A 57,671-nucleotide genomic window follows, 5' to 3' on the forward strand; every position below is an offset into this window, starting at 1 on the left:
GTTTCAGGATAATAAAAGAAAAATAAATGATTTTTATCTTATGTATAGAAATTTAAAGAAGGAAGATGCTGTACTATTTATGAAAAACCTCCTGAAATACATAAATAACTAAAATCTGTAGCAATTATCCAAATGAGAATACTTACCCTTCTTTTATTATTTTTCGGTTTTAACCAATTCATTTATTCGCAAGATCAAAAAATCAATATCAATTACAGCAATATCAATCGGGTTGAAGTTTTAAAAAAAATTGAAGCTTCAACAAATTATAAATTCTACTTTCAAAATGAATGGATAGACAATAACGTCTTAATATCCGGAGATTACTCCAATAAAACATTACAAGAGGTATTAAACAAAGTTTTTGAAGATACTGAGCTTAATTTCTTTATCACCAAGAACAAAGTCATCTTAACGAAGAACAGTATCATCTATGACAAATTTCAAAATGATAAAGTTAAGACCGTTAATATCCCGATCTTTTTTCAACAATACGACTCTGTTACAAAAAACAAAACAGATCAGAGCACGCCTATTGCATTAATCGGAAAGGAAACGATCGACAGTGATACGGATTTCTATACTATTTCGGGACATATTACCGACTTGAAAAATGAAAAGTCTTTAGCGGACATAACGGTAAAAGCAAAAAACACTACAGCAACAACCATTACAAATGCACAGGGATTTTATAGTCTAAAACTACCTGTTGGATTGGCAACAATAGAAATCGAGTCGATATTATATAATAATACGACCCGAAAAATAATGATCTACAGCGATGGTACTCTGGATTTCTCTCTAATCGAGAAAATAAACCAATTAAAAGAGGTAGTCGTAAAAGGAAAAAACAGTCAGAACATAAGAACTGCCATAACAGGAGTTACCACCATTGAAGCCGAAGGTGTAAAAACGGTTCCTTTGGTTCTTGGAGAAAGAGATGTTTTAAAAATTGCACTAACCATTCCCGGAATTAAAACTGCCGGAGAAGGTTCCTCAGGCTTTAATGTCAGAGGAGGAAAAGAAGATCAAAACCTGATGCTACTGGATAACGGAACGATCTACAATCCTTCTCACCTTTTTGGTTTTTTCTCTTCTCTTAACCCTTATACGATCAATAAAGTTGATATTTACAAAGGAGGTATCCCATCCGAATTCGGCGGCAGATTATCGTCTGTTTTTGATATTACCTCTAAAAACGGAAACACTGAAAAATTTTCAGGAGAAGGAGGTATTGGCCCGGTTACGAGTAATCTTACCGCCTCAATCCCGGTTGTAAAAGGAAAAGCAAGCTTATTAGTAGGCGGTAGAGCAACTTACTCTGACTGGATCCTCAAAACCTTAGACGACGAAAACCTAAAAGACAGCCAGGCTTCTTTTTATGATTTATTTGCGAAATACAGTCACAAAATAAACAAAAACAATTCCGTTGAAGGTACTGCATATTATAGCAAAGACAAGTACAGCATTACCCCTGACTCCTTGTACCAATATAGTAACCGTCTTATTTCTTTAAAATGGAAACACGCTTTCAACGAGAAAAACAGCAGCGAACTTAATGTTTCCAATAGTGAATACAAATTCAGTATCGACTATGAGTCTGTTAATCCTGAATCGTTCATTTTCAAATACAAAATAAACGAAACTCAGGCAAGCCTTAAATTCAATAGCGAAGTTAGTAGTAAACATAAATTCACTTATGGAATATCAAGCAAATTATACAAAGTTAGTCCCGGCGAACTCAATCCAAATGGAGGATCTTCAATCGTAAATCCTATAAAAGTTGATGACGAAAAGGGGCTGGAGTCAGCTTTGTTTTTCTCAGATAAATATAAAATCACTGAGAAGTTATTATTAGACGTTGGAGCACGATATTCTTTATATGCCGCTTTAGGAGCATCTACTCAGAAAATTTACCAGGAAGGTGTACCCATGACTCCTTCAACGGTTGTAGAAGAAAAAACGTATGGCAACAATAAAGTAATCACTACTTACGGAGGTTTTGAACCCAGAGTTGCTTTACGTTATATATTTGATGAAAGCTTATTTGTGAAGGCCGGTTTCGATAAAAACTATCAGTACATCCATTTATTAACCAATAACACTACCCAGTCGCCTACCGATACCTGGAAATTATCTGATTTGAACGTTAAACCTCAAAGCGGATTACAGTACTCTCTGGGTATTTTTAAGAAACTGGATTATAAAGATATTGAGTTAAGCCTTGAAGGATATTACAAAACTTCTAAAAACATACTGGATTACAAAGTTGGAGCGAACTTACTCTTAAATAAAGATCTTGAAACCGAGTTGCTTCAGGGCAATGGGAAAGCTTACGGTGTAGAGTTTTTACTAAAAAAATCAATCGGAAGACTTAATGGCTGGCTTGGTTACACCTATTCCCGAACTTTTATAAAGTTGGACAGTCAATTTAACGATGAAAAGGTAAACAACGGAGCGTACTTTCCAACTAACTTTGATAAACCGCATGACGTAAGTATTGTCATGAATTACAAATTTACACATCGTTATAGCTTTTCTTCGAATTTTGTGTATCAAACCGGAAGACCCATAACCTATCCTATTGGAAAATACAATTACAATGGTGCCGAATATACACTATACAGCGATCGAAACAAATACAGAATACCGGACTATTACAGATTAGACATTGGGATAAATATTGAAGGCAACCATAAAATAAAAAAATTAGCACACAGTTTCTGGAACATTTCAATTTACAATGTTTTAGGACGAAACAATCCTTATTCTATCTTTTTCGTAACAAAAGATGGGCAGCTGAAAGCCTACCAAACCACAATCTTTTCTGTTCCGATACCAACAATTACTTATAATTTTAAATTTTAAAAAGTTATGAAAAAGATCTTACTCTTTGGACTTCTTATAACGATACTCCTCTCGATGATAGTTGGATGTACAACACCATACTCCTATCAAACCAATGGATTTGAAGATGCTCTTGTAATAGAAGCAACTATTACAAACGAATTAAAAAGTCAGCAGATTAAATTATCCAGAACCTATAAACTTGAAAGCAAGAAACCAATCTTTGAAAGTAAAGCAGTGGTATATGTAACAGATGATCTGGGTAATAAGTACGATTTTCAGGAAAAAAATGAAGCGTATGTTTCCCTGAATCCGTTTCAGGCCAGTCCTGACAGAGCCTATCAATTGCACATCCTTACAAAAAACGGAAGAAGCTACGTCTCGAATGAGGAGAAACTGCCACAACAAACTCAAATCGAAAAATTAGAAGCAACAGCAGTAACTAAAAAAGGTGTATTAGGAGTTGAAATTACTGTAAACAGCAACGATCCAACAAACAAATCCCGATACTACAGATACGAATACGACGAAACGTATAAAATTATTGCTCCTAAAGCTTATTCGAAAAAAGCCGTTGCTGTTTTTTTTCCTCCAGGCTCCAATCCAAAAGGACAAATTGTATTTGAAGACAGGACAACAGAAGTTAGAATTTGTTATTCAGATAAAAAATCTAATGAATTAATTCTAACCAACACTAACCAACTAAGCGAGGATAAAGTAACTGATTTTCCAATTAAATTTATTAGTAGTAAAGACCCAATGATCAGAAGCAGGTACAGCATATTAGTCAAACAATATGTTCAGAATCTTGCTGCTCATACTTTTTATGAAACATTAAAAGATATATCTGACATTGGGAGCATTCTGTCACAAACCCAACCCGGCTTTTTTTATGGAAACATAAATCCTGTTGACAATCCAGGCGAAAAAGTGATTGGATTCTTTAATGTGTCCTCCTATTCCGAAAAAAGACTCTTTTTTAATTTTACCGATCTTTTCCCAAAAGAACCAATCCCTAAATATCAATATGATTGTCCCTCTCCAGTTCCTGAAAATGAAATAGACCAATTTTACTTTAATTATTGTTTCAGTTCTTCAGCTGAATGTCAGGGGAATGATATCCTTGACCTAATCAAATCAGGAATTAAAGTTTATTTTCCTAACGAAACACCTCAGTATCTATTGTATCCCGTAGAATGCGGAGATTGCACTTCATTTTCATCAAACATAAAACCATCATTTTGGATAGACTAAAATATATAACCATCATAGCTTTAGCAATGAGTTTTCAGCAAATTTCGTTTGCTCAAAAAAACAATGCTACAACTGAGCTGAACGAAATAGACAAAAAGCTAAACGAGTCCATTTACATCAGCACAAACTCCAATTCGTATGTAACCGGGGAATCTTTATTCTACCAGATTTTTTGTATCAATAAAATAACAAACGAAACATCGAAATATAGCAAAATTGCTTACTTACAGCTGATAGACAAAAACAAAACAACAATTCTTACCCATAAATTATTTCTTGAAAATGGAACCGCCAGTAGTGATTTTTTCATTCCAACAACTCTGGAAACAGGAAACTACAAGATAATAGGATATACCAACTGGATGTTGAACAAAGATGCTGCTGAGTACTTTAACATTGACATTTACATCCTAAACCCTTATAAAGACAGGCCCTTAAACACCATTTCTCAAAAAGAAACGGTTTCAACAGAAAGTATAACAGATAAAAACATCTCGTTTAATTTAAAAAACAAAACCTATAAAAACAGGGATTTAGCAGAATTAGAAATCAACACCAATTCTGATGAGTTTGCAAAAGGCAATTATGTGCTTTCGGTACGAAAAGCAGATGGATTTATTGCCCAAAAGAGAACAAATTTTGAGGAACTTACTGCAAATACTGCCGCTAAAAATGTTGAAACAGAAATAAAGAATTCCAATTTTATATTACCGGAATTGCGAGGTGAAATCATTTCAGGGAAAATAAAATCCAGTAACGCAGAAACTAAAAATAAAAAAGTAGCCCTTTCAATAGTAGGCAAAAATTCTGTTTTAAAGCTTGCAAAAACTGACAATGAAGGAAATTTTGTTTTCAATCTCGAAAAACCGAATTCAAATTCAAATGTAATCGTTCAAATTCTTGAGGACAACAAGCAGGATTATACTATTGAAATGGATAAACCGAAAAATATCAATTTTTCGAATTTAAGCTTTCCGGAATTTCAGTTCAATTCAGAATTCAAACAAAACATTTCTGAAAGATTGATTTCCACTCAAATAGAAAATGCTTATTATAATGTTAAAAAAGACAGTACATTAGCTTCTACTGACACTATTCCTTTTTACAACAAATTATCAAAAGAGTTTAAACTGGATGCTTTTACACGATTTCCAACAATGGAAGAAACGATTACCGAGGTTGTAAACGGTGTTTATTTTTCAAAAGACAAAAACAATTATGCCATTCACGTTTACGACTATGATCCTAACTACGAGTCTGCCTTACCCGCTTTAATAGTAGTAGACGGACTAATTATAGAAGACCTGAATGAGCTTTTTCATTACAGCCCTAAAAACATCTATAAAGTCAATGTCGTAAAAGGAATCTACTATTATGGAGCCAAATCTTTTAACGGCGTGGTCTCTTTTACCACTAAAAACGGTGATTATGAAACCAAACTGAAAGGAAACTTTATTTTACGACCTGAACTTTTAAGGCCTCAGCCTAAAAAAGAATATTTTAAGCCCGATTATACCAGCAATAAAAATGAAAGGATTCCTGATTACAGACATCAGCTTTTATGGGTTTCCAACGTTGATTTAAGTGATACTAACTCAAAAACACAATTTTATACCTCAGACGTATCCGGTAAATTTGAAATAACACTAGAAGGATTTTCCACTACAGGAAAACCTGTTTTTATAAAAGAAACTATAGTCGTAAAAGAATCCGTTTCAAATTAGAGGTAAGCAAGTTAAAGAAGAAAAATCAATTAATTTTAAAAATAATTTAAAGTAATTGTAACCTTTTTTCAACTTCTTACGTATAACTACTTGTACACTTAAAAATTGAGGAGACAAAAAACATGAGACAACTTAAAATCACCAAGCAGGTAACCAATCGTGAAACTGCATCATTAGACAAATACCTACAAGAAATTGGAAAAGTTGACCTAATTACCGCTGATGAAGAGGTAGAATTAGCACAAAGAATAAAAGCCGGTGATCAAAGAGCATTAGAAAAATTAACAAAAGCTAACCTACGTTTCGTTGTATCGGTGGCAAAACAATATCAAAATCAAGGATTAACTCTTCCTGACTTAATAAATGAAGGAAACTTAGGTTTAATTAAAGCGGCTCAACGTTTTGATGAAACTCGTGGTTTCAAATTCATCTCTTACGCTGTATGGTGGATTCGTCAATCGATCCTTCAGGCTTTGGCAGAACAATCCCGTATTGTTCGTTTACCATTAAACAAAATCGGTTCTATCAATAAAATCAACAAAATGTATGCTTTATTAGAGCAATCTAACGAGCGTCCACCTTCTGCTGAAGAAATTGCAAAAGAACTTGACATGACCGTAAATGACGTAAAAGAGTCTATGAAAAACTCAGGTCGTCACTTATCAATGGATGCACCTCTTGTTGAAGGTGAAGATTCTAACCTATACGACGTTTTACGTTCAGGAGAATCTCCAAACCCAGACAGAGAACTAATTCACGAATCACTACGTACCGAAATTGAGCGTTCATTAGAAACATTAACTCCAAGAGAAGCTGATGTTGTTCGTTTGTATTTTGGTCTTGGCGATCAGCACCCAATGACTTTAGAAGAAATTGGAGAAACTTTCGACTTAACTCGTGAGCGTGTTCGTCAGATTAAAGAAAAAGCAATCCGTAGATTAAAACATACTTCCAGAAGTAAAATCTTAAAAACTTATCTTGGATAATATCCATAGTTCCAACTATAGTAATTCCAAATTCCGATAATTTTGTTGGAATTTGGAATTTATTGCAAAACTACCTATATTGGACCCGAAAGCAAACAACAGTTTGATTGACTGTTCGTTTTTTGATTGATGATTGAAACTCCGGCTGATTACCGGAGTTTTTTATTATATCATATTTCGAAAAATATTGTTTAACCTCAAGGACGCAGCCTATTTTAGATTTTTCATCTAATTTAACCCACATATTCTTTGCTGCTTTTGCAGTTAATCATCTTCATAAAAGAACTTTGCGCTAATCCTTGTGAACTTTGCAATTAAAAAATTTATCTTTGCAAAAAATAACACAACATACAACTACACAATGAAGAATACACTTATTGCTCCTTCTGTTCTTGCAGCTGATTTCGCTAATTTACAACGTGATATCGAAATGATCAATAACAGTCAAGCCGACTGGTTTCATATTGATATTATGGACGGAGTTTTTGTTCCGAATATTTCTTTCGGAATGCCGGTTTTAGAAGCGATTTCAAGACATGCAAAAAAAACTATAGATGTACATTTGATGATTGTTGACCCGGATCGATACATCAAAACTTTTGCAGACTTGGGCGCAAATATCTTAAGCGTACATTATGAAGCCTGTACCCATTTGCATAGAACACTTCAGGCCATTAAAGCCGAAGGAATGAAAGCAGGAGTTGCAATTAACCCACACACTAATATTGATTTATTAGAAGATGTAATCAACGATATTGACTTAGTATGTATTATGAGTGTAAATCCAGGTTTTGGAGGTCAATCATTCATCGAAAACACTTATGCTAAAGTAGAGAAGTTAAAAGCCTTAATCACACGTAAAAATGCTTCTACAATTATTGAAATTGATGGTGGCGTAACCAGTAAAAATGCAAAACAATTAGTAGAGGCTGGTGCCGATGTTCTGGTTGCCGGAAGCTTTGTCTTTAAAGCCGAAAATCCAACTCAGACTATTGCAGAATTAAAAGCTTTGACTAGCTTCTAAAGACTTAAAAAAAATAACAAACCGGCAGATTTTAAAACCTGTCGGTTTTTTTATGTCAATTCTAAAAATAGATTTTTGAGCAAAAAGATCAATTCAACAAAGCCTTAGCTTTTCTATATCCTGTTAAACTAATGTTTCTGTGCTTTTTAAAAAATTTATTAAGATGACTTTCATCAGAAAAACCAAATTCATCTACAATCTCATTAATCCTCATATCACTAAAACTTAACCGATGTTCTATCAATCGGATTTTATAGTTTGAGACAAAAGACTGAATCGTCTCTCCACAATGGTTCTTAAAATAGCTTCCCAAATAAGTATCTGATATATCAAATTTCCCCGCTATAACTGACACTTTTATTTTTTGAGGAAAGAAGATATTCTCCTGGATGTAATTAATAATTTCTAAAATTCTTTTATCTGCACTCTCTTTTATCCCTAATGGTTTTATTTTCGCAATGTTTCGGGCGGCAATGACAACAAGCGCATTTACATAGTGAATGATTAAATCTTCATCATAAATATCTGTATTGTCCATCGTATAAACTAGTGATTCTACTATCGATTTAACAAGATATTCATCGGCTTTTCGGTTCAAAATACAGCCTGATAAATGTGATGCATAATGAAATAAGCATTCGATATGATCGATACTTTTTGATTTATATTCCTTTGCATATTCGCTGCTAAGCTTCACCAGCAAAAAATCTGTTGTAGTAATAATGTCAAATCTATAGTAATCATTTGGTGTTAGCAACATTAAATTTCCGGTCTGATACGAAATTGCATTTCCATTAATATGGAGAAAACCAGACCCAGAAATAACATATACCATCTGAAAAAAACTTAACTGCGAATTGACCAACGGACATTGATCGACCCTTTTATAAATCACTTCAACTGATTGATGCATATTTTCTTTTCTCATACTGCAAAAGTACTCCTTTAACCTTTAATTGTACTGAAAAAATAACTACACTCAGTTTATTTTTGCTAAAAGTTAAATACAAAATGAAACAAAAATTCTATTCCGGTAAAAACAACATCGTATTGATTGCCATCTGCCTCGCCAATTTAATGTTTTCTCTTGAAATTTCAAGTGTGCCTGTACTGTTACCAACGCTTGAAAAAGTACTGAGTGCCAACCTCAAAGACATGCAATGGATTATGAATATCTATACCATAGGCTGCACCACTGTTTTAATGGCTGCCGGTACGTTGGCAGATCGATACGGGCGAAAACGGATTCTTATGATTACCATCATTTTATTCGGAATCTCGTCCTTAATTTGTGGCTTGGCCCAAAATGTAGTTTTATTAATAATAAGCCGTTTTTTTCAAGGAATAAGCGGAGGCGCAATGCTGATCTGTCAGGTTGCCACATTATCACATCAATTTCAGGCAGGCAAAGAACGCAGCAGGGCTTTTAGTCTCTGGGGAATTATTCTTGGTATCGGATTAGGTTTTGGCCCTATAATTGGCGGGACAATACTGGCCATATTATCCTGGAAATGGATATTTTTAATACATTTTCCAATAGCCATTCTTGCTGCGATTCTTGTTTACGGTTATGTAGATGAATCTAAAGATCCTGATGCAAAAAAAATAGACCTCTGGGGTATGATTACCTTATCTGTTGCCGTTTTTGGGTTAACTTACTTTATTACACAGGGACCAGATCTTGGTTTTACAAGTTCTACTGCTTTGGGTGTTATAGCAATTGCAATACTAAGCTTTATTACATTTATTGGGATCGAAAAAACAAATCCTTATCCTATGTTTGATTTTTCGGTATTTAAAATACGTGAGTTTTCTGGCGCCATTCTTGGTTCTATAGGTATGAATTTTAGTTTTTGGCCCTTTATAATTTATTTACCTATTTATTTCCAAAGCTATCTGAACTACGATGTTGTAGCTGTTGGTCTTTCTCTACTCGCCTATACGCTGCCAACATTGGTCATTCCTCCTTTTGCAGAATATCTCTCTTCCAGATTCCGTTCTGGAATTGTAATTCCCCTAGGTTTGTTTGTGATAGGGCTGGGTTTTATCCTTATGAAATATGGCTGTAGTGCAGAAGATGCAAGCTGGCTGACCATGCTTCCTGGATCTTTACTGGCCGGTATTGGATTAGGACTAACAAACACACCGGTTACTAATACCACTACAGGCTCAGTTTCCGCAAACCGTTCCGGCATGGCATCAGGAATAGACATGAGTGCCAGATTAATCACTTTATCTATTAATATTGCCTTGATGGGCTTTATTCTGGTAAACGGAATTTTCTCTTCTTTAAAGACTGCCTTTTCGGGAGTTGCAGATCAAAAAACACTGCATGCTATTGCTGAAACAATAACCGTAGGTAACTTTTCTTCTCATAATCAATACCATACATTAGATTTTTCACCATCTATTTTACGCTCAGCTCTTTCCTATGGCTTTGAGATGGTTTTATTGTATGGAGGAATTGGCGTTTGGATTTTAGCTTTTATGAGTTTCATGCTATTTAATCCGGTAAAACAAAAAAGGAATATCTAATATTCCGTGATTTAGAAATCTTTGCTATTTGACAGATTCTTCACATTCGCAAAGAAATCAATTCCGGTCATTTTCTCAAGAGTTTCAATCGGAACTACAAAATCATAAAGTGACTTATCGCTATCCTTATTCGGAACCAAAAAAGCGATTACCTTATGCTCTTTTCCGGTTTTAGTTAAAATGATTTTATAAAAATATTTAGGAACAGCGACCTTTTCTGTTCCTATTTTTTTGTCCGAATCTTTCAAAATTCCGCCTGTCACAACATAAATATCGTTGTACTTTTCAGCCCAGTAACGTGTTTTTTGTTCCAATCTGTTCCAGATTCCGCTATTGAAATCGTGATCCTGAGGCGAAATATTTGAGGTATAAAATGTATCGTTATAAGCACTCTCGTTAAACTCCATATCTCCGGCCGGGCAAAGATGCCCTTTATCATAACCTGACTTTTTATAATTCCTCCAATCGGCAGAACCCGTTGTCACTTTTGGGTCTTCAATAAAATAAGGACGTTTATAGTCGGCATTTTTTAAATATTCCTTTTTTAATTCATAAGCAACCCACTCTGCCTGTTCGAATTTTTCATTGTAGGACAGGGTGTAGTATTTGTGCTTTACAATTTGTTTGGTGGTAGAAGTTGGCAAATACGCAACTGTGAATATAGAATCTGTACTACTTTGGTTTGCAACAAACGGGGCCTGCTGCTGCTGAGGCAATTTTTCACTTTCGTTGCTTTCTTTTTTACACGAAAACAATACCAATCCCAATACACCCCAAACGATATAGTTTTTCATTTTTCTTCAATATTTAGTTGCTAAGAAGCCTGTTAAATTACAAAAAAACGCTCCAAAAAATATACTTTTTGGAGCGTTTTCTTAACAAATTAATCCTTTAAGAAATTAAGATTTCACTAATTTATCCCTTTTGATTTTAGTGGTGTTAGTATTTTTTACCACACTTTTAACTTGTAAATCATCTAAAACATTCAATGCTTCTTCAACATAAACATCTTTCGATAGTGCCTGATGCCAAGCATCTCTTTTTTCTTTTAGCGTTGCATCGCTTTTCATTTCAAGCTCTTCGTAAGGCAATGATTTAAAAACCAGACTATTTTTATAATCAGAAATTGGTTTGTATTTTTTACCTTCATTCTCTACCTGCTCCTGAGTAGCTTTGAAACTTTTGATATTTAAGCTATAAGTATTCTCTTTATTCTTAACATCAATCCATTTCGCATTGTCTTCAATTAATTTAAATTGCGCATTTTGAGCAATTCTGTTTCTACTACTTTCAATTGCTTTGTTGAAATTTCCATTTGAATGCCATGTACTGTAATCAGCCGGATCTATTTTATCCCACGGCATCGCATTGTCAATATCACGCTCTCCCATTTTTAAGTAAGCATAACGATCCGGCATTACCACATCACTATGAACTCCTTCTAACTGAGTTGAACCTCCATTGATTCTGTAAAACTTTTGTCCTGTAATTTTCAAAGCACCCAGATCTCCATAATTTGCGTTACGCACAAACTGATTTAAATCCAGTACATTTTGAACAGTTCCTTTTCCATAGGTTTGTTTACTACCAATGATCACTCCACGTTTGTAATCCTGAATTGCAGCAGCTAAAATTTCTGAAGCCGAAGCCGAGAAGCTGTTTACCATGATTACTAATGGACCGTCCCACTCGACTTTTTTATCTTTGTCGTATAGCACTTCTTTCTTTTTTCCTGCCGATTTTACCTGAACGATTGGTCCTTCTTCAATAAACAATCCGGCAATATCAACTACAGTTGATAAAGATCCACCTCCATCGTCACGCACATCAAGTACGATACCATTTATATCTTCTTTTTTAAGCCTTTCGACTTCAAGAGCAATGTCTTTCCCGGCATCACGACCGTCTTTATTTTCAAAATCAATATAAAATTTAGGTAAATAGATTACACCGTATTTCAATCCGTTTCTTTCTACAATACTCGATTTAGCGTACGTTTCTTCAATTTCAACTACATCTCTTATTATAGAAATTATCTTAATAGAACCGTCTACTTTCTTAACAGTAAGTTTAACCTCTGTTCCTTTGTGTCCTTTAATTTTTTTCACAACATCATCCAAACGCATTCCAACAACATCTACAGGTTCTTCATTTCCTTGTGCAACTTTCAAAATTAAATCTCCAGCTTCAAGCTGTTTTCCTTTCCATGCCGGACCTCCGGAAATTAACTCATCAATTTGAGTAAAATCATTTTTCTTTGTCAGTCTTGCACCAATACCTTCTAATTTCCCACTGATGTTAACATCAAAACGATCTTTATCTTCCGGAGCAAAATAACTGGTATGCGGATCAAAACGCGTCATTATTGAGTTTACATATACCGAAAACCAATCTTCCTTATTCAGATCTTTAATCAAACTAAAGTTGTCATCTAAAGATTTTAATGAACTTTCACGAGTTTCTTTTTCTAAAGTTTCAAAAGTTTTGTCCTTATAATTAGGATCTGTTTTCTTTTTATCTTCTTCTAATTTTTGTTTGGTTACCAACGAAGAAAGGGTAGACAATTTAATTTGTTTTCTCCATCTTTCGTTAATCTCTGTTGTGTTTTTTGCATACGGCAGTTTATCGTAATCTGCATTAAAAGTTTCATCCACATCATAGTTGAAAGGCTGCGCTAAAATAGTCTTGTAACGTTTTTTACTTTCTTCCATTCGTTTCATCAATCTTGTATAGGTAAGATTGAAAAACGTTAAATCCTTATTCAAAAACTGATCGTCTAATTGCAACTCATATTGTTTGAATTCATCAATATCAGACTGCAAAAAGAATCTCTTTGAAGGATCTAATGCTTCGATATAATCTTTAAAAATTCCTTTAGAAAACTCGTCATTTATTTCTGCCGGACTGTAATGTCCTTTTTCAATAACAAATGCTAATAATTCCAAAAGTGTTTTATCTCTATTCGGGTCCGGATCTACTGATTTGTCTGCATTTATCTTAAAAGCAAACAAAGTCAATGACAAGCATAATACGGCTATAAGTATTTTATAATTTCTTTTCATAAACTTAATAATAGCATTCATCAAATTTTTTAATCTAAGTTACGGTAAAAACTGTGCCAACAAAGCCAAGCCCGCTATAATTTTTTGTTAAAGATATAAAAATGTTTGATGCACAAAAATCTTCTTTAAATTAGTTGACAAATTTTGTTTTATTTGTTCGCATTCTACCAAAATCTGTCACTACATTTGCTTAATACCCTTATATAACATTACAATTTTAGCATGAAAAATGAGAAACCTCTAATATTAGTTACCAATGATGATGGCATTTTAGCTCCCGGAATCAGGGCTTTAATAAGTGTGATGGAAACGATTGGCGAAGTAGTGGTGGTCGCACCGGACAAACCTCAGAGTGCCATGGGGCATGCCATTACAATAAACAATACGCTGTTTCTTGACAAAATTTCTAAAGGAGAAGATGCTGTAACAGAATACAGCTGTTCGGGAACTCCTGTAGACTGCGTTAAACTGGCCGTAAATGAAATTTTAAAAAGAAAACCGGACTTGTGCGTTTCCGGAATTAATCACGGATCGAACTCTTCTATTAATGTGATTTATTCAGGTACTATGAGCGCTGCTGTAGAGGCTGGAATAGAGGGGATTCAGGCAATAGGTTTTTCTTTACTGGATTTTGACTGGAACGCTGATTTTGAACAGATCAAGTCATTCGTTAAAAAGATTACTTTACAAACTCTCGAAAACAAACTACCTCCCGGAGTCGTTTTAAATGTGAACTTTCCAAAGTTAAAAGAAGAGGAAATTAAAGGAATAAAAGTTTGTCGTCAGGCAAAAGCCTACTACGCGCAAAAGTTTGACAAAAGACAAACTCCATTCGGGAAAGATTATTACTGGCTTACCGGAAAATTCACCAACGAAGATCAGGGTGAAGATACCGATGAATGGGCTTTAGAAAACGGATATATTTCGGTTGTTCCTGTACAGTTTGATTTAACTGCACACCATGCCATGCAACAACTTAACACCTGGAAATTAAACGAATAAAGACATGATTACGGTTTTATAACCGGAATTTTTACTGCTCTACTGGGAAGCTTTTTATTTGTTTCGTTCTTTACAAAATTTGATATTTTAACCAGAATTCAAACGATCAGACAACAAGGATATTCTGGAAAGTAATTACATTCGGAACGATTCTAAATCTGGCCGTGTTTGGTATTTTTCTAAAAACAAACCGGGAATTTATGACTAGAGGCTTTGTTTTAGCTGTCATTGTTCTGGCGATTTCAACTTTGTTTATTTAAATCTTATCTTTGTCCTGCAAAAATTCTTCTGTGTGTAAAGTTGAAAACACACTTTCAAAAAAATCGATATGAAATACTACATAATAGCTGGTGAAGCGTCCGGAGATTTACACGGTTCTAATTTAATGAAAGCATTGTACGAGGAAGATCCTCAGGCAGAAATTAGATTTTGGGGCGGTGATTTAATGCAAAAAGCCGGTGGAACTCTGGTAAAACATTACCGTGAACTGGCTTTCATGGGATTTGTTGAAGTTCTTTTCAATTTGAAAACGATTTTAAACAATATTAAAATTTGCAAAAAAGACATTACAGCTTTCAAACCTGATGTTCTGATTTTCATAGACTACCCGGGTTTTAATATGCGTATTGCCAAATGGGCCAAAGCTTTAAATTACAAAACTCATTATTATATTTCACCGCAAATCTGGGCGTGGAAAGAAAATCGTATTAAGGCAATCAAACAAGATATCGACAAGATGTTTGTAATCTTACCTTTCGAGAAAAGCTTTTACGAAGACAAACATCATTTTCCAGTCGATTTTGTGGGACATCCTTTAATTGATGCTATTCAAAATCAGCCTTCCTTTGATGAAACGATTTTCAGAAAAGAAAACCAATTGGGAGAAAAACCCATTATAGCAGTGCTACCCGGAAGCCGTCAACAGGAAATTACAAAAATGTTGAGCGTTATGCTTAGTGTGGTTGATGACTTTCAGGATTATGAATTTGTAATTGCAGGTGCTCCAAGCCAGGATTTTGAGTTTTATCAGCAATTCATCAGCAATAAAAACATCAAATTTATTTCGAACAAAACTTACGATTTGTTGCGCTCTTCAACGGCAGCTCTGGTAACCTCCGGAACAGCTACTCTGGAAACAGCCCTTTTTAAAGTTCCTGAAGTCGTTTGTTACAAAGGAAGTGCGATTTCCTATCAGATTGCAAAACGCATCATTACGCTAAAATACATTTCGCTTGTTAATTTAATTATGGATGAAGAAGTGGTTACAGAATTAATTCAAAGTGAGTGCAACACCAAACGAATTAAAGAAGAATTACACAAATTGCTAACACCTGATTATCGCGAGAAATTACTAAAAAATTATGACATTCTGGAGCAAAAACTAGGTGGAATAGGTGCCAGTAAAAAAACGGCAAAACTTATTGTTGCTGACTTAAAACACATTTAAATATTTTTTGATTTGAAAAAAGCAACTCTTTTAATTCTCGTCATCGTCCTTTTCGCTTCTTGTAAATCGGCTTCAACAGCGGTAAGCAATAAGGAATCGAAGCGCGAAAACAGGTATACTGTAACTCATTTGATTGAGCACGCAACAGACAATATTGGAGTACGATATAAAACAGGCGGTACGACAAAAAATGGCTATGACTGCTCTGGATTGGTGTTTACTACTTTTGAATCAGAAAACATAAAACTACCCAGAAACTCTTTTGAACAAGCCAAGGTAGGCAGAATTATTAAATTTAATGATGCCCGAAAAGGCGATCTTATTTTTTTTAAAACAAATAGAAGCAAACAGATCAATCATGTCGGACTGATTGTAGAAGTAAAGTCAGACGAAATCAAATTTGTTCATTCTTCCACTTCAAAAGGAGTAATCATTTCATCAACCAAAGAAGCTTATTACCAAAATTCATTTACCCAAATCAACAGAGTAATCGAATAAATAAATTATATTCTTTTTCTTACAAATAATTTAATACTTTTGATTCATGAAAGTATTAGATTTCCCTTTAACTAAAATTACCACTTGGTTTATTTATGGTATTTTAGTTTCGTACTATTATCCGCTAGCATTCTGGATGGCCGTCGCAGCCTTTATTATTGGTCTCATTACTTTTATACTTGTTTATTTTTCGATTCAAAAAAATAAAAAACCACCTGTAATCTTCGGAATAAGCACATATTTTGTTTCGTTTCTTATTGGTGCCGTAACACTTTTGTTTCACTCTGAATCGCTACAAAAATCCAATTATACACATTGCAAAGACGCTTTTAAAGTTCCTCAGACTATAAATTTTGTCATACGTGAAAAATTAAAGGGTAATGCATACAATGATCGCTACAATGCCATAGTCAAAGAGATCAATGGCAAAAATTACTCCGGAAAAATTCTGGTAAACATTCAAAAGGACAGCACTAAAAACCCAATTATAATTGGAAGTATAATAAAAACCAAAACCATTTTACAACGCAATAGTCCAAATAAAAATCCAAATCAGTTTAACTATCAAAAATACCTTTCGGACAAACAGATTTACGCTCAGGTATACCTTAATACAGTAGAAATCGCGGTTAGCAAAAAAAATCAAAAAGACATTTGGTATTATTCAGGTCGGTTACATTCAAGGATATATAACAATCTGAAAAAGGCCAATTTTAACATGACAGAAATGAATGTTGCTCTTGCCCTTATATTGGGGCAACGACAAGAAATTTCAAATGATCTTATTCAGGATTATCAATTCTCTGGAGCCACACACATCTTATCCGTTTCCGGACTGCATGTTGGATTTATTATGTTGTTTATCAGCTTTATTCTAAAACCCGTTCCCAATACACGAAAAGGCTCTTTATTAAAATTAATTTCGATTCTCCTGTCTCTTTCATTTTTTGCGATACTCTCAGGCCTGTCTCCGTCAGTATTGCGCTCTGTCGTTATGTTCTCATTCCTGGCTGTTGGCAACCACCTTAGAAGAGCAGGTAGCATTTACCACACTTTACTTGCTTCGCTGCTTTTAATTCTACTCTTTGAACCTTATTTTCTGTTCGATGCCGGTTTTCAGTTAAGTTACCTCGCCTTATTTTTTATTCTTTGGCTACAGCCTTTGTTAAAAAGTATGTGGTCTCCGAAACTCAAAATTTTACATTTCATCTGGAATGCATTAACCGTTTCCTTTGCTGCACAAATAGGTACCTTACCACTGTGCCTGTATTACTTTCATCAATTTCCGGGATTATTTTTTGTGACCAATATTATCGTAATTCCTATTTTATCGTTTATAATGATCGCAGGAATTATAGTAATGTTTCTTGCTGTTTTTTGCCCTCCTCCCATGCTCTTAATTGAGATATTTGAAAAAAGCGTTTCTCTTTTAAATCTTATGATTCACTATATTGCTTCGCTCGATTGGTTTGTTATACGGGATATTAGCTTTAACTTCTATCTTTTGATCACTTCTTATTTTGTGGTTATTGCAGGCATTATTTGGGGCAAAAAAACCAATTACAACACAACGTTTGCTTTACTGATTTCTATCATCACCTTTCAAATTTCTCTACTTTACACCAAAAGAGAAACAGAGACCAAACTGGAAATGATTGTCTATCACACAAAGAAAAACACTTTAGTATCTCAAAGAAAAGGAAGCACAATCAAGGTGTATTCAAATGATACAGTACCCCTTCAAACATCAAAGGCAACCATTCTAAATTCTTATTTGGTGGGGAATTTCAGCAAATTAGACACTATTACTAAAATTAAGAATATACTGTTTTTTAATGGTAAAAAAATCTTAGTAATTGATAGTTCCGGAATTTATGAAAGTAAAATTCAACCTGACATTCTGATGTTGATTCAATCTCCAAAAATAAACTTAGAGCGTATTTTACAGGAGTTACATCCTAAAATTATAATTGCTGATGGATCCAATTCTTACGTTATTCAGAAAATCTGGAAAAGCAGCTGTAATAAAAAAAACATCCCTTTTCATGCCACAGCCGAAAAGGGATTTTACTCCTTAAATGAATAATTTTTTAATTACTCTAGAAAAGACAAATAAATCTCTTCTTAAGTCCGGGATACTTTGATTGATTCTAACAACAACATTTTCATTTAACAAGTGAAGAAGTGTTACAAAATCAAACAGCTAAACTGATTCTAAAATGCTTATGGATTCAAAATTAAATTCGCATCTGCTATCCATGCTTTTGCGCCACCCTGCCTATAAGGAACCAAACCTAAATTGTTAAAGGTCGTTTTCCCTTTTCTAACGGAAGCCATTAAAAGACATACTTGAGGTAGTTCTGCAATGCCTAAAGCATTTTTTAATTTTAGATTTTGCTCTTTTACCATGTCCGACACAGAATCATCAGACATATCAAGTTTTACTAAAATAACATTGTCACGTGACCATACCGCAAAATCAGGTGTGACAAAAATTTCACTCTGAATCCTCTCCGGTGCCCCAGCGGCAGTAAAAAAAATCAATAAAGGCCGTTTTTGTGAATCACTCGCCATGATGGCATCATTCATATCTGTCTTCCAAATTAAATTTTGGGAATGCAGACCAAACGCACCTAAAAAAAATAATAAGATAAGTAGTTTTCGGGTCATACTAAGTTGGTTTTTTTAAGTAGGTTAATGCGACTAAATTAACATAATATCTTTATCAAACAAGACATATCTAAACAAAAACGATAAAAAAAATAACAGAAACACAAATTCACTAATAAAGTCACAAATTATTAAGAAAATAAAAAAATATCCGGCTTTAATTGACAAAACCACTGATCAACAGAACAAACCGTTCAAAAAAAAATCCCTTCTCACCCGAGAGCAAAAAGGGAATCTACAAATTAAACTAAGAAACTTAATTTAAATTTTATCATTCACTTGGATGTAAAATTGCATTTGATTCCGCAATCCAGGCTTTTGCACCACCAGGTTTATAGGCAATTTTTCCTAAAGCACTAAAAGTAGTTTTATTTTTTCTGATCGAAGCACTTGCAAAACATACTTCCGGTAAGTCCTCAACTCCAAAAGCATTCTTTAATTTTAGTTTTTGCTCTTTATCACTTTCATCGGCAGTACTGTCAGACAAATCAAGCTTTACAAGGATAACATTGTCGCGTGACCAAACCGCAAAATCCGGAGTTTTGAAAATTTCGTTTTGAAGATTTTCCGGTACACCTGAGGCAGTGAATAAAATCAACATGGGTTTTTTCTGTTCATTACTAAGTGCAATTGCATCCGTCATGTTCGTTTTCCAAACTAAGTTCTGTGCCTGCATAAAAATTGAACCGAAAAAAAATAGTAGGATAAGTATTTTTTTGGTCATATTAAATTGGTTTTTGGTTAGAATATCAAGACGAAATTAACATAATATTTTAATTTTCCAATTTTTATTAATACAAAAAATACATTATACATTTTTTTAAACAAAATAAAATATCAAATACTTAATAAGTGTAAAATTGGTAATTCCTTTTTCTTACTAAACAAAAAACTCCTTACCAAAGGGTAAGGAGTTTTTTGAACTATAATTGTAATTGAGTATTTACTTTAAGATTTTTTGGGATGTACAATTCCTTCCGCAACTGTTAACCATGCAGCCGGGCCACCCGCAACATATCCTGTCTGCCCCAATCCTTTAAAATTGACTTTCCCGTCTTTGGACTCAGCACTTGTAAAATAAATGGTCGGAAACCCCTGAATTCCAAATGCTTGCTGCAATTCATTATTCTGATTTTTAAGTTCTGGCGTTTGAGGTGTTCTTCTTGGATAATCGAGCTCAACCAAGACTACATTCTCCGTAGCCCATTTTTTGAATTCAGTTGTTTTTAAAACCTCATTCTGTAAACGAATACACCACCCGCACCAGTCACTTCCGGTAAAGAACATCAACAAAGGTTTTTTCTCCTTATTACTTATTGTTATGGCTTCTTTGACGTCTGTATACCATTTTAGCTCTTGTGCCTGTGTTACAAATGCTCCGGCTAAAAATAGTGTTATTAAAAATATTTTTTTCATATCCTTTTATTTTTCACAAATTTAAACAAAAAAAGAATCGCAAAATGTCGTCTATTTTACTTCTTGCATTAATTTTCTAATAATTGGCGAAATTGCAATTAATATAACCCCTGCAACAAACGAATAAATTGCCAATTGATAATATCCTTCTGTATAAGACTGCAATTTAGAAAGCAATGTATCTCCTGTATTTGATCTTGATATTTCTGCACCTAATTTCCCTGCAAATAATTGCCCGAATGCACTTGCCAGGAACCACAATCCCATCATCATTCCGAATAATCTTTTTGGAGATAATTTGGTAATAATTGACATTCCGATTGGCCCTAAACAAAGCTCTCCAATAGTTGTTATCAAATAAGCAAACGTAAAGACATTTAAAGAAGCTATACCTTCTGAGCTTGCAAAAAACTTAGTTAGATAAAAGATGTAAAAGGAAGCTCCAAGGAATAAAAACCCAATTCCAAACTTAATCAAAGTGTTTGGTTCAATTTTTCGTTTTCCAAGCCAAATCCACAATAAACCAATAAGCGGACTCAAAACAACTACAAAAAAGGTATTAGAACTATTATTGACTACGTTAGGATCTATCGTAAAAAACAACAATTGATCACTCAAATTGTCTTTGGCAAAAAGCGATAACGACCCACCGCTTTGTTCGTATATCGAGTTAAATAACAAATAGAAAAATACAAACAAAAAGGCTGCGAAGAGCTTTTTCTGCATTTTTACATCTCCTAGTTTTATCAATTCATAAACAAAATAGAGAACGGCAATTATACCAATCGTATACATGAAATAATCCGTATAATCGGTATTTTTCACCATTATAAAAATAAATGGCAAACTCAGTATCGATACTGCATACACTATTATTTCACGAATTCTTCTTTTACCTGCATCCAGATGCAATAATGGAGAATCTCCAATTGGGCCCAAATGTTTTTTTGTAAACAAAAAGGTAATCAATCCCAAAAACATCACTATTGCGGCCGACAAAAAGCACAGTTGCCAAGAGTAGTATTTTCCTAAATAAATACACAAAGCACCTCCTAAAAGGCCTCCAACATTTATTCCGGCGTAAAACATTCCGTAACCTGCGTCTCTACGACCATCTCCTTCATGGTACAACTCTCCTACCATTGAAGAAACATTTGGCTTAAAAAACCCTGTTCCAATGATCGAAAACGCAATACCATAATAAAACATCACCTGAGGAGAAAAGGCAATCAAAAGATTTCCAAGAATCATAACGATCCCTCCAAAGAATAATGATTTTTTAAACCCTAATACCTTATCAGCAAAAATACCGCCGATAAAGGTAAAAGCATAGACAAAAGCCTGAATGGCTCCATATTGTAAATTGGCGTGCTCATCTTTCAACAAAAGCTGATCTACCATAAAAAACGTAAGTACGCCACGCATTCCGTAAAAGCAAAAACGTTCCCACATTTCAACAAAAAACAAATACCACAGTTGTCTTGGATAAGTGCCTTCAAAATTTTGAATCTCCTCTAAAGTGATCTTCTCTTCCATTTATTTATAAATAATTAATTAATTCCTTTTTCTTTCATCACTTTATTAAGCTCCTTTACCAAGGCAAACATTAGCACTGTTGCAAACATTAACAATGCAAAATTAACCCAAAAAAAGTTAGCTTTATTATCGTAGGTGTCCCACATACTAGCCAAAACTCCACTTAATTTATTCCCTATTGAAGTAGATAAAAACCAACCTCCCATCATTAAGGATGTAATATTTACCGGGCTTAGTTTAGACACCACCGATAATCCCATTGGACTTAAAAACAATTCTCCTATGGTTATGATTCCGTAATTGGCTACCAACCACCAGACACTCACTTTCTCCGCCCCATCATGACCAATTTGAACGGCAGCTATCATAACTAAAACCGACAATGCAGAAATTAATAACCCAAAGGCTATTTTAGTAGGTGTTGAGGGCTCTTTTTTTCTTGAACGTAAAAAAGAAAAAAAAGCAACAATCAAAGGGGTTAGTATGATCACCCAGGCAGGGTTTATAGATTGACTTAAATTGGTTGCCCACAAATGAACTTTACCTCCTTCTGCGGGAAGTTTCTCTGGCGCAACGTTTCTAAAATATAGCGGATAATTTACTTCTTTCTGAACTTCACCATTTACTTTTTGCAAACGAAACTGATGATCATAAAGTTCTACCGATTCTTTTTTATATTCGACTTCTTTGGCTAATTTTAATTTTCCAACAAGCTGACCCGTTGTTCCGGTAACTTCTCTGTCTGTATAGCGATCTGCCCAAGTGGTAAGCGCTGAGCCATTAAGTTTAAAAACCGCCCAAAATAAAATAACAACACCAAAAATAGCCAACAAAGCTCCTATTGGTCGTTTGTCTTCTGCTTTTGCTTTAAAATAAAGTGATCCGTAAAAGAAAATTATCGGAATACAGGCAAATATAAAGGCATCTGTACTATCTGAACCAAAAATATAACTATCTAAATTTGTTTCTGACGTTACTCCTTTTATCAACCAGCCAATTGCTCCAAAAACAAAAGATGGCAATAAAATAAACAGGATGATTTTGTAAAACGGCATATCGCCTTCCTGTACTCCTTTTTTCTGATCATGGCCTACATAATGTTTTGTACCCAATAAAAATACAATAACACCAATAAACATACCTACACCCGCTGCCATAAAGGCCCAATGCCAGCCTAATAGAATTTGCAGTGCAGCACCAAAGAAATTACAAATAAAACCTCCAACATTAATTCCCATATAGAAAATATTGTAGCCTTCGTCTTTTTTATCTTTATATTCTTCATTAGAATAAAAACTTCCCAATAGTGTAGAAATATTAGGCTTAAAGAAACCATTTCCTACAATCACCAAAGTCATGGCAATATAGAGCACCGTTATATCATGAACTCCCATTAAGAAATAACCAATACCCATTAAGATTCCTCCCAAAACGATCGATTTTTTATAGCCTAAATATCGATCTGCGATAAGTCCGCCAATAAAAGGAGTTAAAAAAACCAATGCGATAAAGGTTCCGTATAAGTCAGAAGCTTCTTTCTCGGTCATAGCAAAACCATCCTTTACATCTTTTAGATATAAAGTAAATATTCCAATCATTAAGTAATATCCAAAACGTTCCCACATTTCAGATAAAAACAAAAAAGGCAATGCTTTAGGGTGTTTTTTCCACATAACTATACAGTCTTTAAAATTAAAATTACCTACAAGCCTAGACCTGTAGGTAATTTTTTATATCTAATAATTATTAATTATCGAACGCCATGCATCATCTTTTTCAAAAATGGAGTTAACGCAAATAATATGATTGCAGCAAGTCCTGTAAGCACTACGAATACCATGAAAAACTCGTATAAATTATGGATTTCAAATCCAGCAAAGAAGTGATTATGTGCACTGATTTGATGTTTCTCTAATAAAGCCAATTGTTCCGCTGTTGGTGTAATTTTGTTATCTAAAACTGCCTGAAGATCGATTCCTAATTCTTTTGCTTTTGCAAATTTATCTCCTGTTGCAGGCAAGATAGAACCTAAAGTTCCTCCTAAAGCATAACCGGATGCATTTGACAAGAAAAAGACTCCGTATAACAATGAAGCGAAACGTTTTGGAGACAGTTTACCTACCAATGACAAACCAATTGGAGACAAACACAATTCAGCACATGTATTTAAGAAATACAATAAAATCAACCATTTTACCAATAACAGGCCTGAAGTTCCAATATAAGAAACCTGAGTTGCAATCATGAAGAAACTAATAGAAATCACGACTAAACCAACGGCTAATTTTACCGGTGAGATTGGCTCTGTTCCTTTGGCTCTTAAAGTATCCCAAAGTATACTAAAAGGTACCGCCAGGATTACCACAAACAGTCCGTTGAAAATCTGAACCATTGACGGTGGCATTTGCCAGCCAAAAAAGTTTCTGTCCGTTTGATTGTCTGCAATAAAAGTCAATGATGAACCAGCTTGCTCAAAAGCTGCCCAGAAGAAAATGATAAAAAAGGAAACGATATAAATAACGATAATCCTGTCTCTCTCAATTTTAGTTAAAGAAGTGTCCGAAATAATTAATCCGGCTAATGATAAACCACTAGAGTAGATCAAAGTATAAATCAGGTTCTGACCTACCACATAATGAAAAAAGAATCCTAAAGCTACAAATGCAATTCCGGCAACTGCTAACGCTTTATTTGAGAAATTTGCTTTTTGCGCTTCTCCTTCTTCAAAATCAGAAGCGTCATTTTTAGAAGGCAAACCTCCTAATGGTTTTCCTTCAGGAGAAACTACGTATTTATTCTTTAAAAAGTAAAAAAGTAACGTCCCTAATAACATTGCAATAGAAGCGGCAAGGAATCCCCATCTAAAAGCATGAATATCTCTAATTCCGCCAGCATCTTTTACATCTCCTAATAAAGGACAAATAGACTGACCTAAAAAAGCTCCAATGTTGATACCCATATAGAAAATAGTAAAAGCACTATCTAATTTTGTTTTTTCCTGTTTTGGATACAAACTTCCAACCATACTTGAAATGTTTGGCTTGAAGAATCCGTTACCAAAAACAATAACTCCTAACGCCGTATACATAATGATTGTAGCAAAGGCTCTGTTACCTTCAAAAACACTACCACTGGTAAACAACAACAACTGTCCAATTGCCATTAACAATCCGCCTAATAGAATACAGTTTCTGTTTCCTAAAAAACGATCGGCAACAAAACCACCCAACATAGGTGTTAGATAACAAAGTCCAAGGAAACCTCCATAAATTAAAGAAGCCTCTTCTTCCTTCATCAATAATGAATTCACAAGAAATAAAGTTAATAAAGCTCGCATTCCATAAAAATTGAATCGCTCCCACATCTCCGTTCCAAATAATACCCAAAGTCCTTTTGGATGTGCAGTTTTTACTTTAGTTTCTCCCATATTCTTTATTATTTATTTAAGGTTTTTAGTTTTATGTTATAAATTTTCTTTGATAAAGTTAGTCATTTTGTTATAAAGCTGAATTCTGGTCTTTCCGCCATGAATCCCGTGGTTTTTATCCGGATAAATCTGAGAATCAAATTGTTTATTCGCTTGAATTAAAGCTTCCATCATTTGCATTGAATTTTGCACATGCACGTTATCATCAGCCGATCCGTGAATCAATAAGAATTTCCCTTTTAATTTATCAACGTGATTTATCGGAGAGTTCTGATCGTAACCGCTTGCGTTTTCCTGAGGAGTCTGCATGTATCTTTCTGTGTAAACACTGTCATAAAAACGCCAGTTTGTTACCGGAGCAACTGCAATTGCCATTTTGAAAACATCGTTCCCCTGAAAAATACAATTTGAAGCCATAAATCCACCAAAACTCCATCCGAAGATTCCAATTCTTGCAGGATCAACATACGGATAAGCGCCGATTACTTTTGCAGCATCAATCTGATCTTCTACTTCGTATTTTCCTAATTCTTTTTGAGTTACTTTTTTGAAATCAGCACCTTTATAACCTGTTCCTCTACCATCAACACAAGCTACGATATAACCTTGCTGTGTAAGAGATACAAACCAATAATCATCTGGATTGTTCCAGTCGTTATTTACCTGTTGAGAACCCGGACCAGAATACTGGTACATGAAAACAGGATATTTTTTTGAAGGATCAAAATCTTTCGGTTTTAAAATCCATGCATTAAGCTCATTTCCTTTTGCTGTTTTTAAAACGAAAAATTCTTTTGCCGGTAGGTTGTAAGCTACTAATTTAGAAGAAAGATCTTTGTTGTTTTCGATAACCTGAATTTCTTTTCCCGTTTTAGCCTCGTTCAAAGTATAAGTAGTTGGCTGTAGATTACTTGAGAAAGTATTAATAAAGAACTGAAAGTTAGGGCTGAAAGTTGCCGAGCTCGTTCCTGTAATTTTAGACAAACGAACTTTGTTCTTTCCATCTAAAGCAATGCGATAAATATCTCTGTTGATTGAACCGTTTTCTGTAGATTGGTAGAAAACTGTTTTGTTTTTTTCGTCGAAACCGTAGTATGAAGTTACTTCCCAGTTTCCTTTTGTGACCTGATTCTTAAGCTTTCCGTTTTTATCATACACATAAATATGATTAAACCCGTCTTTTTCACTTGTCCAGATAAAGCTATTGTCTTTTAAGAAGGTTAAATCGCTGGTAACATCGACATAAGCTTTGTCTTTTTCATTTAGAACCACTTTTGCCGCTGCAGTCGTTCCATCTACAAACAACAAATCCAAATTATTCTGGTGACGGTTTAAAACCTGAGCCGACAATACATTGTTGTCATTTGTCCATTGTAATCTTGCGATATAAAAGTCATTGTAGTTTCCTAAATCTACTTTTTTACCCGTATTACCCACCGCATCATATATATGTAGAGATACTACTGAGTTTTTTTCTCCTGCCTTAGGATATTTAAACGTTTCAATGGTTGGGTACAAATCTTTTTGAAATATAGACATCGAAAATTCCGGAACGGCACTTTCGTCAAAACGGATATAAGCTATTTTTTTACTGTCTTTACTCCAGTCGAAGGCACGTACAAACGCAAACTCTTCTTCATAAACCCAGTCCGTAATACCGTTGATAATGGCATTCTTCTTTCCATCGGTTGTAACCGCTGTTGATTTTTTTGACGCCAGATCATATACATACAAGTTATTTTCTTTTGCATATGCGATTTTAGTCCCATCAGGAGAAAAAGTCGGTTCCTGAATCTGAAAATCAAACAGTTTAGTTAACGATTTTGTATTAATATCATATAAAAAATAATCTGCTGTAAACGAATGACGGAAGATTTTTTTGGTATTGCAGGCAATTAAAATCTTTTTTTCTGAGGCATCAAAAGTATAACTGTCAATCCCTTCAGAAAGCGCTGTGTGATTCTTGGTATCAATTAAATTAGCTACTTTTTTTAATGTTGCAAAGTCATATAAATCGATTTGCATGCTTCTGCTGGCCTGATCTACATTTAGAACTGTATATTGCTCTGTATTTTTTAACGATTTCAGTTCATCCATTCCTTTTGCCCGAAATGCTCCACTATAAATATTCTCGACCGTAATTTTTTGCTGGCCGAAAACAGTCGCAACTAAAAACAAAAATATAACAGTAATTTTACCTGTATTCATTAGAATTATTTTAAATATAAAAAAGAGCCCAATTTTAGTAAAAAAAATGAACATAATACCCATTATAATTGTTAAATGTTAAAAAAAATAACGATTGCGTACTTTTCAATTTTCAAATACATTGCAAACAAAAGTCTTAAAATAGTATCTTTGCCGCAACTTTATTATTTAAAATACTGAGAATGAACAACGCTGTTGCCGGATTTTCGAAATTATCCAAAAAAGAAAAAATAAACTGGATTGCCAATACCTATTTTTCAAGCCCTGAAGAGGCCCTGACTATTATAAGAAATTACTGGAATACAGACGAAAAGCTACAACAATTGCACGATGAATTCATTGAAAATACCATCACCAATCTTTACATCCCGCTTGGAGTAGCGCCTAACTTCCTGATCAACGGAAAACACAAAACAATTCCGATGGCAATTGAGGAAAGTTCAGTAGTTGCCGCAGCATCAAAAGCAGCTAAATACTGGTCGACGAGAGGCGGTTTCAAAGCCACTGTAATCGCTACAGAAAAAATCGGGCAGGTTCACTTTACCTTCAACGGAGATGCCCAAAAACTAGAATCTTTTTTTAATCAGATTAAACCTAAAATTTTATCTGACACCCAAAGCATTACCAAAAATATGCAACAACGAGGTGGCGGAATTCTAGATATAAAACTAAAAGATAAAAGAAGTCTTCTCGAAAATTACTTTCAGCTTCATGCAACTTTTGAAACCAAAGACAGCATGGGAGCAAATTTCATCAATTCCTGCCTGGAGCAATTTGCTACTACTTTAAAAGACGAATTTCACCATTCTGATTTATTTTCAGAAGATGAAACTTTAAAAGTAATTATGAGCATTTTGTCTAATTACGTTCCAAATTGCATTGTTAAAGCAGAAGTTTCTTGCCCTATTGAAGATCTAACAGAAAAACACATTTCAAATCCACAAGAGTTTGCCGAGCGTTTTGTACAAGCTGTTCAGATTGCGGAAGTAGAACCATTCAGGGCTGTTACACACAATAAAGGAATTATGAACGGAATTGACGCTGTAATTCTTGCAACCGGAAATGATTTCAGAGCAGTTGAAGCAGGGGTTCATGCTTATGCCTCCAAAAACGGCCAATATTCAAGTTTATCTCACGCTAAAATCGAAGACGGAATTTTTACTTTCTGGCTTGAAATTCCATTAGCACTGGGAACTGTAGGCGGATTAACTTCTTTACATCCATTGGTAAAATTGTGTTTTGATATTCTTGAAAAACCTTCAGCAAAAGAATTAATGGAAGTTGTAGCGGTCGCTGGTCTTGCGCAAAACTTTGCCGCCTTACGCTCCCTGACCACTACCGGAATTCAGGAAGGACATATGAAAATGCACCTTAACAATATTATCAACCAATTTGAAGCGACTGAGGAAGAACGTCATTTAATTAAAACTCATTTTAAGAAAAATGCCGTATCGCACAGTGCTGTAGTTGAGTTTATTGAAAATCTAAGAAAAAAATAAAAAATCCAAATAATATAGTTTCCGAATAAAATTCCAAATTCCAACGTTAATTGGAATTTTATCCCGACGTTTCGGGATTGGAATTCATTTTAAAATTGAAGAATGAAAACAACCTTTTACAGTAACGGAAAACTTTTAATTACAGGCGAATATCTAGTCCTGGATGGCGCCAAAGCTTTTGCTTTACCAACAAAATTTGGACAAAATCTAATCGTCGAGAATGGTTCAAATCAAGAAATCCAATGGAAAAGCTATGACTTTGACGAACACCTTTGGTTCGACGATACGATCACTTTCTCTGATATTATAAACAATCCAAAAACTCAAATTGAAACCGTAAAAACGACTTTAATTGAAATTTTGCATGAAGCTTATTTGTTAAATCCAGATTTTATAAATACTTCTAAGGGATATAAGATTAGTACGCAACTAACGTTTCCAAAAAATTGGGGACTTGGAACATCTTCTACCCTTTTAAACAATATTGCTCAATGGGCAAAAATTGATGCTTTTACGTTGCTTAAAAACAGTTTCGGTGGAAGCGGTTACGATATTGCGTGCGCACAAAATAACACTCCTATTATTTATCAATTAGAGCAGAATTCACCATTGGTGGAAGCCGTAGACTTTAATCCAGATTTCGCACAAAACATTCATTTTATTTATCTTAATAAAAAACAAAATAGCAAAACTGCTATTAAAGCTTATTACAACAACAAAAATCAAAACCTAACACAGAATATTACTGACAACAATAAAATCACCAATGCTGTCCTAAATGCAAAAACAGTACAGGAATTTGCAATAGCTTTAGAGAAACACGAAATTCATTTAAGTAATATCCTGGAATTAGAAACCATACAAGAAATTGCTTTTTCAGATTTTAATGGCGTAATAAAAAGCCTAGGAGCTTGGGGTGGAGATTTTGTAATGGCGGTTTCAAAACAAGATCCAAAAGATTATTTTACATCAAAAGGATACGAAACAGTTCTTTCTTATCACGAAATGATTTTGATTTAAATTTATTCACAACATTACTTTACCAAAGTTTTAAAAACTTCAAAAAGAATTTCTCTCAAAATTAAATCCATAAAAAAAACCCGAAACATTCAAATTGAACGTTTCGGGTTTTATATTTTTATTTAATTACTAAAGACTAGTAGTTAAACTGTAATCTGTTATCTTCAATTTTAGCATTAGCTTTCAATGCTGGTAAAATTCTGCTTGCATCAGATGCACTTTGCGCTTTTACTTTAGCAACATACTCTGCATGGTTAGCCGCTGCAGGAGCTTTAACTGTACTGATGTTTTTTACTACATATACACCTGTGTTACCTTCAATTGGAGCTGAAATTTTATTTGCAGCTAATGCGAATGCATTACCTACTACTTTTGGCTCTTGTCCTACTCCTCCAGGTAATACTGGATTGTCCATAGTAACATTAGCAGCTTGCTGAACAGCTACACCAGCACTTTTAGCAACAGCCTCTAGTGATGAACCTGTCATTTTAGCTTTTAAAAGTTCTGCTTTTTTCTTGTTTTTCAAGATTGACTCTACATAAGGTCTTGCCAATGTTACAGATACTAAACCTGATTTGTTTTCGCTTTTGTATTGTGCAATTACGTGACCGATATTAGCCAATTCAAAACGCTTCACATCTCCAGTGTTCGTTTCTTTGTCAAATGCCCATCTGATGATGTTACGTTGGTTTCCTAATGGACCAAATGCTTCATCCATAGCTTTTGCTGTTACAGGAGCAGCAACTTTTAATCCTAATTCCTTTGCTGTAGCATTGAAATCTTTATCGGCAGCATCCATTTCAAATTTAGTTGCCAATGTGAATACTTTATCAGAAGTAGCTTCAGATGGCTCAATTTTTTGAGCGATAGTAGCTAAACGAATTCCGTCTTGTTTGTCAGTAATTTTGATAATGTGAAATCCGAAAGGAGTTTCCACTAAACCAACTTTTCCAATTCCGTTACTGAATACAAAATCATTGAATGGTTTCACCATTTGGTTTGGACCAAAATATCCTAAGTCACCACCTTGTTGTGCAGAAGAATCATCTGAACTTGTGAAAGCCAACATCATGAAACTGTCTGGGTTTGCCTGAACCTGAGCAAGAATTTCTTCTGCTTTAGCTTTAGCTTCTTCTTTTGTTCTTTTTTCTTTTGCGTTTGGAGTTTGAGATCCTTCGTATCCAATTAAGATATGACTTGCTTTTGCATTAACACCAGCTTTAAATCCTAAAGATTTAGAGATTGCATAATATCTTCCGAAAACATATGGTCCGTAAATTGCCCCAGCTGGTAAGCTGAATAATTTATCAGCATCAACTGCTGGTAAAGCATTTTTAGGCACATAAGTTGAATCGTAAGGAACATCAGAATTTGAATTTACAAATTCTGCGATGTTAGTAGCACTTTTAAAACCTGGCAAAGTATCGTTTTTACCTGTTTTTGCATTGTACTCTACTCTTCCGTTTAGTAATGCAGTGATTTTAGCTTTAATTTCAGCTTCGTCCTCTTTCGAAGCTTTGTCTTCCACTAAAACATACTGAATTTCACGAGTAGCATCCGCTTTGAATTTCTTCTCGTTTTTCTTCATATAATCTACAATTTCTGTATCAGAAATTTTTACTTCACTATCTTTAATTGAAGAATATAAAGCCGCAACGTAAGCAAAGTTAACTTTGTTAGCTTCCATTTCATATTTCAGCTTTCCTTCACTTACAGTCGTGTAAAGTCCCGCTTTTACTAATGTGTTATAGATCTGGAATTTAGCATTTAGCTCAGCATCTTTTTCTTTTTGAGAAATGAATTGTGCTGCCTCAGGATTTGTTTTAAAGTATTCTTTAAATTTAGCTACGTCAAAAATACCAGCTGCATTTAAAAACATTGGGTTTTTACCAATATTCGGATCTGCCTTTAAAACTTCAAGTAAGTGTTTTTCACCTACTCTTAATCCTAATTTATCAAACTGTGCTGATAATAATGCGATTGAAACCTCTTGGTCCCAAACTCTGTTTGCAGCTTCAGTGGAAGTAATTCCTTGACCACTTTTTTCAACATTACTAACTTTAACTCTAAAGTCTTCAAATGAAATATCTTTTCCATCGATGCTTCCCACATCTTTTGAACTTTGACCAAATGTTCCTCTTGTGAATAGATCTTGTATTATAAATGCAAATAATGCAAGTGCAATAACTCCTATCAATAAAGCGGAACGCTGTCTAATTTTTGCTAAAACTGCCATTTTTATTATCGTTAATTTTATATTCAGTTTGCGAAAATACAATTATCTAGTTAATAACAATACAACTAGCGTTTTATTTTACACAATTTTTTTTATTAATTTAAAAAATCACTCTTTTATCGTCAATTTAACCAATTCAATTTTCTTATTTGTGGCTTCTTCGATCACAAAATGATAGCTCCCAATCACTATTTCTTCTCCCTTTTGAGGAATTTCTTTGGTCGAATTCACGATAAACCCACCTAAAGTCCCGTAAGAATCCTCCTCAGGAATTGTTAGTTTATAGGTTTCATTGAGATACTCTACATCTAATCTTGTCGAAAACAAATACTTCCCTTCTCCCAGCTCCTGTTCTATCAATTCCTCGTCTAAATCGTGTTCATCTTCGATCTCACCGAAAAGCTCTTCAACAATATCCTCTATCGTAATAATCCCCGAAGTTCCTCCATATTCATCCAAAACAACAGCTACATTTCTTCGCTTTTTAATCAATAAGTTCAGTGCATCTTTTATCAAAATCGTTTCAGGAACAAATTCAACTGTCATTAAAACCGATTTTATTGTTTTCGGCTTTTTAAACAAATCAAATGAGTGTACATAACCCACAATATCATCAAGCGAATTTTGACTCACTACAATTTTGGAATACCCGGTTTCTATAAATAATTCTTTAAGATCTGCAACGCTGTCAAATAAATCTATATCAACAATTTCCGTACGCGGCGTCATGATATCACGGGCTTTTACTCCTGAAAACTCCAATGCATTTTGAAAAATCTGAATTTCAGAGTCTACTTCAGCATCATCTTCAACAGCGTTCATTTGTTCTGCAATATAGTTCCCAAGTTCAATTTTACTAAAATACAACTGTATCTGATCTCCTTCTGTTTTGAAAAACTTTCGCAATACAAAATCTGAAATCCAGATGAAAAAAGTCGAAAAATAATAAAATAGTCGGTAAAACAAATAGGCTGGAATGGCAAAGAATTTGATTAATGTATTGGCATAAATCTGAAAAAAAACTTTCGGAAAAAATTCTGCCGTTATCAAAACGATAAAAGTAGAAACAACAGTCTGAACCAGCAGACTTGCCAAATTTGAAAAATGAAATCCTAAATTGATGATAGACTCCAGGATCAAATCTCCCATGTAAAATCCATAAACAACCAGTGCCACATTGTTACCAATAAGCATTGCGGCAATAAACTTTGAAGGATTCCCGGTAAGTTTCGTTAGAATTTGTGAGGCAAAATTATCTTGTTTCTTTTCGATTTCAAGATAAATCTTATTCGAGGAAATAAAAGCTATTTCCATTCCTGAAAAAAAAGCTGACAGTATTAAACATAGTATTATAATACCAATTTCCATTTTTTACTGTTTTTTATTGCGATCGTCAAATTTCTTGACAAATTTCCTCCTGAAGAAAAACATAAATACTGCCATACCCGCAATTATAAAACTCAGAGCAGCAGTATCATTTCCATCGTTTATCTTTGTAAAACCATCATAAATAAAATAAATGGCAAATATGATGTAAACGTATTGTGTATATTTTAAATAACCCATAATCTGTATTTTTATTCGTTTGATTCTATTTCACCGCTAACACGCTGAGAATTAATCACTTTAAAATCCTTACTAAAATCTATCCCTTGCCCGTTTGAAGCTCCTTTTGCATCCGTAAGCTTAAATTTTCTTTCGGTATAAAACCACTCGTTATTCTGATCGAAGTACAACTGTTCTGTTTCCAGCATTTGTCCTTCTTCTGAAGTGATTCTTACTTTTCCCTGCAAATCAATTATACCGGTTGGCTTGTACGAAACAGCATAATTTGATCTTATAAAGGTACGTTTTTGATTTTTATCATATAAAGTAACATCAATTCCTTTTGGGAATTCCGTAAAAGGAAAGTCAAGATTAGAATAGTCCAACATTTTAGGACTTTTCAAAACTCCTGTTATACGTCCGGAATCTGTATATTTTATATCAACGGTATCTGCATCACTTCCAGGAACGAACTCTGAGAAGTTAATTTTCTGAACTTCTTTAAAATTACTTTCGCACCCAAAAAACAGTGTCACAGTAAAAACTGTGACAACCGCTATTATATATCTCTTTGATAAATTCATTTGCCAAATGTAGTAAATTGTAATGAGCTTAAAAAAACATAAGAGCTTATGCTTAATTGAATTTACTTTTCACGAACCATTTATCATTAAAAGAGAAGCTCACACTAAAGTTGAAATAATTCTCCTGAACCAACCCAGCTGACACTGTTCCTCTTTTTCCAAACTCAACACCAATGTTAACATTCGAAAAAGACCCGTTATTAAGTGGAATTCCAGCTCCTAAAGTCATACCCAGATCATTGATCTCCTGATTATTTACCACCAAACCAATTTTCTCGTATTTTAATCCAGCTCTATAAGTCATTCTGCTTAAATAACTTGTAAATGATGCATAGTTAGGAATGTAATACCCACCGATAGCATATTTTTGATATTTTTCGTAACGAACATTATCTCTTGTGTTGTAATAGTTTGCAAGCTGTCCATTTCCTTGAAAAGAAACTGTAGTACCCACCAACCATTTTCTGGCTTCTCCGATACCGGCACCAAATGTTATTTTGTTCGGCAGTTTTAATTTATCTTCATGATCAGGAGCCGTAATCGGATCAGGATCACCATCTACCTGAATAACTCTTGTGCTGTTTGAATTTAAAGTACTGGCAAAAGTATAATTCAAGCTTGTAAATAAACTCAGTTTTTTATCAATTTTTGTTTGATACATCGTACCAATATTAAAACTAATACCAGACAGTTCAGAAGCATTTGTTTCTCTCGTTGCATTTTGAACGCCAGTTACCAGCTCTAAACTTGTGGTCGTGATTTTCCCAAAATTATATTGTGCATCAGCTCCAATATTCCAGTTCTTTTTAATTTTGTATCCTAAACCAACAAATACTTTATTAACACCACCTTTTCCCTGAAGCTGGTTACTTGTTGCTCCTTCTGTACCTGTTAGGTCATTTTGAATTTTATATCCAACAGAAGTTACCGGAACTAAACCGAACGCTGCACCAAATTTTCCCATCGGAATTCCCAATGCCAGATAATCAAAAGTGGCTCTTTGTGCCTTTTCAGATTTCTCACTGGTTTTCAAATTAGACGTACCAAAAGATCCCCCAACTGTAAAAGTTGTAAACTTTAAACTCGCGTAACTTGCAGGATTCTCAATATTCAGGTGAATACTATCCTGTTCCACTGCAACTCCGGACATAGATCTGTTTTCAAGAGTTCCTTTAAATCTTACATCACCAATTCCGAAAAAAGAATAAGGCGACGCAGTACCTTGTTGAGCGAATGAAACGAACGAGATAAGCAAACAAGCGCTTACTATAATTTTTTTAATCATTGTCGATTTTATATTGAAATGTTTGGTTCAAACTCTCCAAAAGGAAATTTGAATTGGCAAATATGGTATTTTTTAATCGTTTAGCCAAAAAATCTGCATCACCTCCCGTTAAAATTATTATAAAATTTGAAAAGTTTGCGCGATATTCATCGATAAAACCATCAATCTCATAGACGAAACCATTGACTACTCCGGAATGAATCGCCTGCTTTGTGGAATCTCCTATATAAGAATCCGGCGACTCCAAAGCGAGCAAAGGCAGTCTGGCCGTATAGTTGTGTAAAGATTCGTACCGTAATCTCAGGCCTGGAGAAATAGCTCCTCCTAAATAATTATCCTTTTCGTCGATAAAATCGTAGGTAATACAGGTTCCGGCATCAATGACCAATCTGTTTTGTCCGGGAAACTTTAAAGTAGCCCCGGCAGCCAAAACCATGCGGTCTATTCCTAATGTTTTTGGAGTCGCATATTTATTGGTGAAGGGAAAAACATCCTCATGAGTTAAAAAATGAACGTTTAACTGTTTTTCGAAAGTCAAAAAAGATTGTTTTTCGATATTTCCGACCGATGCCACGACCAAATCAGAGCATTTTTGATATTTTTCTAAAATTTTTTTAATTTTTTTTTCAAGCTCGTTTTTCTCAAAAATAAAATTTTCAAGAACACTACCTCCCTCAAATACAGCAGCTTTAATTCTGGTATTTCCAACATCAACCGTTAAAATCATTTTTGTTTTTTTAGCCCTGCGAAGATACGAATTGATTTTTTTAAAAAAATGTTTTGGATAAACGAAAAATGATTCTATCTTTGCACCCGCAATGTGCACAGCACGGTACCTTAGCTCAGATGGTAGAGCAATGGACTGAAAATCCATGTGTCCCTGGTTCGATCCCTGGAGGTACCACAACAACCCGAATAGCAATATTCGGGTTTTCTGTTTTTAATACTTTTCTTCCTGATTTATATCGGCACCAACTCCCCAATTTTCCAGAACCTTATCGCAAAGAATAAGCTGTTTTAACAATTTGCCGCTTTTAACAGCTGCAATCGTTGCTACTATTTTCTTTCCGGTTACACAATCTTTTGCTAAACCTCCTACTCTTACAACCGATTCAGGACTTTTACACTTCTTTCTTTTTTAATTTTAACGCAATTAGTAGGATTAAAAAACTACAATTATCCTCATGCTTATTTTTCGTTAAAAAAGTATTAAATAAATAAAAAAATATCTTCTATATTCGCAAAACCATAATTTAAAGTTTTATTTTTTATCAAGTACACAAAGTCTATTAAAGTCTGTTTATGAGCAACACTTCAACAAAGGGTATCTGGAAAGTGATTTCGGCGTCATCAATGGGGACCATGATCGAATGGTATGATTTCTATATTTTTGGAAGTTTAGCGGTCGTAATCTCAACCAAATTCTTTCCCAGTGACAATCCTACTGCTGCATTTCTGTCGACTTTAGCCACTTTTGCTGCCGGATTTGTTGTACGGCCTTTTGGAGCATTGTTCTTTGGAAGACTTGGTGATATCATTGGGCGTAAATATACTTTTATGGCTACTCTGCTATTAATGGGCGGCTCTACTTTTTTAATAGGCTGTATTCCGGATTATAAAACCATTGGCTTTCTTGCTCCTCTATTGGTTTTAATTCTTCGCTTACTGCAAGGCCTTGCCCTTGGAGGAGAATATGGCGGAGCAGCTACTTATGTAGCAGAACACGCTCCTGCTAATCAAAAAGGATATTGGACTTCCTGGATTCAAACTACAGCGACCGTTGGTTTGTTTATTTCTTTAATGGTAATATTAGCAACGAAAAACATTCTTTCGGCCGAGGATTTTGACTCCTGGGGATGGCGTGTTCCGTTTTGGGTTTCTATTGTAATGGTAGGAATTTCGTATTTGATTCGTAAAAACATGGACGAATCTCCTGTGTTTGCTAAAGCCAAAAAAGAAGGAACAACAAGCACCAATCCGCTGAAAGAAAGTTTTGGAAACCGATACAACCTGAAGTTTGTTTTACTTGCTTTGTTTGGCGCTACTATGGGACAGGGCGTAGTTTGGTATACCGGGCAGTTTTATGCGATGAGTTTTATGAAAACTGTAATGAATGTCGACTCTTCTCAGGTTGATGAATTATTGGGAATTGCCCTATTACTTGGCACTCCGTTTTTTATATTTTTCGGATGGCTGAGCGATAAAATAGGACGAAAACACATTATGATGGGCGGAATGCTGCTTGCCATTTTATTTTACAGGCCTATCTATAAAACGATGTACAACACTACTGATCTGAGCCACAAAACCGAACTTATTTCCAAAACCACGCAATCGATTGAAATAACAAAAAGTAAAGACTCTATTTACACTACTTATAAAGAATATAGCGACGGCACAGCTTTACTGGAAAAGAAAACACATTTTACAAACAAGAATCAAACTCAAATCAACACCACTATTACGATTAATTCCGCTGACAAATGGACTTTAATCTTTTTCGTTTTCATCCAGGTTTTATTTGTTACGATGGTGTATGGTCCTATTGCGGCCTTCCTGGTAGAAATGTTTCCAACTAAAATCAGATATACTTCAATGTCCCTACCTTATCACGTAGGAAATGGAATTTTTGGAGGCTTACTGCCTGCAATTTCAACTTATTTTGTCACACATGCTAAAGAGGCCGGCAAACCGGATTTTTATCTTGACGGACTCTGGTATCCTATCATCATTGCCTCTGTCTGCTTTGTCATTGGAATGATTTACATCGATAATAAAAACAAAACGAATCACCTTTAATATTATAACTATGAATACGATCAAACAAATTTTAGGTGTTTTATGGATTATACTTGCCATTGCAGCGGCCTATTTTTGCATTTTTGAATTTGGCTTACCTAAACTGCTTTCCGACAAACAGGATGACTTGGTTTTTGGAACCATCATTCTTTTTATCCTTACACCGTTAATTGTTTTAGGACTGGGAACTTTTGGCTATTTCTCTGTAATCGGAGAGTACAATAAAGGAAAATAAGGGGTGAAAAATGAAAGGGCTGTCTAAAAACAGACAGCCCTTTCGCACCACTAACAAAACCAAAAATCTTTTACTTGTCAGGCATGTTCTTCTATATAAATGGGTAAAATTATTTCTTAATCAGTTTCATCACCTGAGTTTGGCCCTTTTCGTTAATAGCTTTTACAAAATATAACCCCGTTTTCAGATCACTTACGACAAACTGAAAATCCGGATTTCCATTGGTAGTAAAACTTTTTACCAATTGTCCAGAAATCGCATATATCTGAACTTTTGACATTGACACATTTAAGGTAAAATAATTCGAAACCGGATTTGGATACAATCGTACTGAATTTTCTTTTTCGAAATCGGCTATGGCTAAACTGGCCTGTTTGTTACCATAAATTCTGAATTCTCCTGCCGGAAGATTTAAGGGCGCATTGACATCGGTAACATTAATAGTAGTGTTGTCCATTAAATTGTACCATGCACCGGCATATTGAAAACCTGTTGGAACATTTTGGGATGTAACATCAAAATTAGCGACAATCAAAACATCTTTTAACTCGGTTGATGATAAAGTACTATTAGTAATTTTTATGTTTACAGACAGTAAATTTGCATTTGCAATTACAGGATCTCCCAAAAACACAGGCTCTTTTGTTTTTAGCGCAATCATCTTTGCCCAATCGTTGTAAATTTTATTTCGCACTGAATTGCCCAACCAGTTATTTACCCATTGAGGCTGCGGTTTTGTATCTAATTTACAATCGCCCGCAACGCCATCGAAATCAGTGTTGACCGAATTATCGTTACAGGTAAAAATAGAGTTCTCCCATCCTAATTCTCCAAAATGCCAAATCATTTTTGGCCCCGGAACCAATAGTGAAACTGCTCCAATTGCCGACATTCTGGACAATGCTGTGTCTAGTGTTTTTACATTGTATCCTCCGCCAGAATTTCCGTATTGTATGTTTTTATACATCAAACGTTCTTCATCATGGCTTTCGGCATATCCCATTAATCGGTTGGCTGTAAAACCGTGGCTGCTGCTGGCCATTCTTGAAATATTACTCTCACTCGCATACCCCATTGACAATTGATTGTACGGTCCTGTCATTTTTCCCCACATCATTACTCCTTTAGACGGTGTTTCAGCAATTCTGTAATTGGCCCATTCCTTCTCCTCGTTATCAGACCCCAGGTGCTCAAAAATAGTATAATGTGTAGGGTCGAGACTCCATGAATAATCAGCGTACTTTTTTAATACATCTACTCTGTCCTGTTGGTACGCATCAGTACATGCTCCATCAGAAGCGGTACAATTCTGGGTAAAACCTTTGGTCAAGTCCCAACGGAAACCGTCAATTTTATATTCTTCGATCCATTGTTTAACCACACGTTCGACATAATTTTGTGTTTTTAAGGCCTGATGGTTAAAATCTTCCCCAACATTATACGCATGTTTGGCAACTGTATTAAAATAAGGATTTTCGGCGGTTGGCGAACCAAAACCGTCTCCATCAGGATCGTTCATCCACATTCTCACCATCGGATTTCTTCCGAAAGCATGGTTTAAAGCGACATCCAGGATCACAGCGATTCCGTTTTGGTGACACAAATCAATAAATTCCTTCAACTTGTCTGAAGTACCGTAAAATTTATCCAAAGCCATATGAAACGAGGTGTTATACCCCCAGCTTTCATTGCCTTCGAACTCCATTACCGGCATTAATTCGATTGCATTTATTTTAAGGTTTTTAAAATAATCCATCCGATCTATTAAACTTTGGTAATTTCTAGCCGCATCAAAATCGCGAACCAAAACCTCATAGACTACTAGTTTTTCTTTTTGAGGTTTTACAAAATTGTTTACCTGCCAATTGTACGGAGTTTGACCGGTTTTCAAAACAGTCACTTCAAATTGCTGTCCCGCCGGATAAACAGGCATGTTAGGATAAGAAGTTGTAGGAATGGAAGGATCATCAAAAGGCGATAACACTAAAGTTGAATACGGATCGGCCGTTTTTACTAAAGATGGGGAATTAGCCAGCGGCGTAGTATCTACCACCCAATATTGATAGGTATAAGTAACTCCCGAAACTAATCCGGTTAATTCCATCCAAAATTTTCCCGAAGCAGGGTCTTTTTTCATGGTGTAGGCCGAAGTTGGCTGCCAGTTATTGAAGCTTCCGGCAACATATACAAAGTCTTTTAAAGGCGCATCCAAAACCAAAGTCGCTTTTGTAGCATCAGTCGAATTGTAGTTAATTCCGTCAACCAAGCCTGTCGGCATTGCCTGCGAAACAGTATTTGAATTTATTACAACCGAAAACTTTTTTACAATCGTAATTCCTGCCTGAGTGATACTCAACTCGTAACTCTGATTGTTAGCAACTCCAACATGAGAATAAGAATAACTTGCGGTGCTTGAATTTGTATTGATAACCGTTCCGTTTGCCTTTAAGGAATAACTTGCTGCACCGTTTGTATTTGTAGCAGCAATATCAAAATTAGATCCCGATGTTATAATTGATGCACTGTTTTCTGTTGGCGAAGTTAGCAAAACCTGAAAACTGCCCACTTCCACTAAAATGTCCTGCGATTTTTTATCGCCATTTCCATTTTTGGCTTTTACCAAAAAACCAATTCTTCCAATCCCTGTAGTACTGTAATAGGTAGTTGGTGTAATTGTTTTGGTATACGTATCTGTACCCGAATTATAGGTAAACTTACTCGCCTCGCTTGAGGCATCCCAGGAACCATTATCCGGAGTTCCTTTTTGAGAAGTATCGTTGGTATCAAAAGCCCAGGCCCACATATACAAGGAATGGTCAGTAATTCCCCAGCTGCTTTCATCAACACTTGTGCCGTTAATGGTTATGGTAATCGGTGTAGTCTCTTCAAAAGTTGACGGACTTACGGAGTGGCTTATGGTTTGCGTTTGGGCAAAAGTAGCCACAGACCACAAAAATGTGATCCATAGTAAAGTTTTTTTCATAATGTGGTTGATTGGTTAGTTAGTCTGACTAAAAAAGGGCTATCTTCTAACAGATAGCCCTTTTAAATTTCAGTAAAAAATTATTCCTGATTTGGAATCATTAAATAGCTTCCGTCTAAATCATTAAAATAAATAACATATTTAGATTTTGCTACTGGTATGTTTTCACCGGAACCTCCTCCTGAGAACGGAGTAGTTCCTCCCCATGAAACGTCCCATTTATCATCTGCTCTGAATTTAAGTCCGCCATCTTTCAACGCCGTTACTCCCAGAGTCCAGATATGATCGTTGAACGTAGATTTTTTCATCGCTGTCGACGTATTCCAGCCTCCGGGCGTACTATCGCCAATGATACCAACTGTTCCATACGTTTTAGCAGCAGTAGCATCATACGGAGTTAGTTTGTACGTTAGTTTTTGCACATCGATTTTAAAGGTGTAATACCCTTGATTTGCAATTACAAAACTAGCCGGATCAGCGTCAGATTCTTTTCCTCTGTATACTAAAACATCACTTGCACCACCATACATTGGAGCCCAGCTGCCTAAAGTACTAATGGTTTTAAAAGCACCTGCTTTAAAGAATCCTGTAAAAGTATATTCATTAGGATTTTTTGGATTTCTGAATAAAATTTGATTTCCTTTATTATTATCCCATCCTGAAACTGTTGCATCACCAACTAAGTACCATTCAGTAAATTTGTAATCTACTTTTCCGGTATAAGGGGTTACACTAATTGTGATTACTGTTTTAGAAACCTGTGGAACTCCGCCTGAAACGCTTGAAGCTATTTTTACATCAAATAAAGAGGCTACTTCTGTTGGAGCTCCAAGATCAATCGCTGCCTGGTTCAAATCTTTTGCAAGCACTGAAACCTCGGCTATATTTGTGGTTCTTTCCAGCGTAACTGCTTTCGAAAAATCACCTCCCTTTTTATCAATCAACAACGTATAACTTACTACTACAGGAGCAGAATAGGTTGCTTTAGACCATGTAAATTTGGCCACTTCCTGCGAAGGTTTATCCACATCTAAAACAAATGCTTTTCCTGTTGCAGGTGCCGTAATTTCAGGTGTCGCAACAGCTTCAACAATTTGTCTGTTCTCTACATCATCAGCATTACACGAAACAACTAAAACACCAATAAATGCGATTAAAATTTTATATATATTTTTCATTTTAATGTTTTATAAAGTTAATACCCAGGATTTTGTTTCAATGTTGGATTTGCTTGGATATTTCTTGCAGGAATTGGCATTAAATCTCTGAAAGATGCAGTTGCTGCTCCCGCCATAATTCCACCTTTCCATTGCCAGATTTTAGATCCTCCGCTAAACTTACCAAAACGAATTAAATCAGTTCTTCTGTGACATTCCCAGAACAATTCTCTTCCTCTTTCATCTAAGATAAAATCAAGTGTTAACTGTGGAAGTGTAATTGCTGGTGCACCCGCTCTGCCTCTAATTTGGTTTACGTATCCTAAAGCTGTATTAAGATTACCGCTGGTAGCTCCTCTAAGAGTAGCCTCAGCATACATTAAATAAGCATCTGTTAATCGGAACATTGGAAAATCAATATCCGGAATATCATTTCTTTGTGCTGCAGAACCATCAGCATTTTTATTGATGTATTTTGTTACTGCATAACCATCCGTAAAGGTCGATACATTATTAATGTCTAATGATTGTCCATTCGTATAGAATGTTCCTCTTTTATCCCCTGTTGCGGTTGCATCAGGAAAAAGAGCTACAAACTCTCTACGAGTTCTAATCCCTTGCCATCCACCATCCATTCCTCTGGATGCTGCATCCATGCTACCTCCAATAGAAGCGTGCATGATAAAACTCATTCCTCCACCAGTTGCTCTAATGGCATTACCATCACTAACAATTGGGAAAATAACTTCAGACTGAGCGCCATTTCTATTATTATCTGCAGAGAATAAGTATCTGTACGGAACATTTGCGAAAGTATAACCTGAACTCGTAATAATTTCATTACACAATGTTGCAGCTTCATTATTCTTGTCTACACCAATGTATACTTTAGCGTTCAAATAAACCTGCGCTAATAAAAATTTGGCAGCCGTTTTATCAACTCTTCCATACTCGTTTTGTTTTGCAGCAACTAAGCTATTGTCTAAGTCCTTCAATTCAGATTCAACAAAAGCAAAAACTTCCGCTCTTGTTTTTTGTTCCGGATAAAAGAATCCAACTGGGTCTTTTTCTGTTGTAATTGGCACATTTCCGAACAAATCCATTAAGTTGTAATAAGAGAAAGCTCTTAAAAAACGAGCCTCAGCTCTAAAATTAGCAATATCAGCTTTCAGCTTGGCATCAACATTTCTTGACGCTAATTTCTCTTCTGTTGTTTGTCTTAAAAACTCATTCGCAACACTAATGTGGTAAAACGCTCTGGAGAAAGTCCCTTCCAAGAACTCATTTGCAGGAGACCATGTTTGTGCATTCAAAGTTGGTAGAGTACCATCAGCCCAGGCAATAATAGCTTCATCTGTGGTAAATTCCTGAGTTACAAAAAGTAATCTTAAGTAACTGCTAAAGTCACCACCAAGTCCAGCGATATCAGGGTTTTTTCCAGGTATAGCCGCATCACCATCACCATCATTACCTCCAACATACAAACCTGCATATAATTTAGCTAAAACTTGCTTGTACGATGCCGGATCTTTAAAAAAGGTTTCTGATAAAAATTCATCATCATCCTTTGGCGTCACGTTTAAGTCGTCCGTACACGAAGTAAGCGTCATACTTAATCCTAAAACGAATAGGAAAAAATAAGATATATATTTAAATGATATTTTCATTTTGTTTGTTTTTAAATTTTTGATTTTCAGTCTACTATTAGAAATTCGCATTTACACCAAACAAGAATGTTCTTGCTCTTGGATAAACGTTATTATCAATTCCGTTGAATTTCTCAGGATCTAAACCATTGTATTTTGTTAGAATGAAAACATTCTGAACTCCAGCTGTAAATCTTAAAGAAGCACCTTTAATGATAGTTTTATCAAAAGTATATCCAAGTGTTACGTTGTCTAATTTGATAAAAGAAGCATCTTTCACAAAATAGTCAGACAAGTAACGTGATGTCCCATTGTCTTCAAAAGTGAAACCTGTATTGTAGTAATCTGAACTTACGTTAGACAAATCTGTTTGTCTTCTTAATCCCGCGTCAGAATAACCTAAATTAGAACTTACGTTATCAAAAATTTTATTGCCTACACTTGCTCTCCAGTTCATTGTAAAGTCAAACTTTTTGTAGTTTATGGTAGAAAACAATCCAAAAGTATAATCAGGTGCTGCTTTTCCAGCTCTGTAACGGTCAGCCGTATCAATTTTTCCGTCTCCGTTTCTGTCTACATAAGCCCCTGCAATTGGTCTTTTGTTTGCATCGTATAATTGCTCGTATACAAAAAATGAATTTGGTGCATAACCTACTGAGTTAATCAGGATTTTATTTCCGTTTCCTCCGGCAATGTTATCTCCCGTTAAATACCCCTGAAAACCAGGAACTGTAATTCCTAATTCCGAAATATTCTGATCAATATAAGTCGTATTAAAAGCTACATTCCAAGTCAGATTATCGTTTTTAATAATATCAGAGGCAATACTAAATTCAACCCCTTTTGTTCTTACACTTCCAATATTAAAGAAACCTTGATTTCTAATATTAGCTCCATCAGGAACTGCAATATCTGCTAATAAATCAGATGATTTTTTATCAAAATAGTTGATAGATCCTGTAATTCTGTCATTGAAGAATCCGTAATCGATACCGATGTTAGATTCTGCCAATTCTTCCCATTTGATATTTTCGTTATATCCTTCTGGTCTTGCAGTTGGATAGATGGTATTACCAAAAATGTATTGTGAATTAATCGTTCCTAAAGTTACTCTTTGTAAATAATCATACTGAGCAGAGATATCCTGTTGACCTGTAGTTCCGTAACCTACTCTTAATTTCAAACTGGAAACCGTTGAATTCCCTTTTAAGAAAGCTTCTTCGGCAACATTCCATGCAAAAGCACCTCCTGCGAAGTTCCCCCATCTGTTGTCTTTAGAAAAACGGGAAGTTCCGTCTCTTCTATAATTTAAAGTCAGTAAATATCTGCTGTCATACCCTAAATTCAAACGTCCGAAGAACGATTGTAAATTCACATCCGGATCTGTAGCTACGTCCTCATTAGGATTTGGCTGTCTTGTTTCTCCAGATGAATATTTTTCTTTTTGAAATAATTGGTAGTTATAACCTGCCGTTGCATCAATTTTAATTTTTCCTAAATCTTTAGTATAATTAAAATAAGCATTTAAATTTTTATTTTGAAGTGCATCCGTATATCTGGAATAGTTTCCAAGATTTACATAACCCGGATCGCTAAATGCTTTTGGCTGAAATCCTAAAATACTTTGTGTACTTACTTCGGTAAATCCGCTGCTGTCAAATCTATCGATACCTGCTTCAGCAACAACTCTTAAATCTTCAAAGAAGTGAAGTTTATAGTCTACTCTAACATTCCCCCATTTTCTGGTTGAAGTTGCTCTTCTGTTGTCCTGATTTAATCTTGCTACAGGATTTCTTGCTGGTAATAACGGTAAATTTCCGTTTGGCTCCAACCATTCAAAGTATCCTCCGTAACGAGAACCTGTCTTATAAACCGGTTGCGTAGGATCAAATCCGATAGCACTTCCAATAACTCCACCCTCATCCTGAAATTGATTTTTACCGAAAGCTAAATTTCCGCTAATATCGATTTTTAAATGATTGTCAAACAATATCGGATTTAACGATATCGATGTCGTAGTTCTTTCAAAAGAAGTGTTTCTTAAGATTCCAGGATTATCAATATTACCAACAGATAAACGTACTGGCAATTTATCAAATAAAGAACCGCTTACAGAAATATTATTGTTGGTTGTCAAGGCTGTATGAAAAATTTCATCCTGCCAGTTTGTATTTGCATTCCCTAGTAAAGCCTGTTGTGCAGGAGTACCTTTGGTTTTTACTAATTCTCTGTATTGATCAGCACTCATTACATCCACTGTATTGGCTACTGTATTAATACCAACCTGAGAACTGAAGTTCACTTTAACCCCACCTTTCGATCCTTTTTTAGTTGTAATTACGATTACACCATTTGCAGCTCTTGATCCGTAGATTGCAGCAGCAGATGCATCTTTAAGTACTGTAAAAGATTCAATATCATTAGGATCAATGGTAGATAAAATACTGGTAGAACCGCTTGGTACCGCATTGCTTAACGGAAGTCCGTCTAAAACAATTAATGGCTCGTTTGAAGCATTTAAAGAAGATCCTCCACGAATTCTGATATCTGCTTTAGCTCCCGGAGCACCACCTCCTGTTACATTCACACCTGAGATACGACCGCTAATTAAACTCTCCGGAGTCACGTTAATTCCTTTGTTGAAGTCTTTTGCAGCGATTTGAGATACAGAACCTGTTGCATCCTTTTTCTTAACCGTACCGTAACCTACTTGCACGACAACTTCTTTAAGCTGATTGGTATCTTCTTCCAGAGAAACGTTTAGTATTTTTTGACCATTATAAGTTACAGTTGACGTCTTATATCCAATAAATGAAACCAAAATTTTGTCCCCATTTTTTACGTTAGATAACTGAAATTTACCGTCAAAATCTGTTGATGTTCCGCCCGGAGCACCCTGTACATTTACATTTACTCCCGGGATTGGTTGTCCCGTTGCCAGGTCGGCAACTGTTCCGGTTAAAGTGCTTTGAGCTAGCACCGTAAACGGCAACAAGAGGAATAAAAATAACAACTTTTTGTAAATTGTTTTCATACTTTTTGTTTAAATTAGTTTGAGTTTTTGATTGTTAGTTAAGTTTTTAATTTTACTTCGAATTTCAAAATTAGGAATTAATTAACATGCTCAACCAGTTGCCTTTTTTATAGGTTTACGAAAACGTGGTAGTGTTGAAAACTTTCTATTTTTTGTAATCTTTTAAGTCAAAAATTGTCGATTATAAAAATATAAGATACCTTTATTAACAATTAGATTTTTTTCAAATAACAATTATGAAACGTAAAATAACCCTAAAGCAGATCGCAAAGGAACTTGATGTTTCTATCTCAACTGTTTCTAAATCACTCAGAGACAGTCTTGAAATAGGAGAAGAAACGCGCGCAAAAGTGCAGGCATTTGCAAAGTTTTACAACTACAAGCCCAACAATATCGCCCTTAGTTTAAAAAATCGAAAAACCAAAAGTATTGGTATTATCATTCCGGAAATTGTACATCATTTTTTCTCTACTGTGATCAACGGAATCGAACAGGTAGCCAACGAAAATGGTTATAGTGTCGTGATCTGTTTGTCTGATGATTCTTTCGATAAAGAAGTTTTGAATATGGAAATGTTAGCCAACGGAAGTATCGATGGTTTTATCATGTCACTCTCTAAAGAAACACAATACAAAGGTGATTTCCACCACATTACCGAAGTCATCAATCAGGGGATGCCAGTAGTCATGTTCGATCGCGTCACTAACGACATCTTGTGCGACAAAGTAATTATTGATGATAAAGCTGCTGCCTATGAAGCTGTTCAAAGTTTGATAGACAATGGCCGAAAAAAAATCGCTTTGGTCACTACGGTAGATTATGTAAGTGTGGGAAAACTCAGAACCGACGGTTACGAAAAAGCGCTCCTCGACAATGGATTACCTTTTAATGAGGATTTAATCATCAAAATCGAAGATGTAGACACTTGCGAAATCACCATCAGCCAGCTTTTACACGACCGTGCGTTTGATGCCGTTTTTGCTGTGAATGAGCTTTTTGCCGTAACCATTATCAAAACAGCGAACAAAATGGGATTAAAAGTTCCAGAAGATCTGGCCGTAATTGCCTTTACTGACGGAATTATTTCCAAATACTCCACTCCAAGCATTACAACCGTAAGCCAGAGCGGTGAAAAAATGGGTAACAAAGCCGCTAAAATGCTGATCGAAAGACTCGAAGCCGAACACGATGATGACGAAGAAGAAAACGAAAATTACACCACAGAAGTCATCGAAACACATCTTATAAAACGAGAATCTACTGACTAAAAACCTAAAAATCAACATTTTCTAAAGTCTTAAATAACATTTATGACTTTTTTGTTAGCGTATTTAAAAAAATAATTAATACTTTTACGCCTGCTCAAAGCTTTTACTTTTACTTCGAAATAATAAGTAAGTTTTGATAAGCAAAGCGCTTATCGTCTAATTAATTCTTTAATTACGATAATGGAAAAGCGTAAATTAAGTTTCTGGGAAATTTGGAACATGAGTTTCGGTTTCTTGGGAATACAGTTTGGTTTTGCACTGCAAAACGCAAATACTTCAAGAATTTTTGAAACTCTGGGTGCCAAAATTGACGAAATTCCAATTTTATGGATTGCGGCTCCGGTTTCAGGATTAATTATCCAACCCGTAATTGGTTATTTTAGCGATAGAACTTGGACTCGTTTAGGCCGACGCCGCCCCTATTTTTTAATTGGAGCCATCTTGTCTTCTATTGCCTTATTCATCATGCCCAACTCTCCAACTTTATGGATAGCTGCAGGTACTTTATGGATCATGGATGCCTCGATTAATGTTTCGATGGAACCTTTTCGCGCTTTTGTTGGCGACAATTTACCCGAAAAACAACGCACTTTAGGTTTTGCCATGCAAAGTTTCTTTATCGGAACCGGTGCGGTTGTAGGCTCTGTTTTGCCGTATCTTTTTACCAATGTTTTTGGCGTAAGCAATACTGCCGCGGAAGGAATTATTCCGGACTCTGTTAAATGGTCTTTTTATATTGGCGGAATTGTTTTCCTGCTTTCTGTTTTATGGACTGTTTTTAAAACTACAGAATATACACCCGAAGAGCTTCATGCTTTTGAAGTTCAAAGCAAAAAAGACAAGGAAGATCTCATTCTCAATCCCGAAACAGAATCTGAAAGCAACATCAAAAGACAATTATTTTTAGGAGTATTATTGACCGTAATTGGAGCATTGGTTTCCTTTTTAATTTTCGAAAACAGTCTGGCGAAGGAACTTTACATTCTTTTTATCGGTTTAGTTTTCATGGGGGTATTATTCATGATCGCTTCCCAACTACGAACTTCTAAAGTTCACAATGGTTTTACGATAATCATGACCGATCTATTGAACATGCCAGCCACTATGAAAAAACTGGCCTGGGTTCAGTTCTTCTCCTGGTTTGCCTTATTCTCTATGTGGATTTATACTACACAAGCAGTTACACAGCATATTTTTGGCACAACAGACACTACTTCTAAAGTATACAATGATGCCGCCGACTGGGTTTCGGTTTTGTTTACCGTTTATAACGGAATTGCCGCAGCAGTTGCTTTTTTATTGCCGGTCATCGCAAAAAAAGTAGGCGTTAGAGCAACACATTTATTGGCTTTATGTGCCGGAGGTGTTGGTTTAATCTCTATCTATTTTATTGCTGATAAACAAATGCTGATCCTTCCAATGTTAGGCGTTGGTATTGCGTGGGCAAGTATACTTTCAATGCCTTATGCCATGTTATCCGGAGCATTGCCTGCAGCAAAAATGGGGTATTACATGGGAGTTTTCAACTTCTTTGTTGTGATACCGCAAATTGTGGCCGCTACTATCCTAGGATTTGTCATCAAACAATTCTTTCACAACGAACCCATATACGCCTTAATCATCGGAGGAGTATCTATGATATTTGCCGGATTACTTACCCTTAGAGTAAATAGCAGAACTAAAATTGAAATTCATGAATAATAAAAAAGCATTCATCTTCGATCTTGATGGAGTGATCGTTGATACCGCTAAATACCACTTTTTAGCCTGGCAGAAAATTGCAAAGGCCTTAAACATAAATTTTACACACGAACACAACGAATTACTAAAAGGTGTAAGCCGCGTTCGTTCATTAGACATAATTCTCGAATTAGGAAATGTTCAGGCTTCACAGGAAGACAAAGACAAATGGCTCATTCAGAAAAACGAAGATTACTTGTCTTATTTGGTTGACATGAATGAAAGTGAAATTCTTCCCGGAGTTTTTAAAATTCTGCAACTCTTAAAAGAAAAAAATCAGGGAATTGCATTGGGTTCTGCCAGTAAAAATGCGCGTCCAATTCTGGAGAAAACCGGAATTCTTTCGTACTTCGATGTTATTGTGGACGGAAATGACGTTACCAATGCCAAACCAGATCCGGAAGTTTTCTTAAAAGCCGCTCAATTGCTAAATATTAGCCCGGAGGATGCCATTGTTTTTGAAGATTCAGTTGCCGGAGTTCAGGCCGCTAATATTGGAAAAATGACCAGTATCGGAATCGGTTCAAAAACAATTCTGCACGAGGCACAGTATATCTTTAAGGATTTTACCTCAATGGATATTCAATTCATCAAATCATTAATCGCAAAATAAATCAATCAATCACAAAAATGAATCAAGATTACATTAAACCAGACAATTGGTCCATCATCGAAGAAGGCTTTGACGCTGAGAGAGTAAAATCATCAGAAAGTCTTTTTAGCATCGGAAACGGTGCTATGGGGCAACGTGCCAATTTTGAAGAAACCTATTCAGGTGAAACTTTTCAAGGAAGTTACATCGCCGGAATTTATTATCCGGACAAAACAAAAGTAGGCTGGTGGAAAAATGGATACCCTAAATATTTTGCCAAAGTACTAAACGCTCCAAACTGGATTGGAATTGACATTCAGATCAACGAAGAAAACCTAGACCTGCACCAATGTACTGCTGTGAAAAATTTCCGCAGAGAATTGAATATGAAAGAAGGCTGGTACAATCGTTCTTTTGAAGCAACATTAAAAAACGGAACCGAAATTGCCGTAAACATTCGTCGTTTTCTCTCTTTAGATCTGGATGAAACCGGAATTATCAAATACGAAATCACACCTTTAAACAAAGATGCCAAAATTGTTTACAAACCTTATATTGACGCAGGGGTAACCAATGAAGATGCCAACTGGGACGAAAAGTTCTGGGAGCCTCTTGAAGTTAAAAAAGGAGCAAACGAAGCTTTTGTCACCGCACAAACGTTTAAAACGCATTTTAAAGTAACGACTTTTATGCACAATACGATTTTTGCAAACGGAGAAAACGTAAACATTTCGCCTTCAACAATTGATTCAACTGCAGATAAAATTCAATTTACATACGGTACCATTATCGCAAAAGGGCAAACCTCATCGATCCAAAAAATTGGTGGTTATACCGTTTCTTTAAACCACGAAAATACGCTGATTGCAGCCGAAAAATGTATTAAAACTGCCGTTGCTCTTGGTTATGACACTCTACTTCAGAATCAAATCAATGCCTGGAGTAAAATCTGGGAAATGTCAGACATTACCATTGACGGAGACGTAAAAGCACAACAGGGAATCCGTTTTAATATTTTTCAGTTAAATCAGACTTACTTAGGAAAAGACAGCCGTTTGAATATCGGACCTAAAGGTTTCACCGGAGAAAAATATGGCGGATCTACCTATTGGGATACTGAGGCTTATTGTATTCCGTTTTACATGGCAACTAAAGATCAGCAGGTGGCCCGTAATTTACTGACTTACCGTTTCAATCAACTGGATAAGGCAATCGAAAACGCCAAAGACAATTTAGGTTTCAAAAACGGTGCTGCTTTGTACCCAATGGTAACCATGAATGGCGAAGAATGCCATAACGAATGGGAAATCACTCACGAAGAAATTCACAGAAATGGAGCGATTGCTTTTGCTATTTACAACTACCATCGTTTCACCGGAGACTACTCTTATATTCCTGAAAAAGGTTTAGAAGTACTTATCGGAATTGCACGTTTCTGGCACCAGAGAGCTTCTTTCTCTAAAGAAAAAAATCAATACGTTATTCTGGGCGTTACAGGGCCAAATGAATACGAGAACAATATCAACAATAATTTCTATACCAATTATATTGCAAAATGGTGTATTGATTATGCGGAAGAACAAATTAAAAAAGTAGCTGCTGAATACCCATCAGACCACAAGCGAATCATCGAAAAAGTAACGCTTTCGGCAGCTGAAATTGCGGAATGGAAAAAAGTAGCCAATAATATGTATTTCCCAACTTCTGACGAATTGGGCATTTACCTGCAGCAGGACGGTTTCTTAGACAAAGATTTAGTTCCGGTAAAAGACTTAGACCGCTCGCAGCGTCCTATCAATCAAAAATGGTCATGGGATCGCGTTTTACGTTCGCCTTACATCAAACAAGCCGACGTTTTACAATGTTTCTATTTCTTTGAAGATCATTTTTCTAAAGAAGAATTAAAACGTAATTTTGAGTTTTACGAATCTTTTACGGTTCATGAAAGTTCATTATCTCCATGTGTACACTCTATTCAGGCAGCTGTTTTAGACAAAATGGATATGGCTTATACTTTCTATTTAAGAACCTCCCGTTTGGATCTCGATGATTACAACAAAGAAGTTGAAGAAGGCTGTCACATTACCTCAATGGCCGGAACATGGATGAGTATAGTAGAAGGTTTTGGCGGAATGCGTGTGAAAAACGATCAGCTTCATTTTTCTCCAAAAATTCCAAAAGAATGGAAAGGTTATTCTTTTAAAATTAATTTCAGAAATCAAATTTTAAAAGTGACTGTAAATCATAACGAAACAACTTTTACGGTAGACGGCGATCAGGATCTAACCATTGCAGTGAACGGAAATCCTGTAACCGCAGACAAATTGTTGCAAATAAATTAATACAACACACTTAAAACCCAAAAACATGAAAAACTTATTTTTCGCAAGTTTAATCCTGTTTGCTTTTGGCTCGATTGCAAAGGCACAACAATTAAAATCACCCGAAGGAAAGTTCGTAATGGAATTTTCGCTTCAAAACGACGGAACTCCAACTTACAATTTAAAATACAAAAATAAAGAGGTTGTAAAAACCAGTAAATTAGGTCTTGAACTTAAAGACGATAAAAAATCTTTATTAAATGATTTTACAGTTGTCGATACCAAAATAAGCACTTTTGACGAAAACTGGAAACCGGTTTGGGGAGAAGTAGATCAAATCAGAAACCATTACAATGAACTGGCTGTAACTTTAAATCAAAAAGGAACGGATCGTCAAATTGTAATTCGTTTCCGTTTGTTTGATGACGGATTAGGATTCCGATATGAATTCCCAACACAAAAAAATCTTACCTATTTTGTAATCAAAGAAGAGAGAACACAATTTGCAATGGCGGGTGACCACACTGCATTCTGGATTCCGGGAGATTACGACACTCAGGAATATGATTATACCAAATCGAAATTATCTGAAATCAGAGGTCTTTCTGAAAAAGCGTATACGGCAAATGTTTCGCAAAAATCTTTCTCTCCAACAGGAGTTCAGACTTCTTTGATGTTAAAAACAAACGACGGTATCTACATCAATTTACACGAAGCAGCTTTGATCAACTATTCTTGCATGCACCTGAATTTAGATGATAAAAACATGATTTTCGAGTCTTGGTTAACTCCAGATGCAAAAGGAGACAAAGGATATATGCAGGCTCCAAGCCACTCTCCATGGAGAACTATTATGGTAAGCGATGATGCGAGAGAAATCTTAGCTTCAAAAATGACTTTAAATTTAAATGATCCCTCAAAAATTGAGGATACTTCATGGATTAAGCCTGTAAAATACATTGGTGTTTGGTGGGAAATGATTACTGGAAAAAGCTCATGGTCTTATACCAACGATTTTCCAACCGTACAATTGGGTGTTTCTGATTTCTCAAAAGCAAAACCAAACGGAACTCACGGAGCAAATAATGCTAACGTAAAGAAATACATTGATTTTGCTGCTGCAAATGGTTTCGATGCCGTTTTAGTGGAAGGATGGAACGAAGGCTGGGAAGACTGGTTCGGGCACTCTAAAGATTATGTTTTTGACTTTGTAACGCCTTACCCTGATTTTGATGTAAAAGGTTTACACGCATATGCAAAATCTAAAGGAGTCAAAATCATCATGCACCACGAAACTTCAGGTTCTGTTCGCAACTACGAGCGCCATATGGACAAGGCCTACCAATTCATGAAAGACAATGAATACGATGCTGTAAAAAGTGGCTATGTTGGAGACATCCTGCCTCGTGGTGAAAACCATTATGATCAGTGGATTGTCAACCATTATCAATATGCCATCGAAAAAGCAGCCGATTACAAAATTATGGTGAACGCTCACGAAGCAGTTCGTCCAACAGGAATTTGCAGAACCTACCCGAATTTAATTGGAAACGAAGCGGCAAGAGGAACAGAATACCAGGCTTTTGGAGGTTCTAAACCAAATCACGTAACCGTTTTACCTTTCACACGTTTAATCGGAGGTCCAATGGATTACACTCCGGGAATTTTCGAAATGGATATCAGCAAAATGAATCCTGATAACAAGTCTCATGTAAACAGTACACTGGCAAATCAATTGGCATTATACGTTACCATGTACAGTCCGTTGCAAATGGCTGCTGATACTCCTGAAAACTACAACCGTTTTCCGGATGCCTTCCAATTTATTAAGGATGTAGCGGTAGACTGGTCTGAAAGCAAATATATTGAAGCTGAGCCGGGTGATTTTATCACTGTTGCCCGTAAAGCAAAAGGAACAAACAACTGGTTCGTTGGAAATGTAAATGGTGAAACTTCACGTACATCAAACATCGATTTCAGCTTCCTTGAAAAAGGAAAAAAATACACAGCAACAATTTATGCTGATGCAAAAGACGCGCATTACAAAACAAATCCGCAAGCTTACACCATCAAGAAAATTGCTGTAACCAATAAATCAAAATTATCTCAGTTGTCTGCTCCTGGCGGCGGTTATGCGATCAGTATTATCGAAACGAAGTAATTTTTAAAGACAAGTGATTTCCCCCAGAATTACTTGTCTTTTTTTTAAATTGACTAATAAAATATTAACAAGAATTGAGAACTTTACCGGAAAATGTAAATTGCATTAATCAAATTAATCCAAAATGAAAAACATAACCGGTTTCTTTTTAAGTCTTTTATTAATCTCTTGTCAACAGAAAAACGAAACAACTCTTAAAACAAATATTGCACCAGCAAAATTAGACACTTTAGATAAAATCGATATTGATACAACACTGTTTTGTGTTTATAATTTATCAAAAACAACAACAGCAATTGTAATAAATCTTAACGACCAGAATACTGGTGAAGGAACTGCGTTTGATAAAATTTTTAATGAGATAAGTACCAAAGATACTCTATACAATGTTGTGGAAGCCCCAAAAAGTAACAGAACTCGAAACTTTGAATATTATGATACTTTAGGAAGCTATAAACTTATTAGAAGTAAAACATTAGAAGACCAGATTAAAAAAATTGCAGAAAAGAGTTACTACGTTTATGGCACAAAAGGGTTTTCAAAAATAACGATCAATAAAGTTGTTTGCGGACTCGATGAGTGTCGTACCAATATTCTCGCTTTTCCAATTGAAAATTTTGACACAACCAAAAATGGAAAACCTATTTTTTGTTCCAAACAGTTACTCAAAATTAACTATCAGAAAAGCTATTTTGATGTTCAGAAAAAAGTACGTGATTATCATGAAGAGAAAAGCAAAGATTACGACTATAAAGACGATATCAAAACTAAAGTATTTGCCAATATTGGAAATGCTTATTTTGGTTATAATGATGATTTTATTTGGGGAAGAGATCCTGAAAACAGTAAATGTTCATTTCCTGCCAGAGCAATATATATTGTAAAAAAGAACAAGCCTGTTAAAAGATTCTGGAGTGAAGGTTTAGATTTATTTGGAATTCCTTGTGACTAAAAGTTATATGCAATTAAGTTTTTCAGATTTTGTTTTTTCCTCCGTCTCAAATCAAAAAAATTAACAATTAAAAATCTTCATCGATTTAAACCACAAATTATGAAAAATTGCAAAACACACCTAGAAAAACATAATCTCTATAAATTAATACTATTCATTCTATTATTTTCCACTTCCGCGAAAGCGCAAATCCAAAAAACAGAGCCGCCATTTTGGTATGCCGGTATGAAAAATCCCGAATTGCAGATTATGTTCTACGGAAAAGACATTTCACAATACGAGACTTCTGTTTCAAATAATGTGGTGATTAAAAGCGTTGAAAAAACAGAAAATCCAAACTATCTTTTTGTTACCATTGATACACAAAACCTAAAAGCTTCTGACTTGGTTTTCTACTTCAAAATCAAAAACAAAGTCGCTTTTACTCAAAAATACACACTTAAAGAAAGAAGAGCCAACTCGGCAGACCGAAAAAGCTACGACGCATCAGATGTAATGTACCTCATCATGCCGGATCGTTTTGCAAACGGAAATCCGAAAAACGACAGTAATGCCGCTTTAACCGAAAAAGGGAACCGTCAGGATCCAAGTGGCCGTCACGGTGGAGACATCGAGGGAATCATTAAAAACCTGGATTATATCTCGTCTCTTGGTGCAACCACTATTTGGAATACGCCCCTTTGTGAGGACAACGACAAACAGCACTCGTACCATACTTATGCACAATCAGACGTGTACAAAATAGATCCGCGTTACGGAACAAATGAAGATTATGTTCGTCTGTCTACAGAAATGCATAAAAAAAACATGAAACTTGTTATGGATTATGTAACCAATCACTGGGGAATTACCCATTGGATGATGAAAGATATTCCAACCAAAACCTGGTTCAATCAATTTGAAACTTTTACACAAACGCACCACCGTCGCGAAGTAATTACTGATATTCACGCTTCAAAAATAGATCAGGAAGTTTGT

The 57,671-nt window shown here is 35.3% G+C and carries 41 protein-coding genes and 1 tRNA gene (1 of these 42 running past the window's edge); 22 read left to right on the forward strand and 20 right to left on the reverse strand.

The window, feature by feature from the left end:
- Positions 1-132: 132 nt before the first annotated feature.
- From FLA105534_RS15835 to rpe, 5 genes are all read left to right on the forward strand, one after another.
- A complete protein-coding gene (locus FLA105534_RS15835) occupies positions 133-2,868 on the forward strand; it encodes a TonB-dependent receptor (protein WP_173967093.1) in 2,736 nt (911 codons plus the stop codon).
- A 6-nt stretch (positions 2,869-2,874) separates the two neighbouring features.
- The gene (locus FLA105534_RS15840; protein WP_173967094.1) at positions 2,875-4,101 is read left to right on the forward strand and encodes a DUF4249 domain-containing protein; all 1,227 of its coding nucleotides are present in this window, start codon (positions 2,875-2,877) and stop codon (positions 4,099-4,101) included.
- Positions 4,089-5,825: a hypothetical protein gene (locus FLA105534_RS15845; RefSeq protein ID WP_173967095.1), complete on the forward strand. Its 1,737-nt coding sequence runs from the start codon at positions 4,089-4,091 to the stop codon at positions 5,823-5,825. The genes FLA105534_RS15840 and FLA105534_RS15845 overlap by 13 nt, the downstream gene beginning before the upstream one ends.
- Before the next feature lie 122 nt (positions 5,826-5,947).
- A complete protein-coding gene (locus FLA105534_RS15850) occupies positions 5,948-6,811 on the forward strand; it encodes a sigma-70 family RNA polymerase sigma factor (protein ID WP_007804760.1) in 864 nt (287 codons plus the stop codon).
- Between the two features lie 361 nt (positions 6,812-7,172).
- Positions 7,173-7,835 (forward strand): ribulose-phosphate 3-epimerase, encoded by a 663-nt coding sequence (rpe, locus tag FLA105534_RS15855; RefSeq protein ID WP_173967096.1) that lies wholly within the window; start codon positions 7,173-7,175, stop codon positions 7,833-7,835.
- An 88-nt stretch (positions 7,836-7,923) separates the two neighbouring features.
- On the opposite strand, the gene FLA105534_RS15860 is transcribed toward rpe, so the two are convergent.
- Positions 7,924-8,763 (reverse strand): helix-turn-helix domain-containing protein, encoded by an 840-nt coding sequence (locus FLA105534_RS15860; RefSeq protein ID WP_173967097.1) that lies wholly within the window; start codon positions 8,761-8,763, stop codon positions 7,924-7,926.
- Between the two features lie 83 nt (positions 8,764-8,846).
- Here FLA105534_RS15860 and FLA105534_RS15865 point away from each other — a divergent pair, with 83 nt between their 5' ends.
- Positions 8,847-10,370, forward strand: coding sequence for an MFS transporter (locus FLA105534_RS15865; protein WP_173967098.1), 1,524 nt, complete (start codon positions 8,847-8,849; stop codon positions 10,368-10,370).
- An 11-nt stretch (positions 10,371-10,381) separates the two neighbouring features.
- Here FLA105534_RS15865 and FLA105534_RS15870 read toward each other — a convergent pair whose 3' ends face one another.
- Both FLA105534_RS15870 and FLA105534_RS15875 read right to left on the reverse strand, forming a co-directional pair.
- A complete protein-coding gene (locus tag FLA105534_RS15870; protein WP_173967099.1) occupies positions 10,382-11,164 on the reverse strand; it encodes a DNA/RNA non-specific endonuclease in 783 nt (260 codons plus the stop codon).
- Between the two features lie 105 nt (positions 11,165-11,269).
- Positions 11,270-13,453 (reverse strand): carboxy terminal-processing peptidase, encoded by a 2,184-nt coding sequence (locus FLA105534_RS15875; RefSeq protein ID WP_173967100.1) that lies wholly within the window; start codon positions 13,451-13,453, stop codon positions 11,270-11,272.
- Positions 13,454-13,654: 201 nt separating this feature from the next.
- Between FLA105534_RS15875 and surE the strand changes: the two genes are divergently transcribed.
- The 4 genes from surE (at position 13,655) to FLA105534_RS15895 (ending at position 18,465) form a co-directional block, all read left to right on the forward strand.
- Positions 13,655-14,434 (forward strand): 5'/3'-nucleotidase SurE, encoded by a 780-nt coding sequence (gene surE / locus FLA105534_RS15880; protein WP_173967101.1) that lies wholly within the window; start codon positions 13,655-13,657, stop codon positions 14,432-14,434.
- Between the two features lie 328 nt (positions 14,435-14,762).
- Positions 14,763-15,881, forward strand: coding sequence for a lipid-A-disaccharide synthase (gene lpxB / locus FLA105534_RS15885; RefSeq protein WP_173967102.1), 1,119 nt, complete (start codon positions 14,763-14,765; stop codon positions 15,879-15,881).
- 12 nt (positions 15,882-15,893) lie between these two features.
- Complete coding sequence (locus FLA105534_RS15890; protein WP_173967103.1) at positions 15,894-16,379, forward strand: C40 family peptidase; 486 nt, start codon at positions 15,894-15,896, stop codon at positions 16,377-16,379.
- 46 nt (positions 16,380-16,425) lie between these two features.
- The gene (locus FLA105534_RS15895) at positions 16,426-18,465 is read left to right on the forward strand and encodes a ComEC/Rec2 family competence protein (RefSeq protein ID WP_173967104.1); all 2,040 of its coding nucleotides are present in this window, start codon (positions 16,426-16,428) and stop codon (positions 18,463-18,465) included.
- A gap of 137 nt (positions 18,466-18,602) precedes the next feature.
- Here the strand turns inward: FLA105534_RS15895 and FLA105534_RS15900 are convergent, their stop codons facing one another.
- From FLA105534_RS15900 to FLA105534_RS15930, 7 genes are all read right to left on the reverse strand, one after another.
- Complete coding sequence (locus FLA105534_RS15900) at positions 18,603-19,049, reverse strand: thioredoxin domain-containing protein (protein ID WP_173967105.1); 447 nt, start codon at positions 19,047-19,049, stop codon at positions 18,603-18,605.
- Positions 19,050-19,320: 271 nt separating this feature from the next.
- On the reverse strand, positions 19,321-19,773 hold the full coding sequence (locus FLA105534_RS15905; RefSeq protein ID WP_173967106.1) for a thioredoxin domain-containing protein: 453 nt from the start codon (positions 19,771-19,773) through the stop codon (positions 19,321-19,323).
- 224 nt (positions 19,774-19,997) lie between these two features.
- The gene (locus tag FLA105534_RS15910) at positions 19,998-20,465 is read right to left on the reverse strand and encodes a thioredoxin family protein (RefSeq protein WP_173967107.1); all 468 of its coding nucleotides are present in this window, start codon (positions 20,463-20,465) and stop codon (positions 19,998-20,000) included.
- 51 nt (positions 20,466-20,516) lie between these two features.
- Positions 20,517-22,001, reverse strand: coding sequence for a peptide MFS transporter (locus tag FLA105534_RS15915; RefSeq protein ID WP_173967108.1), 1,485 nt, complete (start codon positions 21,999-22,001; stop codon positions 20,517-20,519).
- 14 nt (positions 22,002-22,015) lie between these two features.
- On the reverse strand, positions 22,016-23,674 hold the full coding sequence (locus FLA105534_RS15920) for a peptide MFS transporter (protein WP_173967109.1): 1,659 nt from the start codon (positions 23,672-23,674) through the stop codon (positions 22,016-22,018).
- A 77-nt stretch (positions 23,675-23,751) separates the two neighbouring features.
- Complete coding sequence (locus FLA105534_RS15925) at positions 23,752-25,428, reverse strand: peptide MFS transporter (RefSeq protein ID WP_173967110.1); 1,677 nt, start codon at positions 25,426-25,428, stop codon at positions 23,752-23,754.
- 36 nt (positions 25,429-25,464) lie between these two features.
- On the reverse strand, positions 25,465-27,636 hold the full coding sequence (locus FLA105534_RS15930; RefSeq protein WP_173967111.1) for a S9 family peptidase: 2,172 nt from the start codon (positions 27,634-27,636) through the stop codon (positions 25,465-25,467).
- Between the two features lie 182 nt (positions 27,637-27,818).
- Here FLA105534_RS15930 and FLA105534_RS15935 point away from each other — a divergent pair, with 182 nt between their 5' ends.
- The gene (locus FLA105534_RS15935; RefSeq protein WP_173967112.1) at positions 27,819-29,135 is read left to right on the forward strand and encodes a hydroxymethylglutaryl-CoA reductase, degradative; all 1,317 of its coding nucleotides are present in this window, start codon (positions 27,819-27,821) and stop codon (positions 29,133-29,135) included.
- A gap of 102 nt (positions 29,136-29,237) precedes the next feature.
- Positions 29,238-30,155, forward strand: a complete 918-nt coding sequence (locus FLA105534_RS15940) for a GYDIA family GHMP kinase (RefSeq protein WP_173967113.1) — start codon at positions 29,238-29,240, stop codon at positions 30,153-30,155.
- Positions 30,156-30,291: 136 nt separating this feature from the next.
- Here the strand turns inward: FLA105534_RS15940 and FLA105534_RS15945 are convergent, their stop codons facing one another.
- The 6 genes from FLA105534_RS15945 to FLA105534_RS15970 form a co-directional block, all read right to left on the reverse strand.
- Positions 30,292-32,391: a peptidylprolyl isomerase gene (locus FLA105534_RS15945; RefSeq protein WP_173967114.1), complete on the reverse strand. Its 2,100-nt coding sequence runs from the start codon at positions 32,389-32,391 to the stop codon at positions 30,292-30,294.
- Between the two features lie 108 nt (positions 32,392-32,499).
- Positions 32,500-33,759: a hemolysin family protein gene (locus FLA105534_RS15950; protein ID WP_173967115.1), complete on the reverse strand. Its 1,260-nt coding sequence runs from the start codon at positions 33,757-33,759 to the stop codon at positions 32,500-32,502.
- Between the two features lie 3 nt (positions 33,760-33,762).
- Positions 33,763-33,957 (reverse strand): hypothetical protein, encoded by a 195-nt coding sequence (locus tag FLA105534_RS15955; protein ID WP_173967116.1) that lies wholly within the window; start codon positions 33,955-33,957, stop codon positions 33,763-33,765.
- Between the two features lie 11 nt (positions 33,958-33,968).
- Positions 33,969-34,520 (reverse strand): LPS export ABC transporter periplasmic protein LptC, encoded by a 552-nt coding sequence (lptC, locus tag FLA105534_RS15960; protein WP_173967117.1) that lies wholly within the window; start codon positions 34,518-34,520, stop codon positions 33,969-33,971.
- 52 nt (positions 34,521-34,572) lie between these two features.
- Positions 34,573-35,805 carry a hypothetical protein gene (locus tag FLA105534_RS15965; protein ID WP_173967118.1) on the reverse strand — a complete coding sequence of 411 codons (1,233 nt, stop codon included), beginning with the start codon at positions 35,803-35,805 and terminating at the stop codon, positions 34,573-34,575.
- A complete protein-coding gene (locus FLA105534_RS15970) occupies positions 35,798-36,532 on the reverse strand; it encodes a type III pantothenate kinase (RefSeq protein ID WP_173967119.1) in 735 nt (244 codons plus the stop codon). Before FLA105534_RS15970 ends, FLA105534_RS15965 begins: the two co-directional genes overlap by 8 nt.
- Positions 36,533-36,636: 104 nt before the next feature.
- On the opposite strand from FLA105534_RS15970, the gene FLA105534_RS15975 reads away from it, so the two are divergent.
- The 3 genes from FLA105534_RS15975 to FLA105534_RS15985 all read left to right on the forward strand — a co-directional run bounded on the left by FLA105534_RS15975 (position 36,637) and on the right by FLA105534_RS15985 (position 38,839).
- Positions 36,637-36,709, forward strand: a tRNA-Phe gene (locus FLA105534_RS15975).
- 398 nt (positions 36,710-37,107) lie between these two features.
- Positions 37,108-38,604 (forward strand): MFS transporter, encoded by a 1,497-nt coding sequence (locus FLA105534_RS15980; RefSeq protein ID WP_173967120.1) that lies wholly within the window; start codon positions 37,108-37,110, stop codon positions 38,602-38,604.
- A gap of 10 nt (positions 38,605-38,614) precedes the next feature.
- A complete protein-coding gene (locus FLA105534_RS15985) occupies positions 38,615-38,839 on the forward strand; it encodes a DUF6814 family protein (RefSeq protein ID WP_173967121.1) in 225 nt (74 codons plus the stop codon).
- A gap of 109 nt (positions 38,840-38,948) precedes the next feature.
- Here the strand turns inward: FLA105534_RS15985 and FLA105534_RS15990 are convergent, their stop codons facing one another.
- The 4 genes from FLA105534_RS15990 to FLA105534_RS16005 form a co-directional block, all read right to left on the reverse strand.
- Positions 38,949-41,822: an alpha-amylase family glycosyl hydrolase gene (locus tag FLA105534_RS15990; RefSeq protein WP_173967122.1), complete on the reverse strand. Its 2,874-nt coding sequence runs from the start codon at positions 41,820-41,822 to the stop codon at positions 38,949-38,951.
- A gap of 80 nt (positions 41,823-41,902) precedes the next feature.
- Complete coding sequence (locus FLA105534_RS15995; RefSeq protein ID WP_173967123.1) at positions 41,903-43,000, reverse strand: SusE domain-containing protein; 1,098 nt, start codon at positions 42,998-43,000, stop codon at positions 41,903-41,905.
- Between the two features lie 17 nt (positions 43,001-43,017).
- Positions 43,018-44,646 carry a RagB/SusD family nutrient uptake outer membrane protein gene (locus tag FLA105534_RS16000; protein ID WP_173967124.1) on the reverse strand — a complete coding sequence of 543 codons (1,629 nt, stop codon included), beginning with the start codon at positions 44,644-44,646 and terminating at the stop codon, positions 43,018-43,020.
- A 37-nt stretch (positions 44,647-44,683) separates the two neighbouring features.
- The gene (locus tag FLA105534_RS16005; protein ID WP_173967125.1) at positions 44,684-47,659 is read right to left on the reverse strand and encodes a SusC/RagA family TonB-linked outer membrane protein; all 2,976 of its coding nucleotides are present in this window, start codon (positions 47,657-47,659) and stop codon (positions 44,684-44,686) included.
- A gap of 236 nt (positions 47,660-47,895) precedes the next feature.
- Between FLA105534_RS16005 and FLA105534_RS16010 the strand changes: the two genes are divergently transcribed.
- The 7 genes from FLA105534_RS16010 to FLA105534_RS16040 form a co-directional block, all read left to right on the forward strand.
- Positions 47,896-48,927 (forward strand): LacI family DNA-binding transcriptional regulator, encoded by a 1,032-nt coding sequence (locus tag FLA105534_RS16010; RefSeq protein ID WP_173967126.1) that lies wholly within the window; start codon positions 47,896-47,898, stop codon positions 48,925-48,927.
- A 180-nt stretch (positions 48,928-49,107) separates the two neighbouring features.
- Entirely contained in the window at positions 49,108-50,628 is a 1,521-nt protein-coding gene (locus tag FLA105534_RS16015) for an MFS transporter (protein WP_173967127.1), read from the forward strand.
- Complete coding sequence (pgmB, locus tag FLA105534_RS16020) at positions 50,621-51,280, forward strand: beta-phosphoglucomutase (protein ID WP_173967128.1); 660 nt, start codon at positions 50,621-50,623, stop codon at positions 51,278-51,280. The genes FLA105534_RS16015 and pgmB overlap by 8 nt, the downstream gene beginning before the upstream one ends.
- 17 nt (positions 51,281-51,297) lie before the next feature.
- A complete protein-coding gene (locus tag FLA105534_RS16025) occupies positions 51,298-53,601 on the forward strand; it encodes a glycoside hydrolase family 65 protein (protein WP_173967129.1) in 2,304 nt (767 codons plus the stop codon).
- A gap of 25 nt (positions 53,602-53,626) precedes the next feature.
- Positions 53,627-55,741: a glycoside hydrolase family 97 protein gene (locus FLA105534_RS16030; RefSeq protein WP_173967130.1), complete on the forward strand. Its 2,115-nt coding sequence runs from the start codon at positions 53,627-53,629 to the stop codon at positions 55,739-55,741.
- Positions 55,742-55,865: 124 nt separating this feature from the next.
- Positions 55,866-56,693, forward strand: coding sequence for a hypothetical protein (locus FLA105534_RS16035; RefSeq protein ID WP_173967131.1), 828 nt, complete (start codon positions 55,866-55,868; stop codon positions 56,691-56,693).
- Positions 56,694-56,792: 99 nt separating this feature from the next.
- Positions 56,793-57,671 carry the 5' end (the start) of a glycoside hydrolase family 13 protein gene (locus FLA105534_RS16040; RefSeq protein WP_173967132.1) on the forward strand. Its footprint extends 993 nt past the window's final position, so 879 of the gene's 1,872 nt are visible here — the first part of the coding sequence; the start codon lies at positions 56,793-56,795; its stop codon lies off the right edge, out of view.

The sequence above is a fragment of the Flavobacterium collinsii genome, from assembly GCF_902804485.1.
Classification (GTDB): domain Bacteria; phylum Bacteroidota; class Bacteroidia; order Flavobacteriales; family Flavobacteriaceae; genus Flavobacterium; species Flavobacterium collinsii.

Excerpts from the sequence above, each read along its gene's own strand:
- FLA105534_RS15835 (WP_173967093.1), top strand. The coding sequence starts at position 133 with ATGAGAATACTTACCCTTCTTTTATTATTTTTCGGTTTTAACCAATTC.
- FLA105534_RS15840 (WP_173967094.1), top strand. The coding sequence starts at position 2,875 with ATGAAAAAGATCTTACTCTTTGGACTTCTTATAACGATACTCCTCTCG.
- FLA105534_RS15850 (WP_007804760.1), top strand. The coding sequence starts at position 5,948 with ATGAGACAACTTAAAATCACCAAGCAGGTAACCAATCGTGAAACTGCA.
- rpe (WP_173967096.1), top strand. The coding sequence starts at position 7,173 with ATGAAGAATACACTTATTGCTCCTTCTGTTCTTGCAGCTGATTTCGCT.
- FLA105534_RS15860 (WP_173967097.1), bottom strand. The coding sequence starts at position 8,763 with ATGAGAAAAGAAAATATGCATCAATCAGTTGAAGTGATTTATAAAAGG.
- FLA105534_RS15865 (WP_173967098.1), top strand. The coding sequence starts at position 8,847 with ATGAAACAAAAATTCTATTCCGGTAAAAACAACATCGTATTGATTGCC.
- FLA105534_RS15870 (WP_173967099.1), bottom strand. The coding sequence starts at position 11,164 with ATGAAAAACTATATCGTTTGGGGTGTATTGGGATTGGTATTGTTTTCG.
- FLA105534_RS15875 (WP_173967100.1), bottom strand. The coding sequence starts at position 13,453 with ATGAATGCTATTATTAAGTTTATGAAAAGAAATTATAAAATACTTATA.
- surE (WP_173967101.1), top strand. The coding sequence starts at position 13,655 with ATGAAAAATGAGAAACCTCTAATATTAGTTACCAATGATGATGGCATT.
- lpxB (WP_173967102.1), top strand. The coding sequence starts at position 14,763 with ATGAAATACTACATAATAGCTGGTGAAGCGTCCGGAGATTTACACGGT.
- FLA105534_RS15895 (WP_173967104.1), top strand. The coding sequence starts at position 16,426 with ATGAAAGTATTAGATTTCCCTTTAACTAAAATTACCACTTGGTTTATT.
- FLA105534_RS15900 (WP_173967105.1), bottom strand. The coding sequence starts at position 19,049 with ATGACCCGAAAACTACTTATCTTATTATTTTTTTTAGGTGCGTTTGGT.
- FLA105534_RS15905 (WP_173967106.1), bottom strand. The coding sequence starts at position 19,773 with ATGACCAAAAAAATACTTATCCTACTATTTTTTTTCGGTTCAATTTTT.
- FLA105534_RS15910 (WP_173967107.1), bottom strand. The coding sequence starts at position 20,465 with ATGAAAAAAATATTTTTAATAACACTATTTTTAGCCGGAGCATTTGTA.
- FLA105534_RS15915 (WP_173967108.1), bottom strand. The coding sequence starts at position 22,001 with ATGGAAGAGAAGATCACTTTAGAGGAGATTCAAAATTTTGAAGGCACT.
- FLA105534_RS15920 (WP_173967109.1), bottom strand. The coding sequence starts at position 23,674 with ATGTGGAAAAAACACCCTAAAGCATTGCCTTTTTTGTTTTTATCTGAA.
- FLA105534_RS15925 (WP_173967110.1), bottom strand. The coding sequence starts at position 25,428 with ATGGGAGAAACTAAAGTAAAAACTGCACATCCAAAAGGACTTTGGGTA.
- FLA105534_RS15930 (WP_173967111.1), bottom strand. The coding sequence starts at position 27,636 with ATGAATACAGGTAAAATTACTGTTATATTTTTGTTTTTAGTTGCGACT.
- FLA105534_RS15935 (WP_173967112.1), top strand. The coding sequence starts at position 27,819 with ATGAACAACGCTGTTGCCGGATTTTCGAAATTATCCAAAAAAGAAAAA.
- FLA105534_RS15940 (WP_173967113.1), top strand. The coding sequence starts at position 29,238 with ATGAAAACAACCTTTTACAGTAACGGAAAACTTTTAATTACAGGCGAA.
- FLA105534_RS15945 (WP_173967114.1), bottom strand. The coding sequence starts at position 32,391 with ATGGCAGTTTTAGCAAAAATTAGACAGCGTTCCGCTTTATTGATAGGA.
- FLA105534_RS15950 (WP_173967115.1), bottom strand. The coding sequence starts at position 33,759 with ATGGAAATTGGTATTATAATACTATGTTTAATACTGTCAGCTTTTTTT.
- FLA105534_RS15955 (WP_173967116.1), bottom strand. The coding sequence starts at position 33,957 with ATGGGTTATTTAAAATATACACAATACGTTTACATCATATTTGCCATT.
- lptC (WP_173967117.1), bottom strand. The coding sequence starts at position 34,520 with ATGAATTTATCAAAGAGATATATAATAGCGGTTGTCACAGTTTTTACT.
- FLA105534_RS15965 (WP_173967118.1), bottom strand. The coding sequence starts at position 35,805 with ATGATTAAAAAAATTATAGTAAGCGCTTGTTTGCTTATCTCGTTCGTT.
- FLA105534_RS15970 (WP_173967119.1), bottom strand. The coding sequence starts at position 36,532 with ATGATTTTAACGGTTGATGTTGGAAATACCAGAATTAAAGCTGCTGTA.
- FLA105534_RS15980 (WP_173967120.1), top strand. The coding sequence starts at position 37,108 with ATGAGCAACACTTCAACAAAGGGTATCTGGAAAGTGATTTCGGCGTCA.
- FLA105534_RS15985 (WP_173967121.1), top strand. The coding sequence starts at position 38,615 with ATGAATACGATCAAACAAATTTTAGGTGTTTTATGGATTATACTTGCC.
- FLA105534_RS15990 (WP_173967122.1), bottom strand. The coding sequence starts at position 41,822 with ATGAAAAAAACTTTACTATGGATCACATTTTTGTGGTCTGTGGCTACT.
- FLA105534_RS15995 (WP_173967123.1), bottom strand. The coding sequence starts at position 43,000 with ATGAAAAATATATATAAAATTTTAATCGCATTTATTGGTGTTTTAGTT.
- FLA105534_RS16000 (WP_173967124.1), bottom strand. The coding sequence starts at position 44,646 with ATGAAAATATCATTTAAATATATATCTTATTTTTTCCTATTCGTTTTA.
- FLA105534_RS16005 (WP_173967125.1), bottom strand. The coding sequence starts at position 47,659 with ATGAAAACAATTTACAAAAAGTTGTTATTTTTATTCCTCTTGTTGCCG.
- FLA105534_RS16010 (WP_173967126.1), top strand. The coding sequence starts at position 47,896 with ATGAAACGTAAAATAACCCTAAAGCAGATCGCAAAGGAACTTGATGTT.
- FLA105534_RS16015 (WP_173967127.1), top strand. The coding sequence starts at position 49,108 with ATGGAAAAGCGTAAATTAAGTTTCTGGGAAATTTGGAACATGAGTTTC.
- pgmB (WP_173967128.1), top strand. The coding sequence starts at position 50,621 with ATGAATAATAAAAAAGCATTCATCTTCGATCTTGATGGAGTGATCGTT.
- FLA105534_RS16025 (WP_173967129.1), top strand. The coding sequence starts at position 51,298 with ATGAATCAAGATTACATTAAACCAGACAATTGGTCCATCATCGAAGAA.
- FLA105534_RS16030 (WP_173967130.1), top strand. The coding sequence starts at position 53,627 with ATGAAAAACTTATTTTTCGCAAGTTTAATCCTGTTTGCTTTTGGCTCG.
- FLA105534_RS16035 (WP_173967131.1), top strand. The coding sequence starts at position 55,866 with ATGAAAAACATAACCGGTTTCTTTTTAAGTCTTTTATTAATCTCTTGT.